This is a genomic window from Streptomyces tailanensis (assembly GCF_008386495.1).
GTDB classification, from domain to species: domain Bacteria; phylum Actinomycetota; class Actinomycetes; order Streptomycetales; family Streptomycetaceae; genus Streptomyces; species Streptomyces tailanensis.
The window spans coordinates 1-54,410 of sequence record NZ_VTHJ01000067.1 but is presented as its reverse complement, the minus strand read 5'-3'; the positions used below and the strand labels follow the sequence as shown (position 1 = coordinate 54,410).

Sequence of the window (54,410 nt, the reverse complement as noted above, 5' to 3'; positions counted from 1 at the left end):
CGCGTCCCCCACCAGATCGCTCACACCCCATCAACGACCCAGAACCCAAACCGTTTCGGATCAATAGCTCGGAATCGCCGGTTAGCAAAACCGGCGATTCCGAGCATCATTGATGGTCCACCGCCACCACCCGCCCATACGTCGAAAGGCACGACCAAGACGACCATCAACTCAGCTCAATTCGCCTCGTCAGCGCCTCACATTGTCGCCTAACTCCGGCCGAACAGGTCCCGAGTGCGATGTCGCCGGTGCCGTGGTGGTCGAGTCCTGTCAGGTCCTGGGGCAAGCCAGAGACGCCGTCGACCTGCATCGGGATGGACTGCACATCGGCTTTGCCCTCAGCCGCGATGCGGCGTGACCTGGCTTACACCTGCTGTTCCAGCAAACTCCGGGCCCGACACCGTGATCCACAACTCGCCACGGGCATTAGGGCCATGCGTTTCCTGCAGTTTCAACACCTATCGGCTGCGCGTAAGCAGCACCGTTTTGAAAGGGACTGGAGAGTCCAAAATGCACAGACAGAGTAACGAGCTGCCGGGCTCCCAGTACAGCCCAACGTACATCCGCGCCACCTGGGACGGAACGGGGAGCGTGGAGGACGCTTCCAGGGTATTCGGTTTCTCTCGAGCGAAAGGCTACGACCTGGTTCGTCGCGGGGAGTTCCCATGTCGCGTGCTGCGCATCGGCCGTACGACACGTGTCGTCACTGCGTCCTTGCTCCGCGTGCTGGAAAGCGGGGAGCCGGAGTACAACGGTGCCCGCGCCGGGCACTACTGACGCCGTCGTGGCCCGCCGCGTGCGGAAGCCTCGCCGGAGCCTTCCGGTCTGGCTCCCTGGCTGACGCTGGTCGCGGTCGCCGACGCCTATCCCGTGCGGCCGAGTCGGCCGCGGCGTCCTCGGGCGCGACCGCGTGCTCGGTGGGTGAGCTGGTCGACCGCGCGGACATCGACGTGGTCGTCAACATCATCCCGCCCACCGCGCACGCTGGGGTCGGCTGGGCAGACGGCTCGGGCCGCGATCGACGATGGTGCGATCGGTGAGCCGGTCGGGGCGACGGCGTTCGTGACGCATTCCCGGACGGAGACCTGGCCCCCCGTCCCGACGTTCCTGTTCCAGCTGACCGCCGTGCGTCAACTTCCCCACTTCACCCGAACGAGGGAATCGGAAAGCCGATTGTCGGCCCAGGTGGCGGGTCGTTGCTGGACCACAGCCAGGCACGCAGCTCCATACGGCGGACAGATTGTCAGTGGTATGCGGTAGAGCCGTTGCCATGTCTTCGACGTTGCGCGACATCGCACCCATCGATCCTGCGGCCGCTCACCCTGGTCTGGGCCTGGATGACTACCAGACCGTGGAGTTGCTGGCCGCGGGCCTGGCTCGGATGTACTTGGACCGGCAACATTCCAGGCAGAGCCTCGGTCCGGAAGACCGGGTCGGGACGTCAGGAGCGTTGCCGCGGGCCTGGCGTACCGCGGTAACCCGGCTGTGGTGGACGGGTCTGGCCCAGCAGGTGAACTGGCCGGGAGACGACCTGGACGTGTTTGCCGCGTGCCGCCGCCCTCTCGGCACTTGGCCGATCCGCCTCGACCTCGCTGAAGGCGACCGGGACCAGGTACTGCTGGAGGGGGATGAACTGTCGGAGTTCGCCGAGCAGTCCGTGGCCTTGGCGGGATGTCAGGATGTCGAGGCGGAGCTGGTGGAGAACCGGGTCTTCGCGCTCCTGATGGCCGCCGCCCAGGCCAACGGCAGCACGCAGCAAGAGATCCAGGACGCTTATGTGACCCTCCGGCTGCTGCTGGTTCACCAGCCAGTCCTCAGCGACCTGGACGTGATCAAACGGGTATGGGCAATGCCGGCGGCTGCCCCGCAAGGCGAGCCGTACGTGAAGGACCTGGTACGCGCCGCCTACCGGTTCCAGCCGGCACCGGGCACGGTGACACTGCGGGTGTGCGACAGCTGTGGCAATCCGCTGACCTCCCCGCTCGTGCGCTGCCCGGTGGCCAGCTGTCCGGGCCGGGCCGGGACTCGCACCGTCCGCACGCTGGAGGGGTACTGGGTGCAGAACCGGGCCACCCGCCGCTTTCACCACGATGCCGGCCTGGTCGAAGACCGTCTGTTCAAGGGCAGCGACGCCCTGGCCGCGCAGCTGGTCGAGGACGGCTGCCCCATTCGGGTGTCGTTGGAACGCTACCCATTGATGGACACGTGGGACGGCAGCCTGCATTTCACCCACGGGGACGGAAGCGCGGAATGCTGGCTGTTCGACGCCAAGGACACCGTCAGTGCGACCCTGCTGGGACGCTGCTTCAGCCCTCCGTCCGAACCCGAAGCCGCGCGCCGTTTCCTGGTGCTCGCGCAGCACCGGGCGACCCCCGCCTACCGAGCCGACTTGGAACGCGAACTCCACGGCCGGGTCCGCGGCATCACCGTGATGGACGAAACCACGTTCCTGCGCCAGGCCGCGCAGCACGCACGACGGCTCGGAGGGCGGGCATGAGGAACATCCGCGCCTGGATGGACCCCCTGGTCAAGGAGCTGTCCGATGAGGCCGTCAGCTCGCTGTTGGGGCCACTGCAGCCACGGGAACTTTGCCAACTCGAACTCGGCCTGACGTTCCTCGCCGACCACCTGCCAGGCAAAGGGGTGGGCTCACTGTGGCCGGTCCTGTCCGGCTACAGCATTCCCCGGCCGGGCCTGGACCGGGAGATCCGCTCACTGCGCATGTTGATGGGCGACCTCGCTCGCTCGGGCCAGTTCCTCCACCTTCTGGACCGATATCTCAGCGCCGATGCCCGCCTGCGCGGCTTCGACGCCGAGCAAACCGGGCGCCACGTCCGCCCAAGCACCGTCTTCACCCCGCAGTCCTCGCCCTACCTCATCGGCCGACACGATGTGTACCGGCAGGCCCTCAAGGCCACGGTCGCCTACACCCCGGTCACCTTCTGTCCGGCACCCGTAGGATCAACCGTCTCTTTCGAGCGAGCCGACGGCTCCTGGGAGTCGGCGCACCTGCCCGAATGGCTGCCTGCGGACGCCCCTCTGACGCTGCAGGATCCGGCGGCCTCGCGCCACCGTGCTCCGTTCATCTTCACCCGCGGCGAGTTGCGCACCGTCGCCGCATCCGTTGACGAACTCCTCCAGGACCAGCCGCACATCACCAATCGCGACTGGGCACAGCGCCTAGCGGCCATAGAGTTCGCCGTCCCCGACCCGGGTGCCGGCACCCTGGACGACCTCACCGACGACGACCGACCGCTTGCCCTGGACGGCGTCCTCCACCTGGTCGGGCTGATGAACTCCGGCAAGTCCACGCTCATGGACCTGCTCACCGTGCTCGCCGTGCGGCGCGGTCTACGCGTCGGCTACCTGCTGGCGTCAGCCGCCGACGTGTACGCCAAGGCCGCATTTCTGCGCGCGCTGGGGATCAATGCGGTGCCCCAGATCGGCCGCAGCAACCGCTCCGAGCACGTGGCCGCCTACTGGCGCACCACGCTTCACGACCAGGACACCCTCGTCCCCACCCACGCCGACGGGGCCGCTCGCTACACGGTGGACATGTGCCTGCTCGACCAACTGATCGGCGGAGAGCCGCTGGAGGAGAAAGACCGACCCTGCCGCGGCAGATTGAAGGTCGCCGGAAAGCGCGGGATGCGGGACTGCCCGATGCTCTCCCGCTGCCCGCGCCACCATGACCTGCATGACCTCGGCGACGCCGAGGTCATCCTCACCACACCTGCCGGCATGCTCCACTCCAAAGCCGGCTGGTCAGCCGCGAACATGCGCGTCATCGAGCGGTTCCAGCACGATCTGGACCTGCTCCTGGTCGACGAGGCCGACGACGTCCAGCGCAACCTGGACAACGCCTTCCTCCAGCAGCGGGTGCTGACCGCGCCGAGGGACGGCTGGTCCACCCGCACCCGGCATTCGGTGGCCGAAAGCCTCGACCACCGCTGGCACCTGCCCCTGAACAACCCCGACGTCCAACGCTATGAGGAACTCGAACGCCGTCACGGCCAAGCCCGCATCCGCCTGTACCAGCTGCTGGTCGATGAGGAGGGGGCGCCGCTGCGCGACATGTTGGGCCGGGGCCCCTTCAGCGGCCACACGCTGCTACGCCACCTGGCCCGCGCCCTCCACGGTCTGGGGGAACGCTCCGAGCACCAGAAGTCGCCCCAACTCGAAGACCAGGCACAGGATTTTTTCGAAGCAAGGCTGCAACCACTCGCCGCCGAGTCCATGGACCCGCCGCCCAGCGACCTCGCGCCCCTGCTGGAGGCCATGACCTCCGCCCATGACGGCACCTCTCACCCGGATGTCGCAGCGCTCGCGTGGCTGCGCCAGTGCGGCGCCCCCGAAACCGTCCTCTCCGATGGCCCCACCGACACCGATGCGACCGACGGCATCGAGGCAGAAGACCACCCCGAAGACGGCGAGGCGATTGGCCAACCCGAACCACGCGAACTGCAGTGGGCCCGTTTGCTGCAGGCCGGTATCTGGGCGGCCCGGATCACCACGACGTTCTTCGAGATGGCCAAGCTCTACCCGGCCGTCAATGCGGACCTCGCCCTGGACGTGGACGAAGAAGCCGGGTTCCTCAAGGACCAGCCGCCCCGTGAACTGCTGGCATTCGTCCCCGAACAGCCCGCCGGGAACCTGATGTCGCTGGAATGGCAGCCCACCCCCAACGGTGACAGCGGCTCCCTGCGCATCCTTTGGCTGCGCGGCGTGGGCCGCTGGCTCCTGTACCACCTGCACGACCTGCTGTCCCCAGAGGGCATCGACGGCCCCAACACTGTCCTTGCCTCAGCGACGTCCCATGCCCCGGCGGCGCCGAAATTCCACATCGATCTTCCCGTCGGCCTCGTGCTGCGCACCCCCAAGTCCTCCCGCGCCGCCCTGGCCGCCTCCCGGATGTTCCTACGCCCGGGATACACCGCCCAAGGCCGTCCGGTGTTCGTCTCCGGCACGGGTGGCGATCCCGAGCGCCGCGCCCAGGCCCTGCTGCAGAACACCGCCGCGCTGTGTCTGCCCCGGCCCGGGGCCACCATCGACCTGCTCGCCCAGGTGCGCCAGCTGCTGGCCGAGGGCCGCAAGCAGGTGCTGTTCACCGTGCTCAGCACCCGCGATGCCGAAACCGTCGCCGCCTACATCAACCTACGCACCCCGTACACCGCGCGGCACGTGGTCCGCGACGGCGACACCCCCGGCCCCTATGGAATCGCCCGCCGCCAGGTCGCCACCTTCCCCGCCACCGGCGCCGACATCCTCGTCGCCGCCGAAGGCACCATCCAACGCGGCCACAACCTCCTCAACGCCCGCCGCGAAGCCGCCCTCGGCGCGATCTTCTACCTGGTGCGGCCACACCCCCCGGGCGACGACTCATCGTTCGTCCTGTCCCTGCTCGGCGCCGACGCCATGCGCCGCCTGGCCGACCCCGCCGACCTGTCCGTCCCTGGCACAGATGCCGACGATCTCGCCCGCCGACTGCGTCACGGGGCCCGCGCCACCTGGAGCCTGTTCGGCCAGCCAGTGCTCTTCTCCCGCCTGGCCGAACAAAGACTCCGCGACGCCTTCGCCGGGAACCAACTGATCTCCACCTACCAGACCGCCGGCCGCGGCATCCGCGGGGACGTCCCCGTCCTCGTCTACCTGTGCGACGCCGCCTGGGCCCCGCGCACCGCAGACCGCGACGAAACCGCACCCGACACCGAGCGCACCAGCCTCCTAGTCGCCACCCAGCACCTGCTTGACCGCATGCTCACCGCCCCCCGCCCCGACGTCTCGGCGGCCGAACGCCTCAACTACGCCGTGCAGGACGCCTGTTGGGGTCTGGCCGGGCACCTGTACGCCACCATCGACCTGGGAAACTGACATGCCCCACTACCCCCGGCAGCAGTCCGCCGTCTTCGTCTTCGCCCACGACGCCGAACTCACCGTGCACACCCGCTCGGCCGCCATCCCCGCTCCCTGGCTGCGCCATCTGCGCACCGTCTGGGAGACCCGCCCCGGACGCCACAGCGCCGGCAGTCTGCCCACCCGCAGCCTGTCCGCCCTGCTGCCCGCCTTCGATCCCCGCATCACCGCCCTGAGCCATCATCTCGAATCACCGCACGCGCTGCGGGCCACCGCCGAGCCCGCCGCCCCCTTCGACCTGGCCGTCGCCGCCTGGGCCGCGTCTGACGTCGCCCCCCACCTGCCCAATACCGACTGGGAAGCCCTCCTAGGCGAACACCCCGTGCAATGGCAAAGCGACGACCTCAACCTCGCCCACCTCGCTCGCGCCCACGTGCATCCCAACAACACCGCCAACCCGGCCGAACCGGTCTGGTCCCTGCTGCCCAGCCTGCTCGCCGAACACATCACCACCACCGGCCTCACCCTTGCCGGCCACGACTACACCGGCTGGCTCGGCCCCACCCAGCCCGACAACCGCCGCCGCGTATACCTCGGCCCGCCCATCGCGCTCACCGACCGCACCGGCGCCCACGGCCTGTACACGCACTACATCGAGTTCCACCTGGAAACCATCCCCGGCGACCCCCAGGTCCGCGTGCACGCCGACCTCCACATGGCCCGCTTCGCCGCCCTCCCGATGAGCTACGTCCCGCGCCGAGGTGACAAGGCCGCCACCCTCAGTGCCCTCCTCCACACCGACACCGGCTTCTTGACCTCCCACGAGCGCCGCATGCTCGTCCAGGCCGAACTCACCCTCCAGCACACCAGCGACGGTCCCCGCCTGGCCTGGTCGCCACGCATCTCCCGTCTCCTGGCGCTGCTCTCCCGCCCCCGCTACCCCGCGCCCGACACCCTGCGCACCGATCCCGCCTCGCTGGCCACCAGCACCGAGCAGTCCGTCGCCGCGTGGGCCACACACAGCACCGGCATGCGCTACTCGCTGCCCGAACACCCTGAGGCAACGCCGGCTGTCCGCAAAAGTGCCGAGCACCCGGCGGCCCCCGGCTACCAGCCGCGCGACCACCTGGAGGTCTTCGACGCCCTCACCCCGCTCTTCGCCCCGCTCGGCCTGATCCCGATCGCAGCCACCCGCAAGGCCCCCGCCCGCACCCGCGCCCTCCCGCCACCCTCCGCCCGCATCCCGGCCGGCCCCCGCCCCCACTACCACCTGGAGCACTGGACCACATCGCCCCGCACCCGCCAGGCCCTCCACCTCGCCCTCACCGAAAAACTCCAACTCGCCCCTGAACCATCCGAGTCCGCCTACAGCCCGGCCACCTACACCGGCGAGGACTACAGCCTCACCGTGCACCCCTACGATCCCGGCACCCTCACCGGTGGAACGTCTCGTTCCGCCCATCCTGATCGCGCCGTGCGCCGCGCTGAGGACGACCAGGCCCGCGCCGCCCATACCCAGCAGATCCACGACCACGTCCCGCGCACTGCTGCCCTGCGGGCTGCGGTCATCGAACTTGAGGACCAGCACTACTTCGGCCGCAACCAACTCCTCGACCCGAAAACCTCGTTCAAGGCGACCCTGCCTGCGCTGGGACGGCGGGTGCAGTGCATGCGCCCCGTCCTCCCTGCCCCCGACAAAGCCAGCAAGGTCAAGCGCTATCCCGGAACCGACCTTCGCTCCAGCGACATCGAACGCGCCGCCGCCTCCGCGCTCGACGCCCTGCGCCAGATCGGCTACCTTCCCGACCTGCCCCAACCTCCCGGCATCACGGGCCCCTTCGAGCTGATCACCCTGTGGATGCCGCCCGCCCCTGGCAACCAGTGCGTCCCGATGATCCTGCGCGCCCGACCCGGCACCGCACCCACCGCACAGCTCATGCCCACCCGAGGCAGCCGCTACGAACCCGAAATCCCCTTCACCCAGCTCCCCCTAGTCCTCACCGACAAACGCGGCCGCATCAACGCCTACCGCGAGCGCCCGGCTCTCGTCGACTTCCTCCGCCAGGCCCTGGCCCCAGACAGCACCACCGACCGGATCTTCCTCGCCCGCGCCGCCACCCTGCGCAACCGCGACATCTGGCCCTGGCTCCAGGACACCCATCTCACCCCCGGCGCCGTCCACGCGCCCGGCACCCGCCTGGATCAACCCGAATCAATCCCCACCCCGCGCAAACCCGACGACCTGCCTGGCCTACGCATCATCCGGCTCCGCGAGGCCGCCGACCGCGCCGCAGTCGCCCAACTCTTCGGCGTCCCCTACGACGAACAAGCCCAGCAACGTACCCCCGGAAACGGACGCTTCAGCGGCCTCGTCCAGCACAGCGACACCGTCTTCTACGGACTCAACCCCCGCCCCGCCCAAAACCAGACCCCGCTCGATGTCACCAAACTCGACCCCGCACGCCCCCAGGACGCCACCTGGTCCGTACACAACCCCCGACCATTGGAGATCGTCACCGCCTTCCTCCAGGACGGCGACGATCCCGCCGAACTCGCCATGTACGTCCAGGCCCTGCGGCGCTCTGTCCTGCACACCACCAACGGCACTGTCTGGCCCTGGCTCATCCACTGCGCCGATCTCATGACCGAGTACCTCGTATAGGACCCACCCCGGCAAACCCAATAGCCTCGGCTGCACCCCTCATCGCTGGCGGGTACGGCCGAGGCGGGCCACACCTCACCCAGGCACGATGCACCCGCCATAGGGCCGGAGTAGATCTCCGCCGCTGGCACGGAAGCGCAGAACCTGCTAGGCGTTCCGCACAGGTAGGGAGCGAACCCTGCGGCCAGCAGGGGGCCGCCCGTAGGTGCCTGATACTCAGCCGCTGCATCAACATCGGCTCCTGGACCGAAATGTGAGGAGGGTCAGCTCGCGCAACTGCCGACGGAACCCCAGCGTAGAAAGTCCGTACCGCCGGCGCCGTCGAGGACCGCAACCGCGTACTGGGCGTAGCCCCATTCCGGCCGGGCGCGGGATTCGGTGAGGATTGACTGGCACGCCACACCTGCGGCAACCTGCCCCCAATTTTCCCGCGTGCTCTGGTCCCACTCGGGCTTGGTCGCCCACACATGCATCACGCCTTCGTGCGGGGCGAAGCCGATGCTGGTGTTCTCGTCGCTGATGTAGCGGGGTCATGGAAGAGCCGGGAATTGCCGTTCTACCCTACGAATAGCTGATGGACCGCCTCGGTTGCCGATCGGTTCTCGTTTTCGTCGGCACCCGTACGCCAATCGGACGAACTACACCTGACTCCTGATAAACCCGTCAGGCAGGCACGCTGTAGATGAATTCCTTACCGCCTCGATCGGGGCCTGCTGAGCGTTCACGCCTGAGCGCTCCTGCTTCGAGGAGACGCTTGAGTCGGTTGTTCGCGTTGGGCAGGGAGATATGCAGTTCCTCGGCAAGCTCGGCCGCACGGAACGTGTTGAGTTCGCGGGCACACCTATAGGTGTCAGCCAGGACTTCTGCGTCTCCGAGGAGAGTGCGGCTCTCCGCATCCACGGCGAACTGCTTGCGCCGTTGGAGGCATACGTTGACTGCGTCGCGGGTCTCTTCGTTCAAGCCCCCGAGTTGCACGGCTTCGACAGCGTTTTCTGCTGCGAGGAGTGTGTAGAACTTGCCGAGGAACTCGTCCGCGAAGCTGTTGGTCATTGCTGTGACGCCGGTGAAGTCGATGGTCAGCAGGGCCTGGGCGTCAGAGCGTCGCAGACGCTCTTCCAGGTCAGCTCGTGCTGTGGCGCCTGCTGCTCGCGTGAAGAGGAACTGCCCGTAGGGCTGTACGGGGAAGGTGATTGTTCCTTGCCTCGTCGTTTTCATTGAAGCCATTGAAGCATACTGAGGTTACGGCGCAAATGAAACTCTCAGCCATGCCCAGGTGCCCTGTATGGGCATCGCCGCGGCGAGGGTGCTGACGGTTCGCATCCCGGTGCGGTGCCGGGCAGCGCGCACCAGCCCGCTTCCGCTGCGCACAACGAGCCGGGTCGGACCGGTGGTGCCGGCCTGACGGAGCAGGTCGGGCAGTCCGTTGCCGCGGCTGTCCCGGGTGCCGCTGATGCCGGGTTGGAGGGCCTGGCGGAGTGCGGTTTCACTGTCCGTCAAACCAGCGTGGTCAGGATTTCGGCACAGGTGGGCGAGGACGCCAATGCCGTTGTCACATATGGCCACTTCCAGACGCCGGGTTCCGGTGGTCTTTCCGGTGTACGCCTGGGCGGCGATATAGGCACCCGCTTGGCCGTGACCGTGACTAACGGCGTTGTCGATGAGTTCGCCGACACTGCGGGCGACCCGAGCGCCTGGGGACGCGCCGAGATTGGCCAGGGCGAGCAGTCCGATGCGCTCACTAACGTCGGGGGCGGTCTCTGGGGTCAGCAGAGTCGTCTCGAGGAGGGTGGTGTGGTGGTCGCTGCGGACGTCGAACGGAACGGCTCCGACCGCAATGGTGCTTTCGGGAAGCTGGGCGAGGAGGTCCATCCGCTGCAAGTAGGAGGTGACACGGGGGTCGGAGGGCAGGCGCAGGACGCTCTTGCTGGAGGCGACGGCGGTGGCGTGAGCGAGTGCGGCAACGGCGGTGAGGTCGAGAGGGCTGATGAACCGCAGGCGCGTGGCGTCGATCGTGACGACCTGGTCGGCGCGGCGCTCGGGAGTCAGGTCAGCGCGGAGGAGCGGATGCCGTCCGGCGAGTTCGAGTAGCACGGCATATCAGGATGCCAGGAGGGCCACCCCGGTAAGTGCGTCACCCGTTTGGGCGTGTCGCGTGTGTCTCTGGTGACCCGTGATACGGTTTCATTGTATTCAGTGAAACCGAGCAGAGGATGCGCGATGCCTGACATCTCCACCGCCCCAGACGTAGCCCACCGGCGCGAGTACAAGATCCTCGTGAACACGCGCGAGAAGACCGTCCACAAGGACACCCTGACCTTCGAGGAGGTGGTCCAGCTGGCCTTCGACCCGGTCCCGTCGGGCCCGAACATCCTCATCACGGTGAGCTTCCGGCACGCCCACCAGAAGCCGGCCGACGGCACCCTGACCGCCGGGGGCAGCGTCGAGATCAAGAACGGGACGGTGTTCACCGTTGTCGCCACTGACAAGTCGTAGCCCCGACCTGAAGCGCCTCCAAGAGGAGGGCTTCGAGATCGACGTGAAGGACGGCCACCTGATCGTCACCCACATCCCCTACGTGGCCGGGGATCGCACGGTGCGGTTCGGGATCCTCGTGTCCGAGCTGACACTGGCTGGCGACATCACCCGGGCCCCGAGCACGCACGTGGTCTACTTCAGCGGCGACACCCCGTGCGACCACAAGGGACAGCCACTCAACCAGCTCATCAACGGGCCGTCCGGCTCGGTGCTGGCCGGTGTGCGGACGACCTTCATGTTCTCCAGCAAGCCGGTCGGCACAGGCGTGTACAACGACTACTACGAGAAGGTGACCGCTTACGCGGCGATCCTGTCCTCCCCCGCCCAGGAACTGAACCCCGAAGCAACGGCGCGCACGTACAGAGTGGTGCCCGGCGAACCGCAAGACTGCGTCTTCCGCTACGCCGACACCGCCTCCAGCCGGGCCGGCATCGGAACAACCACGCAGCGTCTGGCCTCGATTGAGGATGTGGCGATCGTCGGTCTGGGCGGCACCGGCGCCTACATCTTGGATTTGGTCGCCAAGACCCCGGTCGCGCGAATCCATCTGTTCGACGGCGACCGTTTCCTTCAGCACAACGCCTTCCGGGCACCCGGCGCGGCTTCCGCGGAGGAACTAGAGGGCGCACCGCTGAAGGTCGACTACTACGCCGCCCTTTACGGGAAGATGCGGTACGGCATCGTACCGCGCCCGGTGTTCGTCGATGAAACGAGCGCCGAAGAGTTGCGCGAGATGGACTTCGTGTTCCTGGCGCTCGACCAGGGAGCAGCAAAGCGCCTGTTGGTCGAGCAACTCGAGGAGTACGGCGTCTCATTCGTGGACGTGGGTATGGGCATACTCGAGGGCGACGACGCGCTGACGGGACTGCTGCGTATAATCACCAGCGTTCCTGGCCAGCGCAGCCATATCCACGAGCGGCAGCGGATTCCCTTCGCAGACGGGGACGAGCACAACGCGTACGCGCGCAATATCCAGATCGCCGATCTGAACGCGCTCAACGCCGCCCTCGCAGTGGTGAAGTGGAAGAAGCTCTGTGGCTTCTACGCCGACCTTGAGCACGAACACCACAGCGTCTACCAGCTTGACGGGAACATCCTCACCAACGAGGACACGACGTGACGGACGTCCGGCTGACACACATGTTCATCGACCACTTCCCGGAGAAATTGACCCAGGACGTGGTGTACATCTCCTTCCCTCACGCTCTGGTCGCCCACTTGTGCTGCTGTGGCTGCGGCTACGAGGTCGTCACCCCCCTCGCGCCCCGAGAATGGAAGCTGACCCTCGACGGGGTATCGGTCTCCCTGCACCCCTCCATCGGAAACTGGAGCTTCCCCTGCAAGTCCCACTACTGGATCCGCAACAACACCGTCATCTGGGCCAGACAGTGGACCAAAGAGGAGATCTCGGCCAGCCGCGCAGCATCGCGCGCAACTAACCAGCCAGCGCGCCGTACAAAACCCCCCGTGTCAGCCCAGTCCGCCGCAGCCTCGTGCCTTGCCTTCAGATGGTGGGCTGCCCTGCGGAAGCGCAAGCCCCGATAGCCGAGCGGGCCGGGTGTCGGGCAGATCGCTACCCGACACCAGCGCACGATGCGATGCAGCGCGGCGTTGGCCTGCCGGTCGCCGCCGCGGTTGAGGCGACGGATCTGCCGGCCTCCCGAGGAGCGCTCGACAGGGCTGACACCGCACAGCGCGGCGAACGACGCCTCGCTGTCCAGCCGTTCAGGGTTGTCCCCCACCGTGATCAGCAACGTGACCGCCGTGTCCGGACCGATCCCCACCACGTCGAGCAGCTGCGGGGCATGCCGTTCCACGAGCCGGGCAAGACAAGTCTCCACGTCCCGGATCTGCTCGGAGAGCTGGCCAATCCTGCGAGCCAGTCTTCAACTTCCCGACCAGCCGCTCGACTTCGTTTCTGCGGGCATACGATACGGAATCGAAGCCGGTAGACCGACGCACCGCGTAAGACAACTCACCGGAGTCCGCCAAGGAATTTCCAGGAGGCAATGCACACCACACCTGACGCATTGTCCGACGCGACAGATAATCTCATCGGGTGGCCCAAGACGTCGCTGCACCGTCGGGACGTGTGTGACTGCGCAGGCGCCAGGGGTGCTCCGGGGCGCGGTGTCCGCGCCGGGTGTGTGCCTCCTTGGGTGGGTGGGTGCTGACTGTTTTCGGAGGAACTGCTGGTGGCGCAGATCGACTTCCGTCTCGTCCAGACCGCGGTCATGGGAGGCCGGGATTCGGACCAGCCGGTCATCCTGCCCGAGGAGCCGCACAATCTGGATGAGTTCCGCCGCCAGTTCGGCAAGGACGACTTCTGGTGCGGAACGCTGCTCGGTGGCTGCGGCGAGCGGCTGATGACCAAGCGCTACGAAACGAAGGTCTGTCACTTCTCCCATTTCCCGGACCGCGACGGAAGCCGGGCGGCTTGTCATCGCACGGCCAACGGCGTCGACAGCGCCGATCACCTGTTCGTCAAAGCGCACGTGATGCAGTGGCTGGCGGGCCAGGGGCACGCGGCGCAGGCCGAGTTGTGCAGCCTCGGGCGCGGCCCCGGGGATGCCGTGGACTTCGTGCTGCGTGCCACGAATCAACGCCTTCGCTTCGAGCTGCGGCCCAACGACTACCGCAGCTGGCGTGGAACGGCGGACAGCCTGGCCGCCAAGGAAGGGCACGTCGAGTGGGTCTTCGGGCTGGAGAGCGCCATCACCCGGGATATGACGGCCCGCTACGGCTATGCCCTGCGGGTGCGGTGCGAAACCGACGGCAACAGCCGCCGGGTTCTGATCGGCACCGTCACCGAGAACCGCCCCGTCGCCTGGTCTCCGCTCGAGCAGTGCCGGATGACCGGCGACGGCCTCATCACCCCCGACCTCGACGAACTGCGTAACCGCGGGCTGATCCGCGAGGGCGCCGCGCGCCACGCCGCCGTGGCCGGCAGCCTGCCGCTGCGCGGCGCCGAGATCGTCTTCGCGATCGACGGCGAGGCCCGGCCGGACACCGACTCGCCCCTCGTGGAGGGCGGCCGGTACCTGATATCCGGATTCATCAAACCGGCCGGACACCGGATCCTCAAGGCCCAGCTCTCCTTGCCCCACGACACACCCCGCCCCACCGAGCAGTACGTGTACCGGCTGGCGGGCGCGGTGCGCCTGCTGGTCACCGAAGCCGACTGGCCGGGTGAGAACACCGGCTGGGCGGTGCGCGCGGACAGCCTCATCCAGCTCAAGGGTCTGGACGCGGAACGTACCGGCCTGTGGCGTCCCCCCGTCGCCTTGGACGAGCCCCTGCCCGCGCCGAAGCCCGCCACGCCCGCCCCGGCCCCCACCGTTCCGGTGCAGTCCCAGGGCAGCCGCACCGCCACACTGTTGCGGCGGGCTCTCGAAGACGTGGCGCGGGAGGGGGCCACCACCACGTGGAAACAGCTGGCCGAGCGGGTCGGCCTGGATCTCGCGCACCTGCCCGATCCCAAGCGCCGGGACCTCCTCGTGGAGGTCGACAAGCCGCGAGATCGGAACCGGTCGCTGTTGTGCGTCCTGGTCCGCGCGCCCTCCGGCCGTCCCCTGTCCTATCTCGCCACCGTGCTGCGCCTGCTCCAAGTCCCCGCCCCGGCCTCGGAGTCCGCGCTGTACCGGTGGAGCGACGAGCAGATCCGCGCTGCGCATACGGCGTACGGCCACCGTACTCCTCCCCTACCGGCATCGGCTGCTATTGCGGAGGCGCCCCGCCCCGCGGAAGCTCGGGCCGCCCAGGAACAGCTGACCCTCCTCAAGGCTCAGTTGGCCGTGGGCCGTGCCACGTTGCCCCACGCCACCGGCCGTCGCGCCGCCCGTCTGGCCACCACGGTCAAGGACGGCGAACAGCACCAACGGCTCTACGAGACTGTCCGGCAACGCAGGCAGGAGCTGCGCGCGTGGCAACGCGAGGGCGAGCGGCTCCTGGACGACCTCGACCGCCTCATTGGCCACCCTCTGCCGGCGTCTGCGCCCCCGAAGAGGAGCACGCCCGCCGTCCCGCCCGCCGCGGCGAAGAGCCCCGTCTCGCCGGGGAAGGACCAGCGCACGTTCCAGGCGCAGGCGACAGCAGACATCGCCCGTCTGAGGCAGCTGTTCAAGCAGGCCCGTGATGCCGACGACCTGAACGAGGCCAGACGGATCCGCCAGGAGGTCTCACGGATCGCCACGGGTCACCTGTCCGGTGAGCCACGGCAGAACCTCCTACTGCTCCGCACCGACCTGCAGACCTGGATCAACAGCCGTGAAGCAGCAGCCGCCCACGCGGCGCTGCGCACCTTGTTCGCCGACCTCGCGACGGCCGGCCCCGCCCCCACGTCTCTCGCCCTGCGCAGTGCCCTGGCCCACTCGAAGATTCTCAAACGACGCTGCCCCGGCCCCCTGCCGCAGGACCTCGACACGGCGCTCGCCCGCCTGGAAGCCCAGGTCAACGGCGAATCGGTGACTCCAGATGGCGGAGCCCCCCTGTCGGCGACCCACCCGTCACCCAGCGGCGCGCCACCTTCCGAGTCTGCCGCTTTCGCAGAAGCCCGAGCGGAGTTCGCCTGGCTCGTGAAGGAGATCCGTGCCGCGCAGGAGGCCGGCGACCTGGCTGCGGTCCAGACCGCGCGCCACTTGGCCGGACCCATCTACGGCCGGCGCCTGTCGCCCGAAGACCGTGCCACCTACACGCCGTTGATGCGCGAGGTGAAGGCGTGGTGCCAGGAACAGGATCCGAACACGGACCCGATCCTGCGCCGTATCCGTCAAGTCCTCGCCGAACTCGGCCGTGCCGGCAACGGCCTGGCCACCGAGGAACTCGCCGCATTCCTCGACGAGATCAGCTCGCTGCGCCGTCAGTTGGACCGGCGCCTACCGGTGCTCGAAGAGGTTCAGGTCAAGCGGTGGAAGCGCCAGCTCAAGGCCGGCACCTCGAGCGCGCCGCGTCGTGCCGCACCGCGCGCGGCGGACCCGGTCAAGGCCGTCCCCGGTCCCGAGGCCACCGCACCGTCTCCCCCGGACCGTCTGCCGATCGAGACCATCGACAAGCTGGCCGCCATCGCCCGGGACGTCCTCAAGGACGCGGCGCGCAGCGGCGGCTCACTTCTGACGTGGGGTGACCTGCGGCTGCGGATAGCGGGCGGGCTGCCGCACCTGCACCCGGACGACCAGGGTGAACTCCTGGTCGCCGTCGACCGGGAGACACCGGTCGGTGAACCGCTGCTGTCCACACTCGTCGCGAGCTCGGACGCCTCGCTGCACTGGCTCTACCGCCACGTCCGCTTCAGCCTCGGCCGCGAACGCATACCCGAACCAGACCTTCCCGCCCACTGGGCCACCGAAGTCCTGCGCCTGCGCCAAACCTGGCGCCACCGCTGACCTGCCGCACTCAGCGAACGGCGTGCGGGCCCAGCCGGCCCGCCGTTCAGCTCGGTCGCGGACATCCGCCGGCCCCGGCTCGCTGCACTGGTCCGCCACGACTGCACGCGGCTACGGGTAGACACCGAGCTCGTAGTGGGACACCCCGGCGTACACGGTCACGGTGCCGTCGTCGTGAATCTCGCCCCAGGGGCGCTCCGGGAGTGAGATGTCCAGGAAGCTGCCGGAGCAGCCCTCGCAGCAGTCGAAATGGTCCTGCCACGCTGTCACGTCCGCTTCGGTGCGAGGGTTGCGCATCGTATGGACGTCGTGACCGCTGCACTCGTCGTTCGGGCACGGTGCGCCGTGGCCACAGTCCGCAGTGCCGCACGGGCAGGGACGGTCGCACCCGGCCGGTTCCCAGTCCTGGGTGATCACGGCGCGTTCTCGGGGTGACCTTCGATCCGCTGTCAGGGCTGCCACGACGTCCTGCCGGGACGCCCCGGTCGCTTTCTGCACGGCGTCCGTGAGCGCGACCACATTGCCCAGGTCGGGATCAGTGCCCGAAAGCCATACGGTCGGTGAGCCGGACGAGTCGGCCTCGTTGCGGTACAGCCTCGCGAAGAACGAACGCGTCCCCGTGTCGTATCCCCAGTCACTGCCCCGCTCCCAGCCGCGAAGCGGCAGAGCAAGGGTGAAGTCCTCGACGATTCGCTGCCCTTGTGGCACGTAGAGCGCGGTCATACGGTGCCAGCGGCAATGCGCCAGATCGCCGTGGACGATGGCGGTGCAGGCGTCGGCGAGGGCCGGATTCCCTCGGCAGCGCCGCTTGGTGCGATGGGCACGGCAATACGTCTGCGTCGCCTCGATGAGCTGGTCGCACTGCCGTCCCCCCGAGTCGCTGGGTGCCATACAGCGCTGGCGGTGCGCGGCGGCGGGGTGGCGATTGGCCAGCGTGCCGTCGGCCCGCTGCTGTTCGATCTCGCGGTGGATCCGGGCCACGCTCTCATTGCGCGCCGCGCCCTGCAGCGGGTAGACGGTGCCTTTCGTCGTCAGCAGGTTCGTGAAGGTGTCCGGGGCGAGCTGCGGCTCCAGCAGCAGCCGCAGACCGTCCTCGCCGACTGGGTACTCCACCGCTTCACCCGACGGGAGGACGCTGCGCAGGCGCCGGCTGGTGACCAGTTCGAGCCACAGCTCCAGCATCAGTTCGCAGTCATCAGAAATGGGCTGGAAGAACCAGCGCTCCTCCGCGTCATGGATGGTGCGGATGCCGCGGTGGGCCTCAGTCCGGGACGCCTTCTTCGCCCGTTCCCGCAGTCCCTGGGCGCCCGCCAACGTGGTGAGGTCCAGACGCGCCGCACGAGATGCGCGGCCGCCGACCACATGACGGGCGGCATACAGCGTGTCCACCGTCTTCGCGGCCAGCACGCCGACGTCCACCACGTCGCCGTAGGTCCGCAGGCATCGGTAGTCGCCGTCGAAGAGATTGTGGCCGATGATCAGGTCGACCTCTCCGGCCACGGCACGGAGGTCCGACAGATTCTGATCTCGGAACGTGTGAAAGGCTACTTGCCTCCAGAATTCCTGTCCCGGCATGTCGGCGGCGTCCTGTCGTTCCATCACCAAGAAGCCGACGACGTCGATATCCCAGCGCTCGGGCAGGCTCCGGCCCGCTACCCGCGCATAGTCCACATCCAGCACTCCCACCGTGCGGGGAGATCCTGGGGGCAGCCTCCGTACCGCAGGCGTGCGATAAACGGGCGCGTGGCCATACCTGTCGGCGTCCACGACGCTCGGGTCCGGCGCCACAATCGGAATCCATGCCTCCACGTCCTCCACGCTGGCATAAGCGCCGTCACTTCCTCCGTGCGTACACACCGAGTGCGCCACATAGAAGGCGAACCCCCGTCGCCGCAAATCCAACGCGTCTGGATCATCGGCAAGTTGACTCTCGGAAAACACCCACAGGTAGACCGGAACGGCCAGGTCGGACCGCAGGTACCACCCCGCTTGGAGCGGCGCCCGAGGGAAGTCGACCTTCGGGACGAAATCGGATGAATTTCCGTCGGGAGGCTGCGCCGTGAACTCCAAGAGTGGCTGGCCAGACTCCCGCCCCGCGTCGATCAACGCCTGAAAGGTCCACCCGCGCGACGGCACCCGCGGGTCACCGAGCTTGATCACGGAGGGCAGTTGCTCGTGCGGGGCAACCTCGCCAGTGCGCCGGGCCCGCGACGACGGCTTCTTCTTCCTCTTCTTCGGCATGCGCCGGACAGTAGCCACCCTCTCTGACAACGGCCGCGCCCCAAGACGACCTACCCGACGGCCCGTTGATCTTCCCGGCGTCGGACGAGGACCGCGATCATCGCGGTGACGGCTTTCGGCAGCCCGGTGAGCCGAGTGCGCAGTCGTGTCACTGGCTGCAGGCCGCCGAGACCCGGCGCGGGACACCGAGCTCCCGCGCGGGCGGACGCGACCTGCCCGGCCTGGTTCTGGACCTCGACGCCACCCTCGTCACCTGCCACTCCGAGAAGGAACAGGCAGCCGCCACCTATAAACACGGCTTCGGCTTCCATCCGCTGCTGTGCTTCCTGGACAACACCGGCGAGGCTCTGCCCGGCCTGCTGCGGCCGGGCAACGCCGGAGCGAACACCGCGAGCGACCACATCACCGTCCTGAACGCCGCCCTCGCACAGATCCCCGATGCCCATCGCCACGGCACCGACATCCTCATCCGCACCGACAGCGCCGGAGGTACCAAAGCGTTCCTGACCCACCTGCGAAACCTGCGGGCTCGCGGCATCCAGACCTTCTTCTCCGTCGGACACCCCGTCACCGAACCGGTCCGCCACGCGATCCGGGCCCTGCCCGGCCGAACCTGGCACCCGGCCCTGGAACAGGACGGCTCCCTGCGCGGCTCAGCCGAAGTCGCCGAACTGACCGGCATGATCGACCTGGCCGGATACCCCGACGGCACCCGCGTCATCGTGCGACGTGAGCGCCCGCATCCCGGCGCCCAGCTCTCCCTGTTCGACCTCGACGAGGGCATGCGCCACCAGGTCTTCCTCACCGACACCCCCATCGCGGGCGGCGGATCCATCCAGCACCTCGAGGTCCGCCACCGCGCGCACGCCCGCGTCCAGGACCGCATCCGCTGCGGCAAAGCCACCGGCTTCGACCGCTTTCCCTCCCGGCTTTTCCAGGTAAACGCGGCCTGGCTCGAGCTGTCCCTGACCGCAATCGACCTGCTCGCCTGGACCCGCGCCCTGCTGCTGGACGGCGAACTCGCGGCTGCCGAGCCGAAGAAGCTCCGCTACCGGCTGCTGCACGCCGCCGCCCGCATCACCCGCGGCGGCCGCCGCCTCCACCTGCGGATCGCCGCCACCTGGCCTTGGCGGCATGAGCTGGCGAACGCTTTCGCCTGCCTCGCGGCCCTGCCGCGGCCAGCCACCTGACCAACAGCGCCGCCCCTGCCCACCCACAACCCGAGGAACCCGGAGCACCCGACCCGAGCGCCGGGCCCCAGGCATGCCCACCCACCGACAGCCACGGTCCACCATAGTCAGCCCAGCTCAGCCGACCCAACTGAAACGGGCAGGTTAAGACCCTCGAGAAGGAGAACGAACGCTTGCGCGCGAAGCTCAGCGACTGAAGGCCCCGACCGAAGCCACCGGGCTGGCTCGCCAGCAGCGCACGGAGACCGAGCTGGCGGCAATGGCGAAGATCGCCGCCGCACGGACACCCAGTTCGCCCGCACAATGGCAGCTCATCGCTCCCTTCGGCGAAGACCCGGCCGCGCACCGGTCGGCGATACGCGCCATCGCCGCGTAGACACGGTCCACGTCAGCCTTCGCTCATTCGAGCGAAATGGTTTCGAACCACCCGCCGCTGACAAAACGGAACTGACACCATGCCGCCGTCGTACGTCAACCTCGAGTCGAAGGCGGGCCATTGGAACGGCAGGTCAATGAGCGGCAACTCTCGGTGCTGAAGTGGGTGGAAGACGGGTGTCCTGCCGGCGTTTGGGAGACCAGCTCCTACAAGACCACCTGTCAGGCACTGCAGAACCGCGGCCTGGTCCTGGTCTCCCGGAAGGGTGGGCAGTGGAGCGTCGCCCTGACGAGCGCCGGCCGGCACTACCTGGCGCAAGGCACATACTCTCCCCGTGGATCGCGCCCACGGAAGGCCCAGGCCGCCGCTCCGCAACCCCCGTCCCCCCGAGCGCAGGAAACTCCGGCCTCCGCGCGAAAGCCAAGCCCTCCTCCACAGCGTCGCGTGACATTCACGGAGCAGCTGCTGCAAGAGCTCGCGGAGGCAGGCGGCCAGATCGTCAAGCCCGGCAGCGGTCCGGACTCCGAGAAGTGGCCGTCCCGGATCGCCGCGGCGCGCAGATCCGGAAGGATTCCGGAGACGAAGGAGCTGTACGGGGGTTGGTGCCGAGGCGGGTACGAGATCAAGCTCGTCGACATCCCCGCCTGGCGCCTTGCCGTCCTCGAACCCGTCCCCGTGCCTGCCCGGCTCACCCGCCCGCACACCGTGATCCGGGCCATGCAGAACGAACAACAGCCGCTGGGCCTGACCAGGCCCGTCCAAGGACGCGCTCTCCGGCTCATCCAGGCGCTGATCACCGCTGCCGAGGCCGAAGGACACTCCAGTTCGGCGGGAGCGACCGGCTTCGCGCCCCCGTCGCATCGCCGCCGCAGAGCGTCTCCCCACTTCACCATCAACGCACAGGGCCAGACCGTGGGGTTCCTCGTCCTCCAGGAACAGGACCGGACCGAGCACGTCGCCACCGAGAAGGAACTCGCCGACGCCAAGAAGCACTCCTGGATCAGGATCCCCCGCTTCGACTACACCCCATCCGAACGCCTCCGCTTCGTCCTCAGCGGCGGCCAACCGCACCGGGCAAGCGAATGGTCCGACGCCCCCGGCCACCCCCTCGAAGACCAGCTCGCCGAGATGGCACAGGAGGTCACCCTCCGCGGCGAAGCCGCCGAACGCAGACGTCGCGACGAGATCGAAGCCGCACGCCAGAAGCGCATCCGCTGGGAAGCCGCCATGGAAGACGCCCGCATCCGGTACGCCGAGGCGTACCGCTTCAGACACTTTGAAGCGCAGGAAGTGGCATGGCGCCACGCCACCGGACTGACGGAGTACTTGAGCGCCGTACGCACGCGAGTCGAGGCCATGACCCCGGGGCAGACCAGAACCGAAGCCGAAGCATGGATCAGCTGGGCAGCATCCACCGTCGAGCGCCTCGACCCATTACACACACCACCCCGACTGCCCGACATCCCCGAACCACGAGCCGACGACCTCAGGCCCTTCCTCGGGCACTGGAGCCCCTACAGCCCCTGACACGACACCCACCTGCCACCCACCCCGCGTCACGACTGCCCCTATGACGAGGGCCAACGCCACGGCGGGTTAGCCCCGACGAAACTCTGTGTGGTGCGCGCGGTGTAGTCAGACTTCGCCGCCCTCGTCCCAACCACATTCAGTACAACGAACTCCCGCGTACATGTCGTCTCGGACGTGATCAACGGCGCTCCAGCCTTCCAACTTCGAACTTGGAGCTCCGCACCGGGGACAGCCAACGATGACGCCGAACCCATGGAAGTACCTGTACTCCAGTCCGGACTCCTCAACGGTCCGCTGCATCGTCTTCACGAGTTCTGCTTGGGAGTCCACACCTACGAGTTCCCGAGCAGCTCGATCGACATCACCGTCAACCATGGAAACCCACATGATCGGCTCAAGGAGCGGCGGAAGCGGGGTGTCGTCGAGGACAACCGGGATGACGCGGACAGAGTCATCCCTCAGTCGCCGTGTGAGGGCGGCCTCCCACTCTGTGTTCACCCAAGGGGACTTCGAAGAGTTGGCGGACCAGAAGACCATGACGGTGTCTACGAGCCCCAGCGCCTCGTTGATCTTGCCGGGGATCCGATCCCCAGGTCGGATCTTCCATGAATCAAGCCAGACGTCCACGCCGAGCAGCCGCAATCGGGCGGCAAGTGGCGTCACTTGGGGCTTGTCGCGGTGGTTGTGAGAGATGAAGGCGTGCATGAACACAGCCTCCCATCGGGGGCTCCACCAGATAGGGGAAATCGTCAAACTGACGAGATCGTGCGTCTGGCTCGTCGCCCGCGCAGTCGACCTCACCGTCCGGGACGTGAAGGAACGCGAGCTGGACACCACCCGACCCAACCGCTGCAGTAGGGCCAGTCCCCCGGCTCGGCCAGTCTGAAGCTGCCAGTGGGTCCAAGAAGTCTTCCAGCCTACCGAGAGGCGCCATCAGAGATCTCCGCACCACCTCATGCCGCGCATCCCGCGAAACCCGGTCTCAAGCAGCGGCAGCCGCTGCACAATCAGGTTCATAGGGTTGCGCCGTTCGGACATCGTCCAGATCGAAGCACCCCGGAGAGCGGCTCCCGCGCGGAAGGTGCAGATGACGAGTGGCCCACAACGACGCCTACCACTGGCCGCCTGAGCTTTTGGACCTGCTGATCGAACTGGTGCCCCGGCTCAACCGGAGCAAAGAAGGGGTCCTTGGATTCTTGCGGGGCGCTGGCGTCAGCGAAGACCTGCTCGCGCCCCATCGACAGCAGCTCGCCGCGGACAAGTCAGCAGTCAGCAAGTACAAGATCGTTCGTGCCGTGCTCAGCCGGATCAATGAACAGGGCGATGCAGGCTTGGGCGTTCGCAGGGAGATCCTCAAACGAGCGATCGAATTCGAGGACTTCTCCACACTGTGGCCGGACGACCGTCTCCCGGCCCAGGGGCTACAAGCAAGCGTGCGACGACTCGTGAACGTCAAGGACTCATTCACGCGGATGAGCCAGGCGCATGATGAAGAGCGAGCAGCTCGCATCAAAGCACGCACAAGCGAGCTTGAGCGCCTTGCTCGACGGAAGGCAAGGTTTCAAGCACTCCGAGACCGACTCAACGATCTGTTCAACGAAGACGACCCGAGAAAGCGAGGCACCGCCCTGGAAGGTGTGCTCAACGACCTGTTCGCGACCGAAGGCATCTTGATCAGGGAATCCTTCACGCTGCGCAGCGAGGAGGGGCATCCCGTTGAACAGATCGACGGCGCCCTCGAAGTCGACGGATCCGCGTACCTCGTAGAGATCAAGTGGTGGGGTGAGCCTGTCGAGATCAACGCAATGAGCCGCCACCTGGTACGGGTGTACGGGCGCTCGGAAGTCCGCGCCCTATTCATTTCTGCATCTGGCTTCACCGGGCCGGCCATCGAAGAGAGCGAACGCGCACTGAACCAGCGAGTGATCGTCCTGGGCGAACTCCGGGAGCTCGTTCTCCTGCTCGAACGGCAAGGTGATGTTGCGGCCTGGCTGCGCGAAAAGGTCCGCTTCGCGCAGCTCGAACGTCGTCCTCTCGCCCTGCTGGGCTCCGATTTCTGAGCACCCTACGCACCATCAGAACACTCAAGCGCACAGCGTCCAGCCAGGCAGTCGTTCGCCCAATACCGATGGCAAGGCGCTCCCCCAATACCGTCGCTGCACACAGGGGATCCGCTGCGCGTCTTCTGTCACGTCCGTGTCACGAGCCCCATGGACGCTTGCGTGTCACAGGGCTCCGACCTGGACTTACGCGACCGTCCTGGACCAGCTGGACGCCCAGAGACGGCTTCTACGACATGTGCCACGTCGTGCCGAGCGAGGGCCCGAGGATCAGGACCGGGGCGTCGTCCGGCCCGTCGAAGCGGTACTGGAGGGCGGGGGTCGTCGTCTCACTCACCGCTCCACGCTAACGTCCCTTCCTTGGTGCTCCGCCCCAGGGCCCCGAATCCGCCCAGACGGCTCCCGAACATCAGCGGGCAACTCTCACATCCTCTTCACCGAAGCGCAGGTCACGACGGGGCGGCGGCGTCGGCATCGGAGGGCGAATCAAGTAGTCGAACAGGCGTCCCCGCGTGTCGCGTGTCGTCGGCTTCGGGGTGCGGCGGTGGTCAGAGGTCGTCGGTGGTGGTGCCTATGCCGGTGAGTGCGCCCACCGGGTCGAGGTCCGGGGTGCCTCTCGGCCACCAGTCGTCGTGGCCCGGCTCGGACTCGTAGGCGTACCACAGCCCGTCGCGGCCCAGGCGGAGCTGGACATGGCCGTGCGGGTGGGTGAGGTGGTTGCGCCAGGGCCGGAACGCCGGGAGGTCGGCGGCGAGGAGCAGGGGGCGGGCGCGGTCGAAACGGCCCGCCGGTGGGTCCCAGGGCTCCTCCAGGACGGCGAGCCCTTCGAGGCCACCCTGACGCCAGGCGGCGACGGCCCTGGCCAGATCGGCCGGGGTGCGGCCGGTGGCGGCGGCCAGGGAGGAGTACAGCGCGCGGGTCGTGGCGGTGAGACCGGAGCCGGGGCGGGCGGCGGCCAGCCGTACCGCGTCCTGCCAGAGCGTCAGCTCGGCCACCGGATCGCGTCCGGTGGTGAGCAGCGCGTGCGCGCGGGCGGCCGCGTCGGTGGCCAGCTGGTCCAGCGCGAACGGGTCCGGGCCACCCGGCGCGCCCGGATAGACCGGCGGCTGCTCCGGATGCGGCGGCGGGGGCAGCGGCACGGGCAACGGTGGGAGCGTGCGTGGGGCGAGCGCGTCACGGGCCCGGACGCCGGGGAGCGGTGCGGGCTCCTGCTCCTGGGCGGGGCGGGCCGCACGGGCGGCGTTGCGCCGGGACAGCGCGTCGAGCAACTCCCGCTCGCCCCGGCCCCGCAGAAGCAGCAACACGAACGGGTCCTCGTCCAGCAGCCGCGCGGTCTGATAGCACAACGCCGCCGCGTGCTTGCAGGGGTGCCCGAAGTCGGGGCAGCTGCAACGGGGGTCGAGCTCACCGGGGCCGGGCAGCAGGCGTACGGCGCGTGGGGTGCCGGTGCCGCGTCCGGTGCCGGCTCCGGCTCCGGCTCCGGCGAGGGCCTCGGGCATCTTTTTGTCCAGCAGTGCGGCTATGTGTGCCGGTCGTTCGGCCGCCGCGTCGAGGAAGCGGTCCCATTCGTCGTCGTCCAGCGTGCGCAGCCGTAGCTGCACCCGGTACGGCCGGGGACGGCTTCCGTGCACGTACGCCAGCACCAACCCGGGCGTCACGGTGATCGCGTCCACGTGCCCCTTGTCGGCATACGCCCGCCCCCGTGCGAGCCGAGCCGCATCCAGGGCGCCCTCTTCCAGAGCCGCGACCCACGCATTGCCCCACCAACTCTCCGCGAACCCTCCCTCGCCCTCGGCCGAGGGGCGCGGCGGGAATGCCGGGAACGTACGACGCAGCTCCCCGATGGGGGTCCCCCCGCTCGAGCGAAGTCGAGAGTGGGGGAGGGAGGGGGCGGCCATGGTCCGGGGGACGCGGGGGGTGACTTCGGCCGCCGCGCCAGTGGAGTGGTCGGGCATGGGGTGGCCATGGGGCGCGGGGTCGAGGGCCTCCGGGTCGTGGCTCTCGGAGGCGTGGGTGGGGCCGTCGGAGGCGTCGGGGGCGGGGCCCTCTGAGGCGGAGGCATGGCTGGTGAGGTCGTGGGTCGGCGTCGGCGCGCCGCCGGTGTCCGGCTGCTCGGTGGACGTGGGCCGGGCGGAGGCCATGTCGTGCGTCGACTCGTCGGGCGCAGGCCCCTCGGAGGGCAACTCGAAGGCACCGGCGAGCAGTTCGCGGACGTCACGGGCCCGATGTCCCCCGGTGCGGCCCGGGCTGCCGCCCGGCGTGCCCTGCCGTGCCCAGGAGCGGGGCGGCGGCGAACCGGCGGCTCGGCGGGCGGTCTTGGGTTCCTTGTCCTCGGCGTTCTCGGCCTCCGTTCGAGCCCGCTCGGCCGCGTCGCGCGCGACCCGCAAGGCCTCCCGGGCGATGTCCCCGGGGCGGGCGCCGGACCGGGAAGGCAACGGTGCACCGGGCGGGGCACCCTCCCCGGCTCGGATGCCCGTCGGCTCGGCGGGAACACCCTCGCCCACCGGCTCCTCGGAACCGGCCGCCTTGGACTCCACGGCCCTCCGCAACGCCTCCCGCGCCACATCACCCGGGCGGCCCGCCCCGCGAACCCGGGCCACACCGACAGGCGGCGTCGAAGCCGGGTCCCGGCGGTCGGCGCCCTCCGGCCCTCCCCGCCCCTGTTCCCGCGCCGCACGCAACGCCTGGCGAGCCGCGTCGGCGGGACGTGCCCCGGCACCGGAGTCCGGCACGCCCGCATCTGCCCTTCCCTCGCGCGTCGCCTCCCCAGCCGTGCCCTCCACGGCTCCCGGCTCCTTCTCGACCCCGCTCACGTCGACCTCCGCAACGACACCAGGTCCGTCAGCTCGCGGTCGGTCAGTTCTGTGAGGGCGGCTTCGCCGGAGCCGAGGACGGCTTCGGAGAGGGCTCGCTTGGATTCCAGCATTTCGGCGATGCGGTCCTCGATGGTGCCCTCGGTGATGAGGCGGTGGACCTGGACTGGCTGGGTCTGGCCGATGCGGTAGGCGCGGTCGGTGGCCTGTTCCTCGACGGCGGGGTTCCACCAGCGGTCGAAGTGGACGACGTGGCCGGCGCGGGTGAGGTTCAGGCCCGTGCCCGCCGCCTTCAGGGAGAGGACCAGTACCGGTGTCGCTCCGCTCTGGAAGCGGTCCACCATCGTTTCGCGGTCCTTGACCGGCGTACCGCCGTGCAGCAGCTCGACCGGGACGGCGCGTGCGGCGAGGTGCGCGGTGATCAGCCGGGCCATGCCGACGTACTGGGTGAAGACCAGCGCCGAGCCGTCCTCGGACAACAAGGTGTCCAACAGCTCGTCCAACAGGGCGAGTTTGCCGGAGCGGGCGGCCAGGCGGTCTCCCGTGCCGGCGGCCTCCTCCTTCAGATACAGCGCCGGGTGGTCGCAGATCTGCTTCAGGGCGCCCAGGAGTTTCAGGACCAACCCCCGGCGGGCGATCCCCTCCGCCGTCTCGATGGCCAGCAGGGACTCGCGCACCACCGCCTCGTACAGCGCGGCCTGTTCGCGGGTGAGCGGGACGGGGTGGTCGGTCTCGGTCTTGGGCGGGAGTTCGGGGACGATGCCCGGGTCGGACTTCTTGCGGCGGAGGAGGAAGGGGCGGACCAGGCGGGCGAGACGGGTCACGGCCTCCTCGTCCTCGCCGTTCTCCACGGCGCGGGCGTGGCGCGCCCGGAAGGACTTCAGGGGGCCGAGGAGCCCCGGGGTCGTCCAGTCGAGCAGGGCCCAGAGCTCGGAGAGGTTGTTCTCGACCGGGGTGCCGGTGAGGGCCACGCGCGCCGGTGTCGGGATCGTGCGCAGGGCTTTCGCCGTCGCCGAGTAGGGGTTCTTGACGTGCTGGGCCTCGTCGGCGACGACCATGCCCCACTCCTGCTGGGCGAGCCGGGGTGCCGTCGAGCGCATCGTGCCGTACGTGGTGAGGACGAAGCCGCCGTCGAGGCTCTCCAGGGTGCGGTCGGGGCCGTGGAAGCGGCGTACGGGCACGCCGGGGGCGAAACGGGTGATCTCCCGCTGCCAGTTGCCCAGCAGGGACGCGGGGCAGACGACCAGCGTGGGCTGGGGCCGGGACCGGCGCAGGTGCAGGGCGATGACCGTGATCGTCTTGCCGAGGCCCATGTCGTCGGCGAGGCAGCCGCCGAGGCCGAGGGAGGTCATGAGGTCCAGCCAGGCCAGGCCCCGGAGTTGGTAGTCGCGGAGGGTGGCGGCGAGGCCCGGCGGCGGGTCCACCGTGCCGATGCCGGCCGTCAGGCGGTCCCGCAGTGCGGCCAGCGCGCCGGCCGGCACCGCCTCCACCGTCTCCCCGTCGACCTCGGCGGTGCCGGTGAGGGCCACGGACAGGGCGTCCACCGGGTCGAGCAGGCCCAGTTCACGTTTGCGGGCCTTGCGGACGAGGGCCGGGTCGACGAGGACCCACTGGTCGCGCAGGCGGACGACCGGGCGGTGGGCCTCGGCGAGGGTGTCCATCTCGGCCTCGGTGAGCGGGTCGCCGCCGATCGCCAACTGCCAGCGGAACCGGAGCAGTTCCTCGCTGTCGAAGAAGCCGGTGCCGTCCGTGGCCGAACCGGGCGCCGGGCGCACCTCGGCCCGGGCGCTCAGGTCGTGGGCCAGGTCCCGGGGCCAGTGCACGGCGACCCCGGCCGCGCCGAGCCGGGTCGCGGCGACGCCCAGCAGGTCGGAGAGCTCCTCCTCGGAGAGGGCGAGGACATCGGGCACGTCCTGCTCGGAGAGCCGGTCCAGCGGTGGCCAGACCCGGGCCGCGCGCCGTACGGCCAGGGCCGCGTCCACGCGGGCGCGGGGACCGAATGCCGCGTCCGCGTCCCCGGCCCACAGCGCGGCCGCGTCGACGACGATCGTCGGGTCAGCGAGGCTGTGCACCTGCACCACGGCGGCGCCCGCCCGTCGCCCGCCCTCGCTGTCGTCGAACAGGTCGTATGCCGACAGGTCGAGCCGCAGGGAGATCCGTACGCCCGCGTCCATGCCCGCGGCGACCTCGGCCGCCCAGTCGCGCGCGGCGGGCAGCCGCTGTCCGGCGCTCGCCGCGAACGGTTTCCCGGAGACGTACGGCGCCGCCGGGCCGCGCGGGAGTGTGTCGGCGACCGCGTCCAGGAAGGACCGCATCAGCGCTTCCGGCTCGGGCAGCCGGAGGGGACCCTTGCCGGGCAGCGGCACGGCGTGGCCCTCGTACGGCAGGGCTGCGGCGACGGCCCTGAGGTGCGCGATGTCGTCGGGGTCGAGCGGTCCCGCCCGCCAGGCGTCGAAGCCCTCGGCGGTCAGCCCCGGCAGCAGCCGCCCCCGGGCCACGAGCCGCAGCGCGTGCAGAGCGGCGGCACCCCAGCAGGCCGTGGCAGGGTGCGCGGCCGGATCGCGCCGGGCCCCGGCCAGCAGTGGCAAGGCCTCACCGATGGGCAGGGTCACGGCGGGGACGATGCCTCTGCGGACTCCGGAGCCATGTCGTCGTGCGACAGTGAGGTCCTCGGTGGTATCCGAAGGTGGCGCCCCGCCCTCCGGGTCCCAGAAGGCGACCCGGCCGTGGCGGGGCAGCGGGGAGGGCAGGAATACGGCAGCCAGCCGCACGGGAACAGCTGTGTCGGCCTCGGGAACAGCCATGTCTCGCATACGTCCGGTCACCTCCCGCCCTTGAGTCGGATGAGCCACTGAGGACCTGATCAGCTGTCTCCGACTCTACGGGCGGGGTCTGACAATCGGCCCTCGTCCCGTTCGTGCCCAGGTCAGGGCACTGTCCGCGAGACCAGGTACACCATCGGATGGTCCGGGTTCGACCGGTTCACGACGATGTCATGGGTGGGCGCGGGGTTCTGCTGCTCGTGGACGAGGCCGTACCAGGGGCCGGCGCCGGTGAACTTCCAGCCGACGATGCCCCGGTCGCGGGAGTTGATGGCGATCTCGTCCTCCTCCAGGTCGTCCGTGCTGACGCCGATCTGGTTGAGGAAGCGCTCCAGGCCCTCGTTGCTCGTATAGAACTGCACGTACAGACGGCTGGTCTTCCAGTTGTTCGTCTCGTAGTACGCGACATGCTTCGAGTACGGCGGGATCGGCACCTGGTAGATGCGCTGCTGGACCCGGGAGGGCCAGTGCGCGGTGAGGCCGGTCGCCGAGTACTTCGCCTCCTTGTCCTTGCCGCTGTCCCGGCTCTGATTGGCGGAGATCACCAGGTAACCGGCCGGTACGCCGATGAGCAGCACGATGATCGCCAGGGTGAGCGCCCTGCGGCGGATCTTGTGGCGGCGGTCCTCGGGGGGCCGCTCGGGTTCCTCCGGGGACGCGCTCTGGTGCGGCAGGGCGGCGGTCATGCGGAGTCCTGGGTGGTGCGGCGGGCCTCCACGTACCGCGCGTAACGCTCGTAGCGCTCCACCCGGCGCCGGTTGGCGCGGCGGAAACGGCGGGCCACGAGGCGGGCGAGGTCGGCGGCGCCGACCATGCCGGCCTCGGGGCCGAGCTGGGCGCGGGCGATACGGGCCTCGGGGCGGTAGCCGCGGCCGGTGAGCTGGCGCTTGAACGCGTCCCGCGCCGGAGCGATCAGCAGGTCGTCGGCGGCCGAGACGCCGCCGCCGATGACGAAGCAGGACGGGTCGAGGGCGGCGGCCAGGTTGGCGATGCCGACGCCGAGCCACTGGCCGATGTCCTGGAGCAGCTCGATGCACATCGCGTCGCCCTCGCGGGCGAGCTCCGTGATCATCGGCCCCGTGATGTCGCCGATGTTGCCCTTGACGTGCTCGATGATCCCGTACGCCACCGGGGAGTCGGCGGCGGCCAGCTCGCGGGCCTCTCTGACGAGGGCGTTGCCGGAGCTGTACTGCTCCCAGCAGCCGCGGTTGCCGCACGGGCAGCGGTGGCCGCCGGGCACCACCTGCATATGGCCGAACTCGCCCGCGACGCCGAACTTGCCGCGCTTGACCTGGCCGTCCTCCAGGATCGCGCCGCCGATGCCGGTGCCGAGGGTGATCATGACCAGGTGGTCCTCGTCGCGGCCGGCGCCGAAGCGCCACTCGGCCCAGGCGGCGGCGTTGGCGTCGTTGTCGACCAGGACGGGCACGGCGAGGCGGCCGGCGAGGCGGTCGCGCAGCGGCTCGTTGCGCCAGGACAGGTGGGGGGCGAACAGGACACGGTTGCGGTCCGCGTCAACCCAGCCGGCCGCGCCGATGCCGACCGCGTGCACGTCGTGCCGGTCGGAGAGGTCCAGGACCAGCTCGACGATGGTGTCCTCGACGACCTGGGGGCTCTTGGACTTGTCCGGGGTCTCCGTGCGGAGCTTCTCCAGGATGTTTCCGTCGGCGTCCACGACGCCCGCCATCACCTTCGTGCCGCCGATGTCGATGCCGACGGTGGGGACGCGGGGGGCCGTCAGGTGGGAGCGGCGCTCGCGCGTTCCCACGGTCCGCAGGACGGTGGCCCGCGCGGAGCCGCGGTGGGTGAAGTCGCGGTAGGTGCTCATCGGCCCGATTCTGCCTTAACGCTCCGCTTGGTGCGCCGGTGGGGCTGGGGGTGGCATGGGTGGAGTTTTGACTGCGGGTGAGTGGGGGCTTGTCGCGCAGTTCCCCGCGCCCCTAAAAGAACTGGGAGCTCCCTCGGCCGAAAAGCACAGGGAGCGCCTTCAGGTTACGACCTCACCAAAAGCTGGAATTCGAACGAATAGCGCGACGCTCGGTAGATGTGGGTGCCGTATTCGACTGCTCGTCCTGTGTCGTCGAATGTGGTGCGTTGCATGGTCAGGAGGGGGGCGTTTTCGGGTTCTCCCAAGCGGTCGGCCTCCTCTGGGGTTGCTGCTCTTGCGCCGATTGTTTGGCGGGCGCTGTGGAGGGTGATGCCTGCGGTGCGCATGAGGCGGTAGAGGCCGGTGGCTTCCAGTTGGGGGGAGTCGAGGTCGAGGAGGTCGAGGGGGAGGTAGTTGCAGAGGTAGGCCATGGGTTCGCCGTGGGCGAGGCGGAGGCGTTCGATGCGGCGGACCTCGCTGCCCTCGGCGACGGCGAGGGCGGCGGCGACCTCGGCGGAGGCGGCGACGGTGGTGTTGACCAGGACGCGGGTGGCGGGGCGCTGGCCGGCGGCCTCCAGGTCGTCGTAGAGGCTGCTGAGCTCCAGGGGGCGCTTGACCTGGCTGTGGACGACCTGGGTGCCTACGCCCCGGCGGCGGACCAGCAGGCCCTTGTCGACCAGGGACTGGATGGCCTGGCGGACGGTCGGGCGGGACAGGCCCAGGCGTGCGGCCAGCTCGATCTCGTTGCCCAGCAAGCTGCCCGGGGTGAGCTCGCCGTGCTCGATCGCGGCCTCCAGCTGCTGGGACAGCTGGAAGTAGAGCGGGACCGGGCTGCTGCGGTCGACGCTGAGCTGGAGCGACACGGTCGGATCCACATCTGGTTTCGGCACGGGCCGAGCGTAGCCCCGGTGCCTGGTGACGGGAAGTTGCGTAGTTCGGTTGTCCGGACAAAGCATTGACACAGCGGCGGGTGCGACCTCACTTTGTTTCCCATGCGCATCGGACTCATCGGAGCTGGTCGGATCGGGACGATTCACGCGACCACGCTCAGCCGTCACCGTGATGTCGGCTCCTTGATCATTACGGATGTCGACCCGGCCCGGGCCCATGACCTCGCGGATCGCCTGGGCGAGACGGTGGCACCGGGGGTGGATGAGATCTTCACCTGGGGCGTGGACGCCGTGGTCATCACGGCCGCGACCTCGGCCCACGGCGAACTGATCGGTCGGGCAGCACGCTCGGGACTCCCGGTGTTCTGCGAGAAACCCATCGCGGTGGATGTGCCGGGCACCTTAAACGCGCTCACCGAGGTCGACTCGGCGGGAACCGTGCTGCAGATGGGCTTCCAGCGCCGATTCGACTCCGGGTACGTCACCGCGCGCGAGGCCGTGCGCTCCGGCCGACTCGGGCGACTGCACACCGTACGGGCGCTGACGGCGGATCAAGCGCCGCCGCCCGCAGCGTACTTGCCGGGGTCCGGCGGGATCTTCCGGGATTGTCTGATCCACGACTTCGACATCGTACGGTGGGTGACGGGGCGTGAGGTCGCCTCGGTGTACGCCACCGGGTCGGACGTCGGGCATCCGATGTTCCGGGAGGCGCACGACCTCGACACGGCGGCCGCCGTACTGACGCTGGAGGACGGCACCCTGGTGACGGCGACGGCGGCGCGCGTGAACGGGGCGGGCTACGACGTGCGCATGGAGCTGGCCGGGGAGCTGGACACCGTCGTGGTCGGCCTGGACGACCGTACGCCGGTCGCGTCCGCGGAGCCGACCGGACCGCCGCCCGCCGACAAGCCGTGGACCGGTTTCCTGGAGCGCTTCGCCTCCGCCTACGAGGCCGAGTTCGCCGCATTCGTCGAGGTCGTGCGCGGTGAGCGGGCCAACCCCTGTGACGGCCGCGAGGCCCTCCAGGCCCTCCGCGTCGCCGAGGCGTGCGAGCTTTCCCGCCGGGAGCAGAGACCGGTGAACGTCGGCGAGATCGCGGGCGGACGCGACTGAGCCACGAGGACGCCACCGACGCGGAGGACATTCACCAGCGCACGGGCAGGCTCCGCACCCCCCGTATCAGCATGCCCGGCAGCCAGGCGCCCGGTGGGCCGTCGAGGGTGAGGGTGGGGCATCGGGTCAGGAGTGCGCGCAGGGCGACGCGTGCCTCCAGGCGGGCCAGCGGTGCGCCCAGGCAGAAGTGGATGCCGTGGCCGAAGGCGAGGTGGCCGCGGGTGTCGCGGTGGATGTCGAAGCGGTCCGGGGTGGGGAAGCGGGTGCCGTCGCGGCCGGCGGCGGCCAAGGCGACCATCACCGAGTCGCCCGCCGCGACGGACGTACCGGCGATGTCGAGGGGCTCGGCGGCGTAGCGGAACGTCGCGTTCTCCACCGGGCCCTCGTGGCGCAGCGTTTCCTCCACGACCGCGTCGAGGAGGCTCATGTCGGCCCTCACCTCGGCGAGTTGAGCGGGGTGGGTGAGGAGGGCGTGGACGGCGTTGGTGATGAGGTTGACCGTCGTCTCGTGGCCGGCGATGAGGAGGATGAAGGCCATGCCGCGCAGCTCGTCCGGTGACAGGCGGTCACCGTCCTCGTCCGTCGTGCGGATCAGCGCGCTCAGCAGATCGTCGGCGGGTGGGGAGCAGCGCTTGTTCTCGATCAAGTCACCGAGATACGCGGCGAGTTGGACGAAGGCGTCGTACTCGCTCTCCGCGCTGGTCGGCGCCACCGTCTCCGTCGACCACTTGCGGAACGCCGCCCGGTCGAACTCGGGCACCCCGAGCAGCTCGCAGATGACGGTGAGCGGCAGCGGGTAGGCGAACGAGTCCACCAGGTCGGCACGGCCGAGCGGCAGCATGGCGTCGAGCAGCGAGCCGGTGATCTCCTCCACCCGCGGCCGCAGTTGCTCGACCCGGCGGGGCGTGAACTCCCGGACTATCAGCTTGCGCAGCCGGGTGTGGTCCGGTGGGTCGCTGACCAGCAGATACTTCCCGATCAGCTCTTCGTCGAGAAACGTGATCCCGATCTTGGAGCCGTCCTTCGACAGCCGGGGGTCGGCGAGCGCCGCCCGCGCCTCCTCGTAGCCGACCACGAGCCACACCTCGTGCTGCTTGTCGGGCATCGGAAGCCGCACCCGGTGCACCGGGCCCTTCGCGCGCAGCTCCGCGTACACGGGGTACGGGTCCTCGGTGAACCGCGTCCCGTACGCCCCCAGGTCGCTCACTTCCACATTCCCCATGAGTCCCCCTCACCCACACAACGCCCGCCCTCACCCACAAGTGCCCGCCCCACGCCCCGATTTCCGCCCGCCCCGACTCCCGAGCCCTCGCCGAGCGCTGCTGACGAGTCCTCGTCTAACGGTCCTCGTCCTCCAGCAGCCCCGCGTCGTACGTGAGCAGGGCGATCTGTACGCGGTTGTTGAGGGCGAGCTTGGCGAGGATGCGGGAGACGTGGGTCTTGACGGTGGCGATGCTCATGAAGAGTTCGGCGGCGATCTCGGCGTTGGAGGCGCCGCGGCCGACGGCGACGGCGACCTCGCGTTCGCGGTCGTTGAGGGCGGCGACGCGGGAACGTGCGGTGGTGGTGCGGGGGTCGGGGGCGGTGCCGGCGGCGTGGGCCATGAGCTGGCGGGTGACAGCGGGTGAGAGGACGGGGTCGCCGACCGCGACGCGGCGTACCGCTTCGACGATCTCGGCGGGCGGGGTGTCCTTGAGGACGAACCCGGCGGCGCCCGCGCGCAGGGCGCGCACGACCTGGTCGTCGGCGTGGAAGGTGGTCAGGACGACGACTTGGGGCGCATCCGCACGGCCTCGGAGCCGCTCGGTGGCGGAGAGGCCGTCGAGCGTCGGCATCCGGATGTCCATGAGGACGACGTCGGGGCGCGTACGGTCGACGAGGGCGTCCACCTCGTCGCCGTCGGCGGCCTCGCCCACGATCTCGATGTCGTCGGCGCCACCCAGCATGAGGGACAGTCCGGCGCGCACGAGGGGATCGTCGTCGACGAGGAGCAGTCGGATCGGGGTCATCGGCCCACCGTTCGGATATCGGTCATGGGGCCCTACGGTAATGACGCGTCGCGCGGACCGCCGCGTCGTCGTGCGTCGACCCGTTAGTGTCGGCCGGTACGGCAGTCAACTGACGGAGGTTTTGGGTGCGTTACCGACTCCTGGGCCGGACCGGGCTCCGCGTCTCCGAGCTGTTCCTCGGGGCCATGACGTTCGGGGAACAGGGCGGGGTGGGGGCGCCCCGGGAGGAGTGCGCGCGGATCCTCGACGTGTACGCGGAGGCCGGCGGCAATGTGATCGACACGGCGGTCAACTACCGCGGCGGGGAGAGCGAGCGGATCGTCGGCGAGCTGCTCAAGGGGCGGCGCGACCGGTTCGTGCTGTCCACCAAGTACACCGTCTCGCGCGACGGCAGCGACCCCAACGCCGCGGGCAACCACCGCAAGAACCTGGCGCTGTCCCTGGAGACGAGCCTGCGGCGCCTGGGCACGGACTACGTCGACATCTACTGGGTGCACATCTGGGACCGGAACACTCCGGTCGAGGAGACGATGCGCGCCCTCGACGACGCCGTACGGTCCGGGAAGGTGCTGTACGTCGGCATCTCGGACGCGCCGGCCTGGGTGGTCTCGCGGGCCAACACCCTCGCCGAATGGCGGGGTTGGTCACCGCTGTCGGCGCTCCAGGTCCCGTACAGCCTGCTCAACCGGGACGTCGAGCGTGAACTGTTGCCGATGGCGGAGGCGTTCGGGATGTCGGTCGCGGCCTGGAGTCCGCTGCAGAACGGGATCCTGTCCGGCAAGTACACCCGGCCGGGCGGGGTGGCCCCCGGCACCGCGACCCGGCTGTCCGCCGAGGCGATCGGGGAGCGGGAGCGCGCGGTGGCGGAGGCCGTGCAGGCCGCCGCCGACGAACTCGACGCCACCCCGGCGCAGGTGGCCATCGCCTGGACCATGGCCCACTCCCCCGCCGTGCACCCCATCCTCGGCGCCCGCCGCGTCGAGCAGCTCATGGACAACCTCGGCGCCGCCCGGCTCGTCCTGCCCGAGGAGCTGCTGGCCCGGTTGGAGGAGGCCACCGACTTCCGCCTCGGCTTCCCCGGCGACTTCATCGACGAGGCGTCGGCGTGGGTGTACGGGTCGGCGGGGCAGCGGGTGGTGCCGCGTACGACGTGACGGGCGCCGGCCCGGGCTCGGCCGCTCAGCCCCGCAGCCGTACCCCGTACCGGGTGCGCAGGCGGTGGATCTCCCAGCAGGCCACCGCCGTGACCGAGGCCGGGCCGCCGAGGAGTGCGGCGAACTGTACGAGGGGCGGGCCGGGCGGCAGTCCGCCCATGGCGAAGCCGATGGCGGCGAACTCCCACACCAGGACGCCGGTGATCAGCGCCGGGAGCGCGGCGTTCACCTCGGCGGTGTTGAAGCCGCTGCGCACGGCGGGGCCGGAGGCGAAGACGACGAACAGCAGCGTCCAGAGGAACGGCACGGTGATCAGGAACGGCGCCAGACGGATGGGTCCCGTGTCGTCCTTGAGGGCGTCGCCGGCGCCTTCATCGCGAAGCCCAGGAGCGGCGTCGCGGTGAAGGCGCCGACGTACCACAGGGCCGACTTCCCGGCGGTGCGCAGCGGGCGTCGCATGGCCCGTCTCGCGGCCGGTGACGAACAGCGGTAGAGGACGGCGGCGACCACGGGCGCGCTGAGCATCACCAGCCAGGGTGTGATGGTCAGTCGCAGCATGAACTGCTGCTGCGCCTGGTCCACGTCCTCGGGTTTGCCGTACGCCGCCAGGATCAGCAGCGACATGACGGTGGCCGTCCAGGCCCGGGTCTTCTGCACCCGTCGCGCCTCGGGGTCCTGGACGCGGCTCCGGCCGTGGGAGGGGAAGATCCGCCGAGCCGGGCGGCGGGCCGAGCGGGCCAGCGGGTAGCCGACCAGCACGGCGACCACGAGCGGCCACGCGCACAGGACCGCCATCGCCCACACACACCCGTTCAGCCGCGGACTGCTCAGGAGCTGCCCGAGCGGCGGCCATTCGTCCTCCCGCAACCGCTGCCACAGGGAGGGGGGCCGCTGCGGTACGTACGGGTACGGGTACGGGTGCGGCGGTGCGTCGGGTCCCGGGGGCGGCGGCCCGTACGGTCCCGGGGGCGGCGGGTACGGTCCTCCGTTCGGCGGCCAGGGTGGCTGGTACGGATTGTGTCCCCCGAAACTCACGCTGCTGTCCCTCCCGAGGCGCTCGGTGCCGAACGGCTCGTACGCGTCGGATGGTGCGTACGGGCCAACTGGCAATCATGGCCGAGGAGATGGCGTGACGCACATCGTTCTCAGCGCCAGCGAAGCTTTCTCAACCCCAGGGCAGCCAGGCCCGTACCCCGAACCCGCCCTCGCCGTCGGGCCCGTGCTCCAGTCGGCCCCCGGCGAGCGTCGCCCGCTCGGTGAGGCCGATGAGTCCCTGGCCCGAGCCGGGGACGGGCGGGACGTCCGCCGGCGGAGCGGGGTTGCGTACGGTGACGGTGAGTCCGTCGCCCGGGGCGCCCGACACCGCGACGGTGACCTCGGCGCCGGGGGCGTGTTTGCGGGCGTTGGTCAGGCACTCCTGGACGATGCGGTACGCGGTGCGGCCGACGGAGGTGGGGACGGCGGCCGGGTCGGTGACGTGGTTGTCGAGGACGGCCTTCATGCCGGCCTCGCGGGACTCGGCGGCCAGGGTGTCCAGCGCGGCGAGCGTCGGCTGCGGTCGGCCCGCGTCGTCGGGCTCGCCCGCGCGCAGCACCCCGATGATCTCCCGTAGGTCCTGCAGCGCCTCGTGGGCGCTCTCCCGGATGACGCCGGCCGCGCGGGCGATCTCCGCGCGAGGCGCGTCGGGCCGGAACTCCAGGGCGCCCGCGTGCACGCTGAGCAGCGTCAGGCGGTGGGCCAGCACGTCATGCATCTCCCGGGCGATGGCCTCGCGGGCGAGTCGCTGTGCCTGCTCAGCCCGTAGTTCGGCCTCCGTCTCGGCACGCCGGGCGCGGTCCCGGAAGCTCAGTATCAACTGCCGCTTGGAGCGCACGAACATGCCCCAGCCGACGGTCGCGGCGGTGAGCAGCACGTCGAGGAAGACCGCCCAGGGGTAGGTCACCTCGGGGTCGGGGCGCAGCCGGAAGAACAGCGGGGTCAGCGCGACGGCGGCGGCCGCCACCCAGGCCACGTACCGGAAGGGCCGGTGCACGGCCAGGGTGAAGAGGGCGACCAGGCCGGCGCCGTCCGCGGTGTTGGAGACGAAACAGACCGGGACCATCGCCACGGCGAGCCCGACCGGCCAGCGGCGGCGCAGCCAGACCGCGGCGCAGGCGAGCGCGCCCAGCACCTGGTCGAGGACGGCGACGGCCTGCGGCAGGTCGGGCTCGTTGCGCACCGTGTCCGTGGTCAACAGGCCGATGAACACGGCCAGCAGGAAACAGGTGAAGTCGACGACCCAGTCGCGCGCGGTGCGCCGGGGCCGGCCGGAACGCGCGAACCGCCGTCCGGGCGGGCCGCCGTCCGGCTCCGGGGCGGGATCGAGTACGGCCGAGGGATACAGCCAGCGCCGCCCCGGGAAGGTCGGGGGCTCGGGTACCGGCTTGCCATCACTCACGGTCGATAAATCTACGCAGAGACGGCGCCCGGCACCGCCCCTTGCCGAGGATCGCGACCAAAGTCGTGACCGTCTCGACTTTCGACGCTCCGCCCGCGTACGAACGGGGACTCCGGTCGGGCGGGCCTCGCCCCGTCGGCCGATGTGAGCGCGCGGTCCGCGGGGCGAGGATCCTGCACATGAAGCAGTTACTGGAGTTTCTCGGTTTCATCGCCCTGATGCAGGGCTCCGGCGGTCTGGTGTACGAGCTCACCGGCAAGCTGCGGTGGGGGGTGACGCAGCGGTGGAGCGCCCTGGACGGCTACGAGATCTATGTGAGCGTCGCGCTGATCGTCCTGGCTTTCGCGTTGTTCGCGGCGGCCGAGAGCCGGAAGTCCTGACGCACCGAGGCCGTCGGCCACGCGCATGTGCAGGCCTCGTGGAGCCGCCGCGCGCCAGGTTAACTTCCCGAAAACTCATCGGACGTGCCCGGAAAATCATGGAACTTGTCATTGACATGCCACTGTCTACGCGCGTCATCATGGGGCCATGAGACTCCCCCCACGGGCAACACGCATCGGCGCCGCAGCCGCCCTCTTGTCCGCCCTCTTCGTCGGCGGCACCGTCACCGCCGCCCCGGCCGGCGCCGCGACGACCGCCGTCGGCAGCATCTGCTACAGCGATCTGCCGTCGCAGGCGTACACCACCCTCAACCTGATCGCCCAGGGCGGCCCCTACCCGTACTCGCAGGACGGGAGCGTCTTCCAGAACCGGGAACGCATCCTCCCCATTCAGTCCACCGGCTATTACCACGAGTACACGGTCAAGACCCCTGGCTCCTCGACGCGCGGTGCCCGCCGCATCGTCACCGGTGAGGAGTACCAGGAGGACTACTACACCGCGGACCACTACGCGTCCTTCGACCTCATCGACTACGACTGCTGAGATCGCGAACCCGCACGATCGTGTGATCCGAACTCCTCGCCCCGCGGCTCCCCCCACCTCGGCCGCGGGGCGAGGCTTGTTCGACCACCAGTGGCAGAGATGCCACCCGGCTGATCAGCGGAGCGTGGTGCCCAGCCGATACCGGCCGGATGGCAATCGGTAGGACGACACACCGTCCGCGTGCCCGAGGAAGCGCACCCCTTCCACGCGCGCCAGGGGCGTTCTGCCTTCCCGGACGGCATCGGCATCGGCCGGACCGTCGGAAGGCGCAGTTTCGCCTCGCTGTTGGCGGGCACGACGGCGTCGTTCCTGCCGCGTCCACGCCTCGGTACGGGCGGCGAGCGCCATGTTCCTCAGCGTTCGAGCGGCTCGTAGTCGTACCAGTCGAAGTGGACGCGGCCGGCTGAGGCGAACATTCCGACGACCCGGCCGGTGAAGCCGCCCGCGACCTCCGTGGAGAGGTATCGACCGTCCAGCGAAGCGAGTTCGACGAAGGTGCCGTCCGGTTCCTCGATACCGATCAGGACGGTGTCGGGCCCGGTGCGGGCGTCGGTCACAGGGTGTACGGGGGCCGCCTCGATACGGAGGACCACGGGTCCGGCTGGTGTCGGCCGCGACGCCACAACGCTGTTCAGCGGGCCGATGCGGGCCCGCACCCGTACCTCATCCGACGTCGCCTCGATGTCGTAGTGGTGCTGCTCGTCGAGACGGACGGTCAGGCCGCCGCGTCCTTCCGCCGGGTCGATCAGAGCGCGGACCCGGCAGGAGGGGTGCTGCTGCCGTCGGCCGACGAACATCACGTCGGGCTCGTCGAGTGATCCGCCACGGGCGTGCAGGGTCAGCCAGCCGGGCCGCTCTTTCGTGGTGCAGTCCTCCGGGGGGCGGTGACGCAGCGAGACCCAGTACGGGGCCAACTCGCTGTGATCGAACTCGTCCCGGCCCGACACGGCGGCACCCGGCCGCAGGGGCCACGGAGGCGCGGGCATCACGGGCGACAGTTCGCCGACGACCGGCCAGCCGTCGACCCAGTCGACCGGCACCAGGAACGTCTCCCGGCCGAGTACGTGCCAGCCGGGCGAGCCGCCGCCAGGCCGTACGCCCAGCAGCACCATCCACCATGAGCCGTCGGGCGCCTGGACCAGGTCGGCGTGACCGGTGTTCTGGATGGGGTGGTCGGTGCCCCGGTGGGTCAGGATCGGGTTGGCCGGGCACGGCTCGAATGGGCCGGCGGGCGTGCGGCCACGGGCGATCGAGACGCCGTGGCACCGCTCGGTGCCGCCCTCGGCGATGAGCAGGTACCAGTAGTCGCCGATCCGGTACAGGTGTGGTGCTTCCGGGGCCTTGGCACCAGGAGTGCCGGACCAGAGACGCCGTGACTCGCTGAGCGTCTCTCCGATGTGGGGATCGATACGGACCTGGCCGACTCCCGCGACGGTGCACCAGCAGTTGCCGTCGTCGTCCCAGGCGAGATCCGGGTCGATGCCGTGCACCCCGGGCAGCCGGATCGGATCGGACCAGGGGCCGGCCGGGTCGGTGGCCGTGAACAGCAGATTCCCGTCGCCGCTCACGTTCGTGACGATCAGCCAGAAGCGGCCGTCGTGGTAGCGCAGGGTGGGGGCGTAGATCCCCCCGGAGGCCGGCGAGTCGAGGGGCAGGCGCAGTTGACCCGGCCGGTCGAGCGCGTTGCCGATCTGGGTCCAGTGCACCAGGTCGCGGCTGTGCAGGATGGGCACACCGGGGAAGTATTCGAAGCTGGAGCACGCGAGGTAGTAGTCCTCGCCTGCCCGGCAGATGCTCGGATCCGGGTAGAAGCCGGGGATCACAGGGTTGTTGAAGGTGTTGCCCGTCTCGGGCGTGCCCGACAGCCTCATCGAGTCCCTTCTACAGCATGGGGTGAGAAAGTTTCTGTCGCATACTCAGATAGTTTCCAGCGGAGGCTAGCGACAGCCGCCACCTGAGGTCAATGGCCTCGCGTGCCGCTCCAGCGAGGTCAGCTCTTGGGCGGAGCCGTGCTGGACCGGACGGTCAGCGTCGTCGCGATCTCCAGCCCGACCTGGGGCGCGTCTTCGCCGCGCCCCAGCGTGAGCGCCAGCTCGGTCGCGGCCACGGCCATCTCGGTCAGGGGCTGGTGGACGGTGGTCAGGGGCGGGTCCACCCAGGCCACGACGGGCAGGTCGTCGAAGCCGACGACGCTCAGGTCGTCGGGGATGCCCAGGCCGGCCTCGCGCGCCGCCTGGTAGACACCGAGCGCCTGGAGGTCGTTGGCGGTGAAGATCGCTGTCGGGCGTTCGGGCAGGGCGAGCAGGGAACGCGCCGCGGCGCAGCCGTCCTCCTGCGTGAGCGGTGCGTGCACGACGAGTTCCGGATCGACCGGCAGGCCGGCGGCATGCATCACGGAGCGGTATCCGTCCAGCCGGGCGGTGCAGCACAGTACGTCCTCGGGGCCGCTGATCATCGCGATGCGGCGGTGGCCGAGTTCGGTGAGGTGGCGGGTCGCGGCACGGCCGCCGGACCAGTTCGTGGTCCCTACGAAGGGGACGTCGTCCGGCAGCTCCGTGGTCGGGTCGAAGACGACGAACGGAATGCCTTTGGCCTTGAGTTGCTCACGCTCGGCCTCGGAGAGCTGGGCCACGGACAGCACGCAGTTCGGGCGCCGGAAGACGGTGTCGTCCCAGGTGGGGGCGGCGGTGTCGTGCAGGCCGAACTCGGACACCATGAGGCCGACGCGGTGCTGACGGGCCACCCGTTCGACGCCCCGGATGATCTCGACCGCCCACATGTCCTTGAGCTCGCGGAACACCAGCTCCACGACGTTGCTGCGGTTGGAGCCCGCGGGTTTGCGGTAGCCGTACTTGTTGACCAGCGCCTCGACGCGGGCGCGTGTGTCCGCGGACACCCCCGACTTGCCGTTGATCACCTTCGACACCGTCGGGACCGAGACCCCCGCCGACTCGGCGATGTACGCGATGGTGACCGGCCGGGACGTGTCGCCTTCCCCGCCGTCGTTGTCCACCGGTTCGTCAGTCGCGTAGTCCGCCAAGGTCGCCTTCCCGATCTTCGAAGTGCTCGTGCCCGGCGGAGGCCTGACACGAAAGCCGGTTGAACCGCGTCGCGTGTGTGCCCGGCCATTCTCGCACCCCTTACCGACGAAACCTGTGGCCTTGCGCACATCGTCATGTTAATTTCTCCGCCGCAAACAGCGAAAGTTTCCTTGATCGATTGACGTTCCCCCCACCGACTGGAAGGTGCACGTGATGACGAGGAGACTCGCAAGACTCCTTCCGCGACGACGCCGATCGCCGCGCTCCCCACGAAGACTGGCGGCGCTCCTCCTGGCGATCGCCCTGCTCCCTCTGGTGCCCGCCACCGCGCAGGCCGCCGACCCGCCGCCGCCCAGTGCCCCCGCCGCCCGCAGCGCGGGTCGCGGCCATGCAGCCCGGCTGGAACCTGGGCAACACCTACGACGCCATCCCCGACGAAACCTCCTGGGGCAACCCGCCCGTGACCCAGGCTCTCTTCAGGAAGATCAAGTCGGAGGGGTACAGGAGCATTCGGCTGCCCATTGCCTGGGGCATCCACCAGGGCGGAGCACCGGCCTACACAATCGACCCGGCCTGGATGGCGAAGGTACGCAAGGTCGTCGACTTGGCGCTGGCCGAGGACCTGTACGTCATGCTCAACATGCACCACGACTCGTGGATGTGGGTCAACAACCTCTCGGCGGACCACGACACGGTGCTGGCCCGGTACGAGGCGACCTGGACCCAGATCGCGGCCGAGTTCCGCGACGACCCGTCCCGGCTGGTGTTCGAGAGCATCAACGAGCCGACGTTCGGCAACACACCCGGTGACGACGAGAACTACCGGCTGCTCGCCGAACTCAACCGTGTCTTCCACCGGATCGTCCGCGAGTCGGGCGGCGGGAACGACAACCGTCTGCTCGTCCTGCCCACCCTGTACACCAACTCCGAACAGGGCCGACTCGACGCGCCGGCCGCCGAACTCACCGCCCTGCGCGACCCCATGGTCGCCACGACGATCCACTTCTACGGCTGGTGGCCGTTCAGCGTGAACATCGCCGGATACACCCGCGACGCCGCCTCGGAGCAGGATCTCAGCAGCCGGTTCGACCGTGCGTACAACACCTTCGTCGCGCATGACATACCGGTCATCATCGGCGAGTACGCCCTGCTCGCCCACGATCACAACCGACCGGGCATCATCCAGCGGGGCGAGGTGCACAAGTACTTCGAGTACGTGGGGTACTACGCCCGCCAGCGGAAGTTCACCACGATGCTGTGGGACGCCGGCCAGTTCCTGAACCGCAACACCCTGCAGTGGCGGGAACCGGAGCCGGCCGCCCAGATCAGGTCGGGCTGGACCACCCGTTCGGGAACGGCCTCCAGCTACCTGCTGTTCCTCCCCAAGTCGGGCTACCTCACCAGCCGGACGCTCACCCTGAACCCGAACGGCACCGACTTCCAGGGGCTCCGGCACGGCAGCCGCAACCTGCTGAAGGGCCGGGACTACACCGTCTCCGGCAACCAGCTCACGCTGACACCCGCCGCGCTCACTCAGCTGGCCGGCGACCGGCAGTACGGCCTCAACGCGACGCTGGAGGCCGGTTCTCCCGAGGCGTCCCCTGGCGGATCGACGTCATCACGTACGACACCCCGGTCCTGTCGAACGCCTCCGGGAGCACCAGCGGCCTGGCCATCCCCACCCAGTTCCGGGGTGACCAGCTGGCGACCATGGAGGCCAAGTACGACGACGGCGGCAATGCCGGCCCGGCCGACTGGACCTCGTACCAGCAGTGGGACACCGCCTTCTCGGCGTACACCGGCGACGCCTCAAGCTGACCTCCGAGTTCTTCAACTCGGTCAAGGACGGCTCCCGGGTGACGCTCACCTTCCACTTCTGGAGCGGCGCCCAGGTGAAGTACCACGTCACCAAGACGGGCACCTCAGTGACCGGCACGACCGCCTGAGCTCGGCGGCGCGGCCCGCCCATGGCCGCGCGGCACCCAGGCCTCGTCAGGCGTTCTCCGGGAGTTCGTAGCTGCCGAACTCCGGGCGGCCTGCCAGGTCGTACGTCTGGATCGAGACGCCGGTGCTCGTGATGCTGCCGCCCGAGTGTCGGAAGGCGGTCGGGACGCCGCCTTCCGCGAAGAGGCGGCGGCCGGCGCCGAGGACCACCGGGAAGGTCAGCAGGTGCACGGTGTCGACCAGGTCGAGGGCGAGGAGCGACTGGGCCAGGTCGCCGCTGCCGTGGACCTGGACCTCGCCGTCGGTGCGCTCCTTGAGGGCGGTGACCTCCTTGGCGAGGTCGCCGGAGAGTACGGTCGTGCCGCTCCACCCCGGGTTCGTGAGGGTGGTGGAAACGACGTACTTGGGGAGGGCGTTGAGCTTGCCCGCGACCGGGTCGGCGGGGTCGGTGACCTTCGGCCAGTGGGCGGCGAAGATGTCGTACGTCCTGCGGCCCAGGAGGAAGGCGCCTACGCGGCCGAAGACTCCGTCGATGAACCGGCCGAAGTCCTCGTCGCCGTAGGGGACGACCCAGCCGCCGTACTCGAAGCCGTCGCGGCGGTCCTCGTTGGGACCGCCGGGGGCCTGGTAGACGCCGTCGAGGGTGACGAAGGAGGTGAGGGTGAGCTTGCCCATGGGGTGCGCCTTCTTCTGTGGTGGGGTCTGTTGTCATGAGTACAGACCCCACCGGGGCGCGCAACTCATCGGTGGCCCCCGTGCGCGTCCCTGAAAACACTCAGGCACCCAACTCCTGATAACGCGCCCCCAAGCGGGTCCTGCCCTCCTCCGTCAGGGAGCCGTGGAGGCGGAGGCGGGAGATGCCGCCGTCCGGGTAGATGTCGATGCGGGCGTGGGTGGCCACTACCGGGGCGGGGAGGACGAAGCGGTGGTTGGTGTCGGGCTGGAGGCGGGTGCGGGGGAGGATTTCCCGCCAGTCGCCTTCGTCGCCGTCCTTGACCGAGACCGTGGCCCAGCCGGCCGCGTTGCCCTTCAGGTACGCCGTGTCGATCTCCAGGGAGCGGATCTCGGACTGGGCGGCGAGGCGGTAGCGGATCCAGTCGTTGCCCTGGTCGCGGCGGCGGCGGGTCTCCCAGCACTCGTGCATCACGCGGGCGCGGCCGGGCTGGATGGTGTTGGTGGCGGGTGAGTAGAAGAGGTTGGAGGCGTCCTCCGCCTGGCCGCCGTTCTCCAGGGCGACCACGTCGAAGGTGCCGAGGACGGCGAGCCACTCCGGGTCCGGTACAACCTCGCCGTACACGCGCAGGCGGGCGATGCCGCCGTCGGGGTGCTGTTTGACGCGCAGGTGGGTGAAGCGCTGCTCGACGGAGACGGCGAAGCCGTTGGCCGCGTGGCCGCCGACCGGCGTGCGGGGGACCAGCGTCGTCCACTTCACGTCGTCGGCCAGCAGGTCCTCCGGTGACGGGGAGCCCGGCACCGAGGTGGCCTCCACCGACACCGCCTGCGGGTAGTTGCCGCGGAAGTGGGCCGTGTCGACGACGATGCCGCGGATCACGCCGGGTGCGCCGAGGCGGACCAGCGCCCAGTCGTGGTCGTCGGCCGTCGGCCAGGGGTGCTCGGCGGAGGCGCCCCGGCGCCGACGGGTCTCCCAGCCGTCCATGATCTTGCCCTTGTGCCCGAAGTGCTCGGGGTCGAACTCGGCGCGCTCCGGCAGCAGCAGGTTCTCACGCTGGGCGAAGAACTCGTCGTTGGCGGCGATGACCCCGGCGCCGAGCCTGCGGTCGGCGAGGTCGGCGTACTGAGTGAAGGGGAAGTCGGCGGTGCGGTAGTCCGCGTACGGGTCGCCGCCGCCGTACGGGTTCGCGTCGCCGGTGAAGTTCACGATCGCCGTCACGTTGATCAGGTCTGCCTTTCGGTGGTCGTCGGCCGCTGCGGGTGCGGGCTGGGGTGAATCAGGGGGTACGGGTCAGGAGTCGTCCCCTCGGTTCGGTGAACTCGCCGTCCGCGACGATGCGTTCGCCGCGCAGCCACGTGGATCTGACGACGCCGTACAGGGTCTTGCCGGCGTACGCCGTGACGCGGTTACGGTGCTGGAGGGCCGCCGGGTCGACGGTGAACGTCTCGTCGGGGGCGAGGACGGCGAAGTCGGCGTCGCGGCCGGGCTCGATGGCGCCCTTCCGGCTGCCCAGGCCCACAAGGTCGGCTGTACGCGTGGACATCCAGCGCACCACGTCCTCCAGGCCGTGGCCGCGCCGGCGGGCCTCCGTCCAGACGGCCGCGAGGCTCAGCTGGAGGCCGGAGATGCCGCCCCAGGCGGTGGCGAAGTCGTCGGTCTTCAGGTCGGCCGTCGACGGGGAGTGGTCGGTGACCACGCAGTCGATCGTGCCGTCCGCGAGTGCCTGCCAGAGGAGGTCCTGGTTGGCGGACTCCCGGATGGGCGGGCAGCACTTGAACTCGCTGGCCCCGTCCGGGACTTCCTCGGCGGTGAGCGTGAGGTAATGCGGACAGGTCTCGACCGTGATCCGTACGCCGTCCCGCTTGGCCGCGGCGATCAGCGGCAGCGCGTCGCTCGACGACAGATGGAGGACGTGGACGCGGGCGCCGAACCGCCCCGCCTGAGCGATGAGCGCCGCGATGGCGGTGTCCTCGGCGTCGCGCGGGCGCGAGGCGAGGAAGTCGGCGTACCTGGGGCCGCCCTGCTGCGGGGCCGCGTCGAGGTGGTGCGGGTCCTCGGCGTGCACGATGAGCAGTCCGCCGAAGCCGGCGATCTCGGCCAGGGACCGGGCGAGATCGTCCTGGTCGAGGTGCGGGAACTCGTCCACGCCGGACGGCGACAGGAACGCCTTGAAGCCGAAGACACCGGCGTCGTGCAGGGGGCGCAGGTCCTTGACGTTGTCGGGCAGGGCGCCGCCCCAGAAGCCGACGTCGATGTGCGCCTTGCCGGCGGCGACCCGCTGCTTCGTGCGCAGATGGTCGACCGTCGTGGTCGGCGGGAGCGAGTTGAGGGGCATGTCGACGAGGGTGGTGATGCCACCGGCCGCCGCCGCGCGCGTGGCGGTCCAGAAGCCCTCCCAGTGGGTACGGCCCGGGTCGTTGACGTGCACGTGCGTGTCGACCAGACCGGGCAGCAGGACGTCGTCACCGAAGTCCTCCAGACGGGCGCCGGACGGTACGTCGGCGTCGTACGGGAGTACGGCCGTGATCGTGCCGCCCGCGACCGCGACCGCCGCGGGGCGCGTTCCCTCGGGCGTGATGACGCGCGTCGAGCGCAGCACCAGTTCAGCGTCGGACACCCGGACCCCTCTCGCCGTACCGCTCTTCGCTTCCGCTTACTTCCGTTTACTGCCGTTTACTTCCGCGTAACGGAATTCAACGTTCCGTTGAAGGAGTCTTCACTTGGACTCCTACGCCGTCAAGGGCACCCCTCCACTACACCCCTCCACCCTGCCCCCGATCCGCCCACTCTGGATGTTTTCACAAACCGGAATTAGAATTCCACTGAGCAGAACGTAGTGACGCGCAAGCGAGCAGTCAACGAACTGACCGGTAGGCTGCGTGCCTGCCTGCCACAGTGAAAGGACCAGCGCCCGTGCCGACGTCCAGCGCCAGCACCACCGACTCCGCCAAGTCGTCCTCGTCCAGTGGCGGTGTGCAGTCCCTCGAGCGCGCCTTCGATCTGCTGGAGCGGATGGCGGACGCCGGCGGCGAGGTCGGCCTCAGTGAACTGTCCGCGAGCAGCGGGCTCCCCCTGCCGACCATCCACCGGCTGATGCGGACCCTGGTCGTCTGCGGTTACGTACGCCAGCAGCCCAACCGGCGCTACGCCCTCGGCCCCCGCCTGATCCGCCTCGGCGAGTCCGCGTCCCGGCTGCTCGGCACCTGGGCCCGGCCCTACCTCGCGCGACTCGTCGAGGAGACCGGCGAGACGGCGAACATGGCGCTCCTCGACGGCGACGAGATCGTGTACGTCGCGCAGGTGCCGTCCAAGCACTCGATGCGGATGTTCACCGAGGTGGGCCGTCGGGTGCTGCCGCACTCCACGGGCGTCGGCAAGGCGCTGCTCGCCGAACTGCCCGCGGACGAGGTGCGCGCGTTGCTGGCCCGTACGGGTATGCCGGCCGCCACGGAGAAGACGATCACCACGCCTGACGGTTTTCTCGCGGCGCTCGACGACGTCCGCGCGCTCGGGTACGCGGTCGACGACAACGAGCAGGAGATCGGTGTGCGTTGCCTCGCCGTCTCCGTCCCCAACTCCCCCACGGCCGCGGCGATTTCGATCTCCGGGCCGGCGGGAAGAGTGACCGAGGTGGCGACGGAACGGATCGTGCCGGTGCTGCAGCAGGTGGCGGCGGAGCTGTCGGAGGCACTGGCGAGCTCGGGCGCGGGTGCCTGACCCCGGGCTTTTTCGGGGCGAGGCTCTTCTGAGACGGTCAGCGCCGCGGTGGCTCCCCGAACAACTCCACCGCCGTACGTACATCCGCCAGGCCACGGGACAGCGCGCTGACCGAGCCGATGGAACCCGCGATCAGTAACAGGGACCGCCGCAGACGCGGAACCTCCGGCATCCCGCTGACCGCCATCGCCGCAAGCGCCGCCAACTCGTCCTCGGCGATGGCCCGGTCGGGGAACTCCGCGGGATGCGCGGCGAGTTCGCGCCGCAGCCGGGACACGGCCGCGCGCAACTCCGTCACCCTCGGATCCTCGTCACTGCCGGTCACTGGCCTCTGCCCCAAGCTCCGCAACACAGCTCTCCCCCCCCTCTCACGCACACCCTTGTGCGCGAGCCCCGGTCGTACGCCGTCGCACGACCCACCACCCCGTGGTGTCGGTCGGGCGCCGGGGGTGGCGCGGGCCAGTAAACGCCAACAGTGTGGCGAGCGCCACTCCAAGGACCGAAATTCAGTCCGTGGAGATCGCACCGGACCACGCCCGGCCGGGGGCGCTCCCGCGCCGGGTCGGGTATGCAGGGGGCATGACGCACCACACAAGCCCCAGCGAGGGTCAGGCCACGGACCACGTCGTCGGGCTTCTGCTCGCCGCCGGCGGCGGCCGGCGCCTCGGCGGACGCCCCAAGGCCCTGCTGCCCCACCGCGGCCGCCCCCTGGTCGAACACGCGGTCGCGGTGCTGCGGGCAGGCGGCTGCTCGCGGATCCATGTGGTTCTGGGAGCCGAGGCGGCGGCCATACGCACCCGGGCCGACCTGTCCGGCTGCGTACTGGTGGACAACTCGGACTGGACCGAGGGCATGGGCTCGTCGCTGCGGGCCGGACTGGAGTCTCTGGCCGGCACGGGCGCCGAGGCCGTCCTGGTCTCGCTCGTCGACCAGCCGGGAATCGGACCGGAGGCCGTGGCCCGCGTGCTCGGCGCGTACGAGTCGGGCGCGTCGCTCGCTGCGGCGGCGTACGGCGGCGAGCGGGGCCACCCCGTTCTCTTCGGCGCCGATCACTGGGCGGGCATCGCGGCGACCGCCACCGGCGACCGGGGGGCACGCGCGTATCTGAGGGCCCACGGCGACGCGATCACACTCGTCGAATGCGGGGACGTGGCGCGGCCGTACGACATCGACACGGAGACCGATCTCGTCCACCTCGAATGAGCTCGTCCACTTCGATGCTCGACCCGAAGAATCTCGACATCAACAAAAGATTGAACTTCCACTATGAGGAAACTAGTATCCACGGTTCAGAAGCGCCCCCGCTGAAGGAAGTGACAGCTCATGTCCGCACCAGCGCCGTCCCCGCTGGCCATCGTCGACGCCGAGCCCCTGCCCCGCCAGGACGAGGTCCTCACCGACGCGGCCCTCGCCTTCGTGGCCGAGCTGCACCGGCTGTTCACGCCCCGGCGTGACGAGTTGCTCGCCCGCCGTGCGGAGCGCCGCGCCGAGATCGCCCGCACCTCCTCGCTCGCCTTCCTCCCGGAGACCGCCGCGATCCGCGCCGACGACTCCTGGAAGGTGGCCCCGTCGCCGGCCGCGCTGAACGACCGCCGCGTCGAGATCACCGGTCCCACGGACCGCAAGATGACGATCAACGCCCTCAATTCCGGGGCGCGGATCTGGCTCGCGGACTTCGAGGACGCCTCGGCGCCGACGTGGGAGAACGTCGTCCTCGGCCAGGTGAACATGGCCGACGCGTACACCCGGAACATCGACTTCACCGACCCGCGGACGGGCAAGTCGTACGCCCTGCGTCCCAACGAGGAGCTGGCGACGGTCGTCATGCGCCCGCGCGGCTGGCACCTCGACGAGCGTCACCTCGTCGACGCCGACGGCAAGCCGGTACCGGGCGCGCTCGTCGACTTCGGCCTGTATTTCTTCCACAACGCCCAGCGGCTGCTCGACCTCGGCAAGGGCCCGTACTTCTACCTCCCGAAGACGGAGTCGCACCTGGAGGCCCGCCTCTGGAACGACGTGTTCGTCTTCGCCCAGGACTACATCGGCATCCCGCAGGGCACCGTCCGCGCCACCGTCCTCATCGAGACGATCATGGCCGCGTACGAGATGGAGGAGATCCTCTACGAACTCCGCGACCACGCCTCGGGGTTGAACGCCGGACGCTGGGACTACCTCTTCTCCATCGTCAAGAACTTCCGTGACGGCGGCGAGAAGTTCGTCCTCCCGGACCGCAACGCGGTGACGATGACGGCCCCCTTCATGCGGGCATACACCGAGCTTCTCGTCCGTACCTGCCACAAGCGCGGCGCGCACGCGATCGGCGGCATGGCGGCGTTCATCCCGTCGCGGCGCGACGAAGAGGTCAACAAGGTCGCGTTCGAGAAGGTCAAGGCCGACAAGGACCGCGAGGCGAACGACGGCTTCGACGGCTCCTGGGTCGCCCACCCCGACCTGGTCCCGATCGCCATGGCCTCCTTCGACGCCGTCCTCGGCGACAAGCCGAACCAGAAGGACCGCCTGCGCGAGGACGTCCACGTCGAGGCGGCCGATCTGATCGCGATCGACTCGCTGGACGCCAAGCCGACGTACGCCGGTCTCGTCAACGCCGTCCAGGTCGGCATCCGCTACATCGAGGCCTGGCTGCGCGGCCTCGGCGCGGTCGCCATCTTCAACCTCATGGAGGACGCGGCCACCGCCGAGATCTCCCGCTCCCAGATCTGGCAGTGGATCAACGCGGGCGTCGAGTTCGAGAACGGCGAGCGGGCCACGCCCGAGCTGGCCCGCAAGGTCGCCGCGGAGGAACTGGCGAACATCCGCGCGGAGCTGGGCGAGGAGGCCTTCACCGCCGGCCACTGGCAGCAGGCCCACGACCTGCTGCTGGAGGTCTCCCTCGACGAGAACTACGTCGACTTCCTGACGCTGCCGGCGTACGAGCAGCTCAAGGGCTGAGCCCTCTTCAGGAAGCCGGCTTGTCCGAGTGGCCCAGGGACTTTCCCGGGGCCACTCGGTCGCGTACGGCCTGCTTGACGGCCGTCGGCTCCGGGAAGCCCTGGTCACGGCGGTCCCAGACGACCTCGTCGCCCACGCGGACGACGAAGACGCCGCCCTTGCCCGGCTTGAGGGCCAGTTCGGTGAGTTCGGTCTCGAAGGTGGTCAGGAGCTCCTGGGCCAGCCAGGCGGCACGCGGCAGCCACCGGCACTGCGTGCAGTACTCGATCTCCACGCGCCGCACATGGATCTCCACGCGCTGAACATCGCTCATCCCAGATGCACCGACCAATCCTGTTCCGCCGCCGGTTTGCCGTGCAGGTCGGGGACCCGCTTGAGCCAGTTCGGGCGGCCTCGCTGTGTCTTCGCCGCGCGGAGGGCCTCCTCGGCGGCGAGTTCCTCCCGGGAGGGGAAGTCGGTGGGGAGCCAGGCGGCGGAGGCCCGCACGCGCGCGTGGAGGTAGTTCACGTACGCCGAGCGGACCTCGTCGGGTGACACGAACCCGTCCCCCGTGGTCAGCCAGGCGTCCGGGACCTCCGCCACGATCCCCCGCAGCAGCTCCTGCGTCACCTTCGGCGCCAGCTCGGCGTCGGCCGCGCGGACGTCGGGGGTGTAATGGCCGAGGGCGTGGTGGCGGAAGTCGTAGGCCTTCGCGGGGTCCGAGGCGTCCCAGCGGTGGTGGAAGACGAGGGCCGCGCCGTGATCGATCAGCCAGAGGCGCGGGGGTGCGATGCCGAGCGTGGGCCAGATCATCAGGTTGGAGCTGTGGACCGTGCGGTCGACGTTGACCGTGAGAGCGTCGAGCCACACGATCCTGCCCGCCTCCAGCGGGTCGACCCGGAACTCCTTCGCGACCTCCGGCGTGAAGTCCTTCGCGCCCGGCAGATAGTCCATACCGAGGTTGAGGCCCGCGCTCGCGCCGTGGAGTTCCCGTACCTCCTGGTGGGGCTCGTGCTCGGCGAGCGCCGGGTCGAAGTGCGCGAGGACCAGCTCGGGGAACCTCAGCCCCAGCGCCCGCGCCAGCTCCCCCACGATCACCTCGGCGACCAGCGCCTTGTGCCCCTGCGCGGAACCGGTGAACTTCACGACGTAGGTGCCCAGATCATCCGCTTCGACGATCCCCGGGACGGAGCCGCCCGCACGTAGGGGCTCGATGTATCGAGTCGCAGTGACTCCCCTCAGCATCTTCTCAGGCCACCTGCCTCATAGACCTTGCACTGGGGGAGTTCGGACCGGCACGCAGATCTCCCTGCCTCCCAGCAGTCCGTCAGTAGCCGTCCGCCCCTTGCTTCCGGCCCCCGGCATGAAGTGAGCATATTAACCGAGGGTGATCGCCAGCGAGGAGTGCCCGAGCCACCGCGCCGCTGCCAGGGCTTCGCTCCCTCGGCGTGCGAAGGAATGGTGACCGAAGGCCCGCAGCAGTTGCCGCCGGGGTGGCGGCCATGTCAAAAGTTCCAGGCCCGGTAGCAAGACCCCTGATGGACCGGTCCTGTTGATCTGCCGGTCGGCCTTGTTCGTGTCGGCGCTTCCGTAAAACCCCACCTGATCGACGGCCGGGACGGAGCTGGGCGCAGCGCCACGGGGGAGACGAAACGCCCAGCCCGCCGGTCGGAGGTCCGCCAGGCCGTGGACGTGACCCCCGGTAACACTATGCCCTCCCACACTCGAAGCCCGCTGGGCCACGACTCGTCCCCCGCTGGGCACCGTCGGCGTTCCGCTGGACGTCCGCCCCAGCCGCCTTCGAGGACGGGGAACTAGCTTCAGGGCCCCGGCATCCGGGCGAAGGGAGTCATCGTGCGCAAGGTGAGGACGTGGCTGCGGCGGGCCTGGCACGACATGGCGCCGGGACTGGTCGCCGTGGGCCAGTGCTTCGGCGGCCTGACCCCACCGGAGTGCTACGGCTTCACCCCGTACGCTTTCCTTCAGACCGCCCCGCTCCCGGGCCACCCCGAACGCCTGACCACGACCCCGCTCTCGGACCTGCCGGCCCATGAACGCGCCGTATGGAGCGACCTCACCGAGGTGTGGGAGGACACGGCCCCCCGCTGACGCCTGGGCCCTGTAGTCACATTCCCGTCTGCCGCGCGACGCCATGCACGCTCCCCCACTCTCGGCTTCTCCTCCACTCTCGACTTCGCTCGAGCGGGAGGGACCCCCATGAGCGGGAGGTGCCCCCACCGCCGCACCGGG

40 protein-coding genes and 3 pseudogenes are annotated in these 54,410 nt (G+C 69.7%); 20 read left to right on the top strand and 23 right to left on the bottom strand.

The genetic code is table 11. The features are described 5' to 3' along the window. Window positions 1-1,270 precede the first annotated feature (1,270 nt). Genes F3T56_RS37880 through F3T56_RS37870 form a run of 3 tightly spaced genes read left to right on the top strand, consistent with a single transcriptional unit; the run spans window position 1,271 to window position 8,515 of the window. Window positions 1,271-2,497: a restriction endonuclease-related protein gene (locus F3T56_RS37880; protein WP_149830015.1), complete on the top strand. Its 1,227-nt coding sequence runs from the start codon at window positions 1,271-1,273 to the stop codon at window positions 2,495-2,497. After that, complete coding sequence (locus F3T56_RS37875) at window positions 2,494-5,871, top strand: pPIWI_RE_Z domain-containing protein (RefSeq protein ID WP_149830014.1); 3,378 nt, start codon at window positions 2,494-2,496, stop codon at window positions 5,869-5,871. Before F3T56_RS37880 ends, F3T56_RS37875 begins: the two co-directional genes overlap by 4 nt. 1 nt (window position 5,872) lies before the next feature. Beyond that, complete coding sequence (locus F3T56_RS37870) at window positions 5,873-8,515, top strand: RNaseH domain-containing protein (protein ID WP_149830013.1); 2,643 nt, start codon at window positions 5,873-5,875, stop codon at window positions 8,513-8,515. A 663-nt stretch (window positions 8,516-9,178) separates the two neighbouring features. Here the strand turns inward: F3T56_RS37870 and F3T56_RS37865 are convergent. After that, window positions 9,179-9,730 carry a MarR family transcriptional regulator gene (locus F3T56_RS37865; RefSeq protein WP_216373057.1) on the bottom strand — a complete coding sequence of 184 codons (552 nt, stop codon included), beginning with the start codon at window positions 9,728-9,730 and terminating at the stop codon, window positions 9,179-9,181. 24 nt (window positions 9,731-9,754) lie between these two features. Next, a complete protein-coding gene (locus F3T56_RS37860) occupies window positions 9,755-10,606 on the bottom strand; it encodes a hypothetical protein (protein WP_149830012.1) in 852 nt (283 codons plus the stop codon). 126 nt (window positions 10,607-10,732) lie between these two features. Between F3T56_RS37860 and F3T56_RS37855 the strand changes: the two genes are divergently transcribed. Genes F3T56_RS37855 through F3T56_RS50315 form a run of 3 tightly spaced genes read left to right on the top strand, consistent with a single transcriptional unit; the run spans window position 10,733 to window position 12,595 of the window. Next, on the top strand, window positions 10,733-11,008 hold the full coding sequence (locus tag F3T56_RS37855; protein WP_149830011.1) for a multiubiquitin domain-containing protein: 276 nt from the start codon (window positions 10,733-10,735) through the stop codon (window positions 11,006-11,008). After that, the gene (locus tag F3T56_RS37850; RefSeq protein WP_149830010.1) at window positions 10,986-12,170 is read left to right on the top strand and encodes a ThiF family adenylyltransferase; all 1,185 of its coding nucleotides are present in this window, start codon (window positions 10,986-10,988) and stop codon (window positions 12,168-12,170) included. Before F3T56_RS37855 ends, F3T56_RS37850 begins: the two co-directional genes overlap by 23 nt. A gap of 20 nt (window positions 12,171-12,190) precedes the next feature. Continuing rightward, the gene (locus F3T56_RS50315; RefSeq protein ID WP_246204276.1) at window positions 12,191-12,595 is read left to right on the top strand and encodes a ubiquitination-like system serine protease family protein; all 405 of its coding nucleotides are present in this window, start codon (window positions 12,191-12,193) and stop codon (window positions 12,593-12,595) included. Window positions 12,596-12,636: 41 nt separating this feature from the next. Here F3T56_RS50315 and F3T56_RS50310 read toward each other — a convergent pair. Further along, window positions 12,637-12,933 (bottom strand): annotated as a pseudogene (locus F3T56_RS50310) (transposase); the annotation flags it as partial. A gap of 312 nt (window positions 12,934-13,245) precedes the next feature. Between F3T56_RS50310 and F3T56_RS37835 the strand changes: the two are divergent. Continuing rightward, window positions 13,246-16,431, top strand: coding sequence for a competence protein CoiA family protein (locus F3T56_RS37835; protein ID WP_149830008.1), 3,186 nt, complete (start codon window positions 13,246-13,248; stop codon window positions 16,429-16,431). A gap of 111 nt (window positions 16,432-16,542) precedes the next feature. Here F3T56_RS37835 and F3T56_RS37830 read toward each other — a convergent pair whose 3' ends face one another. Continuing rightward, a complete protein-coding gene (locus F3T56_RS37830; RefSeq protein ID WP_149830007.1) occupies window positions 16,543-18,591 on the bottom strand; it encodes a hypothetical protein in 2,049 nt (682 codons plus the stop codon). A gap of 218 nt (window positions 18,592-18,809) precedes the next feature. On the opposite strand from F3T56_RS37830, the pseudogene F3T56_RS37825 reads away from it, so the two are divergent. Beyond that, window positions 18,810-19,862: pseudogene (locus tag F3T56_RS37825) on the top strand (IS1380 family transposase); the annotation flags it as partial. 820 nt (window positions 19,863-20,682) lie between these two features. Beyond that, window positions 20,683-21,765 (top strand): hypothetical protein, encoded by a 1,083-nt coding sequence (locus tag F3T56_RS48665; RefSeq protein WP_246204275.1) that lies wholly within the window; start codon window positions 20,683-20,685, stop codon window positions 21,763-21,765. 108 nt (window positions 21,766-21,873) lie between these two features. Here the strand turns inward: F3T56_RS48665 and F3T56_RS37815 are convergent, their stop codons facing one another. Next, window positions 21,874-22,473 (bottom strand): toll/interleukin-1 receptor domain-containing protein, encoded by a 600-nt coding sequence (locus F3T56_RS37815; RefSeq protein WP_149830006.1) that lies wholly within the window; start codon window positions 22,471-22,473, stop codon window positions 21,874-21,876. 389 nt (window positions 22,474-22,862) lie between these two features. On the opposite strand from F3T56_RS37815, the gene F3T56_RS37810 reads away from it, so the two are divergent. Then, complete coding sequence (locus F3T56_RS37810) at window positions 22,863-23,828, top strand: restriction endonuclease (RefSeq protein ID WP_149830005.1); 966 nt, start codon at window positions 22,863-22,865, stop codon at window positions 23,826-23,828. 548 nt (window positions 23,829-24,376) lie between these two features. On the opposite strand, the gene F3T56_RS37805 is transcribed toward F3T56_RS37810, so the two are convergent. The 5 genes from F3T56_RS37805 to F3T56_RS37785 form a co-directional block, all read right to left on the bottom strand. Continuing rightward, window positions 24,377-26,560: an SWIM zinc finger family protein gene (locus F3T56_RS37805; protein WP_149830018.1), complete on the bottom strand. Its 2,184-nt coding sequence runs from the start codon at window positions 26,558-26,560 to the stop codon at window positions 24,377-24,379. Between the two features lie 77 nt (window positions 26,561-26,637). Continuing rightward, window positions 26,638-29,454: a DEAD/DEAH box helicase gene (locus F3T56_RS37800; protein ID WP_149830004.1), complete on the bottom strand. Its 2,817-nt coding sequence runs from the start codon at window positions 29,452-29,454 to the stop codon at window positions 26,638-26,640. Between the two features lie 113 nt (window positions 29,455-29,567). Then, window positions 29,568-30,149 carry a sugar kinase gene (locus F3T56_RS37795; protein ID WP_149830003.1) on the bottom strand — a complete coding sequence of 194 codons (582 nt, stop codon included), beginning with the start codon at window positions 30,147-30,149 and terminating at the stop codon, window positions 29,568-29,570. Beyond that, the gene (locus F3T56_RS37790; RefSeq protein WP_149830002.1) at window positions 30,146-31,291 is read right to left on the bottom strand and encodes an ROK family glucokinase; all 1,146 of its coding nucleotides are present in this window, start codon (window positions 31,289-31,291) and stop codon (window positions 30,146-30,148) included. Before F3T56_RS37790 ends, F3T56_RS37795 begins: the two co-directional genes overlap by 4 nt. Window positions 31,292-31,455: 164 nt before the next feature. Then, on the bottom strand, window positions 31,456-32,193 hold the full coding sequence (locus tag F3T56_RS37785; RefSeq protein ID WP_172639329.1) for a GntR family transcriptional regulator: 738 nt from the start codon (window positions 32,191-32,193) through the stop codon (window positions 31,456-31,458). Window positions 32,194-32,322: 129 nt separating this feature from the next. Here F3T56_RS37785 and F3T56_RS37780 point away from each other — a divergent pair, with 129 nt between their 5' ends. Beyond that, complete coding sequence (locus F3T56_RS37780; RefSeq protein WP_149830001.1) at window positions 32,323-33,333, top strand: Gfo/Idh/MocA family oxidoreductase; 1,011 nt, start codon at window positions 32,323-32,325, stop codon at window positions 33,331-33,333. A 31-nt stretch (window positions 33,334-33,364) separates the two neighbouring features. On the opposite strand, the gene F3T56_RS37775 is transcribed toward F3T56_RS37780, so the two are convergent. Both F3T56_RS37775 and F3T56_RS37770 read right to left on the bottom strand, forming a co-directional pair. Beyond that, window positions 33,365-34,555, bottom strand: coding sequence for a cytochrome P450 family protein (locus tag F3T56_RS37775; RefSeq protein ID WP_149830000.1), 1,191 nt, complete (start codon window positions 34,553-34,555; stop codon window positions 33,365-33,367). 115 nt (window positions 34,556-34,670) lie between these two features. After that, entirely contained in the window at window positions 34,671-35,342 is a 672-nt protein-coding gene (locus F3T56_RS37770; protein WP_172639328.1) for a response regulator, read from the bottom strand. 125 nt (window positions 35,343-35,467) lie between these two features. Here F3T56_RS37770 and F3T56_RS37765 point away from each other — a divergent pair, with 125 nt between their 5' ends. Continuing rightward, on the top strand, window positions 35,468-36,496 hold the full coding sequence (locus F3T56_RS37765) for an aldo/keto reductase (RefSeq protein ID WP_149829998.1): 1,029 nt from the start codon (window positions 35,468-35,470) through the stop codon (window positions 36,494-36,496). Between the two features lie 25 nt (window positions 36,497-36,521). Here F3T56_RS37765 and F3T56_RS48660 read toward each other — a convergent pair whose 3' ends face one another. The 3 genes from F3T56_RS48660 to F3T56_RS37755 all read right to left on the bottom strand — a co-directional run bounded on the left by F3T56_RS48660 (window position 36,522) and on the right by F3T56_RS37755 (window position 38,933). After that, window positions 36,522-36,803 carry a hypothetical protein gene (locus tag F3T56_RS48660; RefSeq protein ID WP_246204274.1) on the bottom strand — a complete coding sequence of 94 codons (282 nt, stop codon included), beginning with the start codon at window positions 36,801-36,803 and terminating at the stop codon, window positions 36,522-36,524. Between the two features lie 5 nt (window positions 36,804-36,808). Continuing rightward, window positions 36,809-37,531: a hypothetical protein gene (locus tag F3T56_RS48655; RefSeq protein ID WP_246204273.1), complete on the bottom strand. Its 723-nt coding sequence runs from the start codon at window positions 37,529-37,531 to the stop codon at window positions 36,809-36,811. Window positions 37,532-37,661: 130 nt separating this feature from the next. After that, window positions 37,662-38,933 carry a sensor histidine kinase gene (locus tag F3T56_RS37755; RefSeq protein ID WP_149829997.1) on the bottom strand — a complete coding sequence of 424 codons (1,272 nt, stop codon included), beginning with the start codon at window positions 38,931-38,933 and terminating at the stop codon, window positions 37,662-37,664. A 179-nt stretch (window positions 38,934-39,112) separates the two neighbouring features. On the opposite strand from F3T56_RS37755, the gene F3T56_RS37750 reads away from it, so the two are divergent. Then, window positions 39,113-39,313, top strand: a complete 201-nt coding sequence (locus F3T56_RS37750; RefSeq protein WP_149829996.1) for a hypothetical protein — start codon at window positions 39,113-39,115, stop codon at window positions 39,311-39,313. Between the two features lie 148 nt (window positions 39,314-39,461). Next, window positions 39,462-39,857 (top strand): guanyl-specific ribonuclease, encoded by a 396-nt coding sequence (locus F3T56_RS37745; protein ID WP_149829995.1) that lies wholly within the window; start codon window positions 39,462-39,464, stop codon window positions 39,855-39,857. 353 nt (window positions 39,858-40,210) lie between these two features. Here F3T56_RS37745 and F3T56_RS37735 read toward each other — a convergent pair whose 3' ends face one another. Further along, a complete protein-coding gene (locus F3T56_RS37735; protein WP_149829994.1) occupies window positions 40,211-41,728 on the bottom strand; it encodes a glycoside hydrolase family 43 protein in 1,518 nt (505 codons plus the stop codon). Window positions 41,729-41,847: 119 nt separating this feature from the next. Next, window positions 41,848-42,897 carry a LacI family DNA-binding transcriptional regulator gene (locus tag F3T56_RS37730; RefSeq protein ID WP_149829993.1) on the bottom strand — a complete coding sequence of 350 codons (1,050 nt, stop codon included), beginning with the start codon at window positions 42,895-42,897 and terminating at the stop codon, window positions 41,848-41,850. Between the two features lie 389 nt (window positions 42,898-43,286). Here F3T56_RS37730 and F3T56_RS37725 point away from each other — a divergent pair. Then, window positions 43,287-44,426: pseudogene (locus F3T56_RS37725) on the top strand (cellulase family glycosylhydrolase); the annotation flags it as partial. Window positions 44,427-44,506: 80 nt separating this feature from the next. After that, on the top strand, window positions 44,507-44,716 hold the full coding sequence (locus F3T56_RS49890) for an endoglucanase (protein WP_342787040.1): 210 nt from the start codon (window positions 44,507-44,509) through the stop codon (window positions 44,714-44,716). Between the two features lie 174 nt (window positions 44,717-44,890). Here the strand turns inward: F3T56_RS49890 and F3T56_RS37720 are convergent, their stop codons facing one another. The 3 genes from F3T56_RS37720 to allB all read right to left on the bottom strand — a co-directional run bounded on the left by F3T56_RS37720 (window position 44,891) and on the right by allB (window position 48,132). Beyond that, entirely contained in the window at window positions 44,891-45,517 is a 627-nt protein-coding gene (locus F3T56_RS37720; RefSeq protein WP_149829992.1) for a dihydrofolate reductase family protein, read from the bottom strand. Window positions 45,518-45,617: 100 nt separating this feature from the next. After that, window positions 45,618-46,733 (bottom strand): allantoicase, encoded by a 1,116-nt coding sequence (gene alc / locus F3T56_RS37715; RefSeq protein WP_149829991.1) that lies wholly within the window; start codon window positions 46,731-46,733, stop codon window positions 45,618-45,620. A 58-nt stretch (window positions 46,734-46,791) separates the two neighbouring features. Next, window positions 46,792-48,132 (bottom strand): allantoinase AllB, encoded by a 1,341-nt coding sequence (allB, locus tag F3T56_RS37710; protein WP_149829990.1) that lies wholly within the window; start codon window positions 48,130-48,132, stop codon window positions 46,792-46,794. Between the two features lie 296 nt (window positions 48,133-48,428). Between allB and F3T56_RS37705 the strand changes: the two genes are divergently transcribed. Continuing rightward, complete coding sequence (locus F3T56_RS37705) at window positions 48,429-49,232, top strand: IclR family transcriptional regulator (RefSeq protein ID WP_149829989.1); 804 nt, start codon at window positions 48,429-48,431, stop codon at window positions 49,230-49,232. Window positions 49,233-49,269: 37 nt separating this feature from the next. On the opposite strand, the gene F3T56_RS37700 is transcribed toward F3T56_RS37705, so the two are convergent. After that, window positions 49,270-49,584: a DUF5955 family protein gene (locus F3T56_RS37700; protein WP_172639327.1), complete on the bottom strand. Its 315-nt coding sequence runs from the start codon at window positions 49,582-49,584 to the stop codon at window positions 49,270-49,272. Window positions 49,585-49,811: 227 nt separating this feature from the next. On the opposite strand from F3T56_RS37700, the gene F3T56_RS37695 reads away from it, so the two are divergent. Together F3T56_RS37695 and aceB are read left to right on the top strand one after the other, a co-directional pair. Continuing rightward, window positions 49,812-50,435, top strand: a complete 624-nt coding sequence (locus F3T56_RS37695) for a nucleotidyltransferase family protein (protein WP_149829987.1) — start codon at window positions 49,812-49,814, stop codon at window positions 50,433-50,435. A 120-nt stretch (window positions 50,436-50,555) separates the two neighbouring features. After that, window positions 50,556-52,181, top strand: a complete 1,626-nt coding sequence (gene aceB, locus F3T56_RS37690; protein ID WP_149829986.1) for a malate synthase A — start codon at window positions 50,556-50,558, stop codon at window positions 52,179-52,181. A 7-nt stretch (window positions 52,182-52,188) separates the two neighbouring features. Here aceB and F3T56_RS37685 read toward each other — a convergent pair whose 3' ends face one another. Together F3T56_RS37685 and F3T56_RS37680 are read right to left on the bottom strand one after the other, a co-directional pair. After that, window positions 52,189-52,494 carry an Rdx family protein gene (locus F3T56_RS37685; protein ID WP_149829985.1) on the bottom strand — a complete coding sequence of 102 codons (306 nt, stop codon included), beginning with the start codon at window positions 52,492-52,494 and terminating at the stop codon, window positions 52,189-52,191. Continuing rightward, window positions 52,491-53,405 (bottom strand): HipA family kinase, encoded by a 915-nt coding sequence (locus F3T56_RS37680; protein WP_149829984.1) that lies wholly within the window; start codon window positions 53,403-53,405, stop codon window positions 52,491-52,493. The genes F3T56_RS37685 and F3T56_RS37680 overlap by 4 nt, the downstream gene beginning before the upstream one ends. 609 nt (window positions 53,406-54,014) lie before the next feature. Here F3T56_RS37680 and F3T56_RS37675 point away from each other — a divergent pair. Further along, the gene (locus tag F3T56_RS37675) at window positions 54,015-54,269 is read left to right on the top strand and encodes a DUF6059 family protein (protein ID WP_149829983.1); all 255 of its coding nucleotides are present in this window, start codon (window positions 54,015-54,017) and stop codon (window positions 54,267-54,269) included. The last annotated feature ends 141 nt before the right edge of the window (window positions 54,270-54,410 follow it).

What these genes read in the sequence shown, in the direction of transcription:
- F3T56_RS37880 (WP_149830015.1), top strand. Translation starts at nt 1,271, where the DNA reads ATGTCTTCGACGTTGCGCGACATCGCACCCATCGATCCTGCGGCCGCT.
- F3T56_RS37770 (WP_172639328.1), bottom strand. Translation starts at nt 35,342, where the DNA reads ATGACCCCGATCCGACTGCTCCTCGTCGACGACGATCCCCTCGTGCGC.
- F3T56_RS37855 (WP_149830011.1), top strand. Translation starts at nt 10,733, where the DNA reads ATGCCTGACATCTCCACCGCCCCAGACGTAGCCCACCGGCGCGAGTAC.
- F3T56_RS50315 (WP_246204276.1), top strand. Translation starts at nt 12,191, where the DNA reads ATGTTCATCGACCACTTCCCGGAGAAATTGACCCAGGACGTGGTGTAC.
- F3T56_RS37795 (WP_149830003.1), bottom strand. Translation starts at nt 30,149, where the DNA reads ATGACCGCCGCCCTGCCGCACCAGAGCGCGTCCCCGGAGGAACCCGAG.
- F3T56_RS37815 (WP_149830006.1), bottom strand. Translation starts at nt 22,473, where the DNA reads ATGCACGCCTTCATCTCTCACAACCACCGCGACAAGCCCCAAGTGACG.
- F3T56_RS37800 (WP_149830004.1), bottom strand. Translation starts at nt 29,454, where the DNA reads ATGCGAGACATGGCTGTTCCCGAGGCCGACACAGCTGTTCCCGTGCGG.
- F3T56_RS37780 (WP_149830001.1), top strand. Translation starts at nt 32,323, where the DNA reads ATGCGCATCGGACTCATCGGAGCTGGTCGGATCGGGACGATTCACGCG.
- F3T56_RS37735 (WP_149829994.1), bottom strand. Translation starts at nt 41,728, where the DNA reads ATGAGGCTGTCGGGCACGCCCGAGACGGGCAACACCTTCAACAACCCT.
- F3T56_RS37750 (WP_149829996.1), top strand. Translation starts at nt 39,113, where the DNA reads ATGAAGCAGTTACTGGAGTTTCTCGGTTTCATCGCCCTGATGCAGGGC.
- F3T56_RS37720 (WP_149829992.1), bottom strand. Translation starts at nt 45,517, where the DNA reads ATGGGCAAGCTCACCCTCACCTCCTTCGTCACCCTCGACGGCGTCTAC.
- F3T56_RS37870 (WP_149830013.1), top strand. Translation starts at nt 5,873, where the DNA reads ATGCCCCACTACCCCCGGCAGCAGTCCGCCGTCTTCGTCTTCGCCCAC.
- F3T56_RS37875 (WP_149830014.1), top strand. Translation starts at nt 2,494, where the DNA reads ATGAGGAACATCCGCGCCTGGATGGACCCCCTGGTCAAGGAGCTGTCC.
- F3T56_RS37695 (WP_149829987.1), top strand. Translation starts at nt 49,812, where the DNA reads ATGACGCACCACACAAGCCCCAGCGAGGGTCAGGCCACGGACCACGTC.
- F3T56_RS37680 (WP_149829984.1), bottom strand. Translation starts at nt 53,405, where the DNA reads ATGCTGAGGGGAGTCACTGCGACTCGATACATCGAGCCCCTACGTGCG.
- F3T56_RS37775 (WP_149830000.1), bottom strand. Translation starts at nt 34,555, where the DNA reads ATGGGGAATGTGGAAGTGAGCGACCTGGGGGCGTACGGGACGCGGTTC.
- aceB (WP_149829986.1), top strand. Translation starts at nt 50,556, where the DNA reads ATGTCCGCACCAGCGCCGTCCCCGCTGGCCATCGTCGACGCCGAGCCC.
- F3T56_RS37745 (WP_149829995.1), top strand. Translation starts at nt 39,462, where the DNA reads ATGAGACTCCCCCCACGGGCAACACGCATCGGCGCCGCAGCCGCCCTC.
- F3T56_RS37685 (WP_149829985.1), bottom strand. Translation starts at nt 52,494, where the DNA reads ATGAGCGATGTTCAGCGCGTGGAGATCCATGTGCGGCGCGTGGAGATC.
- F3T56_RS37790 (WP_149830002.1), bottom strand. Translation starts at nt 31,291, where the DNA reads ATGAGCACCTACCGCGACTTCACCCACCGCGGCTCCGCGCGGGCCACC.
- F3T56_RS37865 (WP_216373057.1), bottom strand. Translation starts at nt 9,730, where the DNA reads ATGAAAACGACGAGGCAAGGAACAATCACCTTCCCCGTACAGCCCTAC.